The organism is Saccharothrix sp. NPDC042600, assembly GCF_040647305.1.
GTDB lineage: Bacteria > Actinomycetota > Actinomycetes > Mycobacteriales > Pseudonocardiaceae > Actinosynnema > Actinosynnema mutabilis.
In genome coordinates this window covers 1-55,455 of record NZ_JBEZBW010000033.1, presented here as the reverse complement: position 1 = coordinate 55,455, position 55,455 = coordinate 1, and the positions used below count along the sequence as shown (strand labels likewise).

Here is a 55,455-nt window from a genome sequence, read left to right as displayed (position 1 = left end):
AGGGAGGCCAGCAACTTCGAGGTCTGCGCGTCGATGGTCGGGGCGGTGGTCGTCGCCGCGGACGCCGAGCTGGTAGCCGCCGTTGTGGTGGCGGCGGCAGTGCCGGCGGCGGCGGTGGTGGCGGCGGTGGTGGCCGCCGTGCCGGTGTTCGACCCGGCCACCCGCTCACCCTTCCCCCAATCCACCGCCCAGCCCAAGACCACCGCGACCAACGCCAACGCCACGACACCCGCGACAACGGGCCCGACGAGCCCCGACCGCGCCCCGGAATTGTCGGTCCCCGGTGGGACGATGGAAGCGGGGGCCGGAGGCCGCGCCGAAGTCGGCGACGGCGAGAACGGCGAAGGCCGGCTGGGCGGCGAAGACCGGCCGGGCGGCGCGGATCGGCCGAGGGCAGCGGGCCGGCCGGCCCCGAGCCCGCCCTGCGCGGGCCGGCTCGGAGCCGGCTCGGGCCGGCTGGGAGTGGAAGGGGCCGGGGTGGTCGAAGGGCGGGCGGACGTGGCCGGACCAAGCGCGGCCGTCAGGGCGGCGGCTGCCGCGGTGGCGAGGGCACCGGCCGAAGGGTGGCGGTCGGCCGGGTCCTTGGCCATGCCGCGCCGGATCACCTCGTCCAGCGCCCGGGGCACCGCCGGGTTCACCACCGACGCCCCCGCCGGCACCTGCTGCATGTGCGCCCAGATCAACGCCGCCGCGCTGTCCGCCTCGAACGGCCGCACCCCGGTCACACACGCGTACAGCACGCACGCCAACGCGTAGACGTCCACCCGCCCGTCCACCGGACCGTCGCCGAACCGCTCCGGAGCCATGTAGTCCAACGTCCCCAGCACCGCGCCCGACGCGGTCAGGTCGCTCCCCGACGGCAGGACGCTCCGCGCGATGCCGAAGTCCACCAGGTAGACGAAGTCCTCGGGCGTGACGAGCACGTTGGACGGCTTCACGTCCCGGTGCACCAGACCGTCCGCATGCGCCGCGTCGAGAGCACCGGCCACCTGGCCCACCAGCCGCACCGCACGCGCCGGGTCCAGCGGCCCCTCGGCCGCCAGGACCTCCGCCAGGTCACGACCCTCGACCAGGCGCATGTCCAGGTACAGCCGGCCGTCGATCTCGCCGAACGCGTGGATCGGGATGACGTGCGGCTCGCGCAACCTGGCCGCGATGCGCGACTCCCGGCGGAACCGGGCCCGGAAGTCCGCGTCGTCGTCGTGCACGGGCGCGAGGCGCTTCAGCGCCACCACGCGGTCGTGCGCGGTGTCGTGCGCGCGGTGCACCTCGCCCATGCCGCCGCGTCCCAGCAGTTCCCCGACGCGGTAAGGCCCGAACTCCTCCACGCCTGGACCGACGCGCGCCGGCCCCGCCGGGTTCCTACCCTAGACCGGTCCGGCACTCCACGCGCGGCATCGACGCCACGGCGGACTCCGGGGTGGCGAACACGCTCACCACGACGAGCAGGTCCGTCACCTCCAACGGCCGCAGCACGGGCCGGTTGTCGGCCACCACGGCGAAGGCCACCCCGTGCGCCCGAGCCTCCTGGACCGCGCCGAGCAGCAACGAGATCCCGTTGGAGCCGAAGAAGGTCACCTCGCGCAAGTCGAGCACGACGCCCCGCGGTCGGGCGGTGATGCACGCCCGGACCTCGTCCTCGGGCACGGAGCACATGTCCAACTCGCCGGCCAGGCGCACGACGACGACACCGTCGATTTCGGAGGTCTCGGTTCTCAAAAAACTTGTGTTGTCCTGCACCGCTACACGCCTCCTGGCGTCGATGAGCGCTGGTGCAGGCTGTCTGCTCAACCCTCGGCCGGCCACGATCAGGGCCGGCTTGTCCCACTTGCTCCACCCAAACTACTCGCGATCAGCGGCGAACACCATGCCGCCGCGGGGATCAGGCGGTGGTCGGCGTGGCCAGCGCGGCCTCGGCCGCCTCCTCGACGTCCGCGCGCAGCACGAGCAGGTCGATGACGCCGGTCTCGGTGAGCGGGCGCAGCACCGCGCGCCGCTCGGTCGCGACGGCGAAGCCGATCCGGCGCGCCTCGGCGCGGTGGCGGACCTCGATCAGCAGGGACAGGCCGATGGACCCGAAGACGGTCACCCCGTCGAGGTCGAGGACCAGGGCCCGCGGGTCGGCGGCGAGCGCCTCCACGATCGCGGCCCGCAGGTCGTCGCAGGTCTCCATGTCGACTTCGCCGGTGACGTGGACGACGAGTGCGCCGCGACGCCATTCCGTCGTGGTGCCGACCTCGGCAGCGGTCTCGACCTGATCGCTCATAGTGACGCAATCATGCCACGGTGGTGCGTCCGTTCCGACGGGTGATCCACCGGCGGACGAGCTTGACCGGTGCCGAAAATACTGTGACCGGCGTCACGATTCCGGCTCGCCGACCCGGGGTACCCGTGGCATTCACGTACAGCCTCGTCCCCGTCACCACCGTAGGACCCTGCATGATCGACGCCCCAGGCCACGACGAGCCGGGCCCCGACCGCACCACCGCGGCGGCGCTGCCGGACGCCGGTGCCCTGGACCCGGACGAACCGGCCACACCGTCGCGGTTCCGCCGCCTGACCGTCCGGATCGAGGACTTCCAACGCCGCCTGGCCGAACACCGGACGCGGCTCGAACCCGACGAGCAGAAGCGGTGACCGCGCCCGCTCCGACTTCCCGGCCCAGACCCCGACCCGGCCGCCGGGCCACCCGACCCGCGCCTCCCGCGGTGCGAGCGTCCGCCCTGCGCCGTCGGTGACGGTGCGTGCTCCCGGTATCCCCCTGTTGGCGGCCTCACAAGCCGTGTAGGACGCGTGCCACGGGGTAGCCGCCGGGCGTACCGAGGGAGGGCAAGTGGACTCGAAGAACCCCGCCGAGATCGTCAAGAACGCCGTGGAGAAGGCCGTGGAGAAGGTGACCGACCTGGTCACCCCGGACGTCCCCGGCGCGCCCGGGAGCGAACCGCCGAGCCTGGAGGAGCCCACCGAACCCCGGGGGCCGCTCCCGCCCAAGGCCGACCAGGACGCGCCCGAGACCGTCACCCCCACCGGGGCCGAGACCGGCGCGCCCAAGACGGCCAACAGCCAGCAAGGCGCGTTCCTGACCACCGCGCAGGGCCTGCGGCTGTACGACACCGACCACTCGCTCAAGGCCGGGCCGCGCGGCCCGACGCTGCTGCAGGACCACCACCTGCGCGAGAAGATCATGCACTTCGACCACGAGCGCATCCCCGAGCGGGTGGTGCACGCGCGCGGCGCCGGGGCGCACGGTGTGTTCGTGGGCTACGGCTCCGCCACGAGCGTGTGCAAGGCGGGGTTCCTGCGCGAGGGCGTGAGCACGCCGGTGTTCGTGCGGTTCTCCACCGTCGTCGGCTCGCGCGGCTCGGCGGACACCGTGCGCGACACCCGCGGGTTCGCCACCAAGTTCTACACCGACGAGGGCACGTTCGACCTGGTGGGCAACAACATCCCGGTGTTCTTCATCCAGGACGGCATCAAGTTCCCGGACATCATCCACGCCGCCAAGCCGCACCCGGACCGCGAGATCCCGCAGGCGCAGAGCGCGCACGACACGTTCTGGGACTTCGTCTCCCTGCACACCGAGGCCACCCACCACGTCATGTGGCACATGTCCGACCGGGCCGTGCCGCGGTCCTACCGGACCATGGAGGGCTTCGGCGTCCACACGTTCCGGCTGGTCAACGACGCCGGTGAGACGTCGCTGGTGAAGTTCCACTGGAAGCCCAAGCAGGGCGTGCACTCGCTGCTGTGGGAAGAGGCGCAGCTGATCAACGGCATCGACCCGGACTTCCACCGGCGCGACCTGTACGACGCGATCGAGTCCGGCGCGTTCCCGCAGTGGGAGCTGGGCATCCAGGTCTTCCCGGACACGCCGGACCAGACGTTCGAGGGCATCGACCTGCTCGACTCGACCAAGATCGTGCCCGAGGAGCTCGCGCCGGTGCAGCCCATCGGGCTGCTGACCCTCAACCGCAACCCCACGAACTTCTTCGCCGAGTCCGAGCAGGTCGCCTTCCACGTGGGCCACCTGGTGCCGGGCATCGACGTGACCGACGACCCGCTGCTGCACGCCCGGCTGTTCTCCTACCTGGACACGCAGCTGACCCGGCTGGGCGGGCCGAACTTCCACCAGATCCCGATCAACCGGCCGCACGCGCCGGTCAACGACATGCTGCGCGACGGCTTCCACCAGGACGCGGTGCACGGCGGCGTCGCGCCGTACCGGCCCAACTCGCTCGACGGTGGCTGCCCGTTCCACGCCGGGGCCGCCGAGGGGGCGTTCGTCGAGGTGCCGCAGCGGGTCGCCGAGTCGGTGAAGGTCCGCGAGTCGCCGGCGTCGTTCGACGACCACTTCACCCAGCCCAGGCTGTTCTTCCAGAGCCTGAGCCCGGTGGAGCAGGAGCACGTGATCCGGGCGTTCACGTTCGAGCTGGGCAAGTGCTACGAGCAGGCGATCAAGGAGCGCGAGCTGCGGGTGCTGGCGCAGGTGGACGCGCGGCTGTGCGCGGAGGTCGCCGCCGGCCTGGGCCTGCCGGTGCCCGAGGTGGCCGCCGAGCTGCCCGCGGTGACGCCGAGCCCGGCGTTGTCGCAGCTCACGGGCACGTGGCCGGTGGAGGGCCGGATCGTGGGCATCGTGGTGGACGCCGACGACCCGGACGGCCTGGACGGCGTCCGCACGGCCCGCCTGGCCCTGCAGGCCGCCGGCACCGTGCCCCTGGTCATCGCCGCGCGCGGCGGGGACCTGGCCCACGGCCTGGTCGCCCAGCGCACGTTCCTCACGGCCCGCTCGGTCGAGTTCGACGCCCTCCTGCTGGCCGCCGCTCCCCCGCCCGCGCCCGACGCGCTGCCGGTGCGCGACGCGAAGGCCGGCGCGCCGGCGTCCGCGCTGGACCCGCGGGTGGCGTTGCTGGTGGAGGAGACCTACCGGCACGCGAAGGCGATCGGCGCGTGGGGCACCGGCACGTCGGTGATCGACAGCGGGCCCGGCGTGGTGACCGGCGACCCGACCGACGTGGTCCGCGACGTCCTGGCGCTACTCGGCCGGCACCGGGTGTGGGACCGCCTGGCCGCCTGACCCGGCTCCCCCGCCACGCGGCCCCGGAACCGCGTGGCGGGGCGCCAGGTTGTCCGCCAGGAGCGCCTGCGAGTCGGCGACCCCGATGGAGTCGGCCGGCAGCCGCCCGTCGTCGGCGCGCAGCCGGGCGAGGGCGTCCTCGATCGCGGTCTGGGCGGCGAACAGGCAGGGCGTGCTGTAGATCGCCACGCGCACGCCGAGCCCGCCCAGCTCGGTCAACGACAACGACGGCGACTTCCCGCCCGCGATCTGGTTGAACACCACCGGGACCGGCCGCGCCGCACCGACGACCCCGGCCAGCACGGCCACCGAGGGCACACCGTCGACCAGGACGGCGTCCGCCCCCGCCCGCGCGAACGCGCCCGCGCGCTCCAGCATCCCGTCCTCGTCGGTGGCGTCGGTGCGGGCTACCACGACCAGGTCGGACCGGGTGTCCAGCACGGCGTCGAGCTTGTCGAGGTAGTCGCGCAGCGGGAGCACCCGCTTGCCGCCCACGTGCCCGCACCGCCGGGGCCGGCTCTGGTCCTCCAGCACCACCCCGGACGCGCCGACGTGCTCCAGCGCCCGGACGACGTGCCGGGCCACCTCGACGTCGACGTACCCGTCGTCGATGTCGACCAGCAGGTGGTGCGCCGGGAAGGCCAGGCGCAGCCGGCGCACGAAGTCCACCACGTCGGGCCAGGCGATGAACCCGATGTCGGGCAACCCGTAGTGCGAGGCGGCGAGCCCCAACCCGGAGACGAACAACGCGTCGTGGTGCCGCGCGGCGACGGAGGCGGACAGCATGTCGAACACCCCGATGACCGGTGTGGCGCCGTCCCCGGCCACCACCTCGCGGAACGCTTGGCCGTAACGCACACCCCGAACCTGCCGGCCGTCACCACCGCGGTCGAGATCCCGGAAGACTGATCTTCACCCTCCAAGGAGGGACCCCGTCAGACCAGGTCGGCCAGCTTGCGCGTGAGCAGGCCGCGCTCGCGTTCGTTGCCGCACAGCTCGACCGCGCGGGTCAGTTCCTCCCGCGCCTCGCCCTTGCGGCCCAGCCGGGTGAGGAGTTCGCCGCGCACGCTCGGCAGCAGGTGCGACCCGGCGAAGGCGCCACCGGCCGCCAACCCGTCCACGATCGGCAGCGCCGCTCCGGGCCCCTGGGCCATCGACACCGCCACCGCGCGGTTGAGGTCCACCACCGGGGACGGGGCCAGGCGGCCCAGGGCCTCGTACAGCAGGACGACCCGCTCCCAGTCCGTCTCCCCGACCGACGGGGCGACGGCGTGGCACTCCGCGATCGCCGCCTGCACCCCGTACGCGCCCAGGCCCCGCCCGACCTGCTCCGCCCGCGCCAACGCCGCCCGCCCGCGGACGATCGCCGACCGGTCCCACCGCCGCCGGTCCTGGTGTTCGAGCAGGACCGGCGTGCCGTCGGGGGCCGTCCGGGCCGGGAAGCGGGCCGCCGTCAGCTCCAGCAGCGCCAGCAGGCCGTGGACCTCCGGCTCGTCGGGCACCAGGTGGGCCAGGACGCGGGCCAGGCGGCGGGCCTCCCCGGCCAGGTCGAAGCGGATCAGGTCGTCGCCCGAGGTCGCCGTCGACCCCTCGGTGAAGATGACGTAGACCGCGCTGAGCACCGACCCCAGCCGCGCCCGCCGGTCCTCCGGCGAGGGCACCTCGAACGGCACCCGCGCCGCGCCCAGCGCCTTCTTCGCGCGGGTGATGCGGGCCTGGACGGTCGCGGTCGGGACCAGGAACGCCCGTGCGATCTCGTCGCTGGTCAGACCGCCGACGACGCGCAGCGTCAGCGCCACCCGCGCCTCCCGGGACAGCACCGGGTGGCACGAGATGAACATCAGCGCCAGCACGTCGTCGTCGATCTGGTCGGGGTCCCACTCGCCCGCGTCCACCACGCCCTCGCCCAGGTCGCGGGCGAGGGCGGCGTACCGGTCGTCGGCGGTGGCCCGCCGGCGGAACGCGTCGATCGCGCGCCGCCGGCCCACCGTCAGCAGCCAGCCCGCCGGGTTGGTCGGCACGCCGTCGCGCGGCCAGGTCACCAGGGCCTCGGCGAACGCCTCCTGGGCCAGGTCCTCGGCCAGCGCGAAGTCGCCGGTGTGGCGCGCCAGCGCGCCGACGATCCGCGCCGACTCGATCCGCCAGACCGCGGCGACCGCCGCCCGCCCGGTCGGGTCGCTCAGAGCTGCCCGGTCGCCTCGCGCCACGCCCGCTCCTTCTTGATCCACTCGTTGTCCTGCGGGAACTCGTCGATCGTCGGCACCCGCCGGATCTCGGTCTTGAACCCGGGACCCTGGATCGGCAGCCGCTTCGCCCACTCGACGGCCTCCTCCTTGGACGCGACGTTGAGGATGTAGAACCCGCCGAACAGCTCCTTCGTCTCGCCGTACGGCCCGTCGGTGACCACGGGCGGCTCGGACGAGTAGTCCACCACGACCCCCTCGGCCGCGTCCTCCAGCCCCTCGGCGGCGACCAGCACCCCGGCCCGGACCAGCTCGTCGTTGAACCGGCCGACGGTGTCCAGCACCTCGGCGAAGTCCCGCTCGGCCATCCCCGCGAAGGCCTCGTCGGTCGCCCGCATGATCAGCATGTACTTCATGGTCGTCACTCCCGCGTTCCGGATCCCGCTGCCCGGGACCCTCTCACCACCCGGTCGAACGGGCGAGGGCGGGGATCGACACGGCGGCGGAACTTTTTCCAAGATCTTTTCGCCGTGTGCTTGGGTGGGCCTCATGGGGAAGTGGATCGAGGTCGCCGACGGCGTGCTGGTGCGCCGGTACGCGGAGCTGGACCTGTCCGTCGGGCTCGTGGTCGGCGACGAGTCGTGCCTGGTCGTGGACACCGGCGGGGACGCCGGGCAGGGCGCGGAGCTGGCCGCCGCGGTGCGGGGGGTGACCGACCGGCCGTGGCGGGTGGTGCTGACCCACTCGCACTTCGACCACAGCTTCGGCACCGAGGTGTTCGCCCCGTGCGAGGTGTGGGCGCACCGGCGGTGCCACGACGACCTGGTGGCGACCGGGGCCGAGCAGCGCGACAAGTGGGCCCGGCACTACCGCGAGCGCGGCGAGGCGGAGGTGGGCGACCGCATCGCGGCCGTGCGGCTGGTGCCGCCCGACCGCCTGGTCGAGGACCGCGCGGACCTCGACCTGGGCGGCCGGCGCGTCGAGCTGCGGCACTTCGGTCCGGCGCACTCCGACCACGACCTGGTCGTGCACGTGCCGGACGCGGGCGCGGTCTTCGCCGGCGACCTGGTGGAGCAGGGCGCGCCGCCCCAGTTCGGCGACGCGTTCCCGCAGGGCTGGCCCGCCGCGCTGGACGGCATCCTCGCGCTGGACGCGCCGATCGTGCTGCCCGGCCACGGCGAACCGGTGGACCGCGACTTCGTCCGCGCCCAACGCGCCGACCTGGCGGCGGTGGCGCGGCTGTGCCGCGAGGTCGCGGGCGGGGCGCTCACGCCGGCCCAGGCCGTGGAGCGCTCCCCGTACCCGGAGGACTTCACCCTGTCGGCCCTCAGCAGGCCGTGAACGCTGTCGGCCCGGAGCGCTCAGTAGGCCATGAACAGGATCTGGTCGCGCGAGTACTCGTGACCCGGGTGGTTCTCGCGCAGGTGCTCCTGGGTCTTCTCGACCAGGTCGTCCTCGTTCTCGCCGACGATCCGCTCGCCGCACGGGCAGGAGATGTTCTTCTTCATCGTCAAAACCCCCTAGGTGATCTCCTGGCCCGACTCTACCGCGCCGGGCGGCCGGGCCGGGTCTCCCGAAGTGCGGGGTTACCGGCCGGTGGGCGGGCGGTGGCGGCGCGACGGCGAGCTGTTCCGGCCGCGTCTACGTGTGCCGCAGGTCCAGGTAGTCCTTGAACTGCACGGTCACCGCGTGGGCGTCCGACGGCCAGTTCCGCACCACCACCGTGCGGGACCCGCCGGTGCCCCGCGCGTGCTGGGTGACCCGGATCGGGGCGGCCGGCGCGGTGGCCAGGTGGGTGTCGGTGGCGGTCAGGAACGGCAGGCTCGCGAACGGCGGCAGCGCCACGCCCGGCGCCGACACCCCGTCGCAGCCGTCGTCGAACGCGAACGCCGCCAGCACCTGCCGCTGCTTCGGCGCGGCGGCGGGCGCGAGGACGTCGGTCCCGTCGTACTCCAGCCGGTCCTCGCCCGACCACCACTCCCGGTTGCGCACCACCGTGACGGCCGTGTGCGTCGGGCAGCGGTCCACCTGGTCGCCGATGCCGCCCGGCTTGGACACCTGGAGGCGCAGGAACCGGTCCGAGCGCTCGAACGGCTCGAAGTAGAAGTGGTGGGTCAGCTCGCCCTCGCGCAGCAACTCGAACTCGTAGTGCTTGCGCGGATCGGCCAACAGCGGGCCGAACGCGCCGTCGGCGGCCGTGGTGGTCGTCCGGGGCGAGCCGACGCGGACGCCGTTCACCACCTCCCACACCTTCAGGACGCCCGGCACGCCTTCGTTCTGCGGGAAGAACGTGACCCGGCCGGCGATCCGCACGACCGGTTCGGGCAGCACCAGCGTGGTGTAGGCGTCCCGGCCGCGCAGGAACCGGTGCATGTGGGCGAACCCGGCGGCGGACGTGGTGGTCTCGGTGTGCCCCAGGGAGGTCAGGTGGACGTTGGTCGCGCCGCCGATCGAGCCGTTGGGCTGCGCGCTCCCCCACAGCGCCAGCGTCGGCACCCCGCCCGGCAGGGCGGCGCTGGACCGGCCGTCCACGTTCACGTACCGCCGCACGCCGGCCGCGCGCTCGGGGGTCGCCAGGTAGGCGTGCATGACGGTCGTGCCGCGGGAGTGCGCGACGACGTCCACTGTGGACGAACGGGTGCGGGCGCGGACACCCGCCAGGAACACGTCCAGGTCGGCGATCGCCCGGTCGTTGGTGGGCACGCTCGTGTCGTATTCGAAGACGTGCAGCAGGTGGTCCGGATAACCGTTGCCGGAGAACCGCTTCGCGTTGGACTGCCATTGTTGCGCGGAACCCTGGTGGCCGTGCACGAACACCACCGGCGTGAGCGCGTCGGCCCGCGCGGGGACCGTGAGCAGGGTCAGCAGCAGGCCGACGGCTAGTGCGAGCTTCATCGGGTCACCTCTCGCAGGTTGGCCCGTGCGTCGGCGGGCAGCAGGTAGCCGGCGCGGACGTTCGCCGCGTCGGTCGTGACGACCCGGTGGACGTGGTGGCCGTGGGTCGGGTAGAGGCGCTTGAGGGTGTCGGCGTCGAACGGGACGTGGGTGCCGAACAGGCGGCAGAACGTCTCACCGCTGTTGTCCCCGGTGTTCAGCGCGCGGGGCGCGGCGACCTGGGACAGCCGGATGCCGCCCAGCGCCAGGCCCAGCGCGTCACGCTTCTTGGTGACGCCGTCGGCCTCGAACTCCAGCGGCGGCGCGGTGGGCGGCGGGGTGCCCCGTTCGACCCAGCGGCGCAGGTGGTCGTAGGCGGCGGCGGTGACGTGGTGCATCGGGACGCGGCTGAACGGCGGCCGGTCGCACCGGTAGGTCGGGGCCGCGCCCAGGTCGCGCTCGGAGATCGGCGCCCGGTAGACCTGCCCGTGGTGGCCGGAGTGCGCCGCGCCCGCCACCTCCCAGCGGCGGAACCGGTCCGTGTCGGCCGGGCGTCGCGGCGAACGCACGTCGGTCTCGGACATCAGCTGGAACACCGGTTCCGCGCCGGCGCGGGTCGGCGCGGGGCCGACGACGAACGCGTACCCGTCGAACACCGGCTCTTGTTGCGGCAGGACCCGGTCGTACAGGACGGTCATGCGCGCGGCGGACTGGGAGGCGCCGATGGCGAGCAGCGTCTTGACGCCCTTGACCAGCCGCCCGTCCGCGACCGCCCGGCCGGCCCGGGTGAACACGTCGTAGGACAACTCGTCGGCGGTGAACCGGCCGCCGCCGGTGACGTCGAGCCGGCCGTAGCGGGCCGGGCTCCACGTGCGCAGCTGCTCGACGCCGACCCGTTGGGCGGAGACGCCGACCCAGGCGTACCCGGCGCGGGTGACCTGCTCGGCGTTCCACAGGGCGTCGAGGTCGTACCCGGCGGTGACGTTCTGCCACTCGACCAGGGCGGTGCCGTTGAAGTCCCCGGCGTGGACGGGCCTGCGGACGATGACCCGGGTGGTGAAGGGGACGTCGGCGGCGACCTTGGTCCCGTCCGGGGCGAAGCCGTCGGCGTGGCCGGACAGGTGGAACTCCTGCTCGACGTACCCGGGGAGCGCGGTCGGGGCGGCGAAGAACGGGTAGGTGTCCTCGATGCGGTCGGCGCGCGGGTCGCCGGGCAGGGTGCCGGGCAGCGGTCCGGTGACGTCGGTGGCGGCTCTGGCGGCGAGTGCGGCGGCGGTGGCGGGTGCAGCGGCGGTGGCCGGCGCGGTCGCGGCGGGCGCGGGCGTGGCGGCGGCCGGGGTGGGTGCGGGGAAGAGCAGGGCCAGGGCCAGCGCGAGCGGGCCGGCGTGGCGGAGCGGCATTCTCGACTCCCACGGCTTTCCGGCGACGGGGGGCGATCGCCGAAGCTAGCGAGGAGCCATCGCCGCACACCAGGACGCGCGGCGATCGTGAGACGGCCGTCGCACGTTCTTCACGCCAGCAGCGACCGGGCGGCGCGCTCGGCCAGGTGGAGGTCCACGGGCGCGCCGCCGAGCAGTTCGGCGTACAGCACCGACTCCACCAGCCTGACGTAGAGGTAGGCCGCCTGGTCGAGTTCGCCCGGCGGCCACGGCTTGACGCTCCTGAGGATGTCGCGCTGCGCCGCCACGGCCCTGCGGTGGACGTCGTGCAGCAGGACGCGGGCGGCGGTGCCCGGTTCGCGGCACAGGAACCGGCGGAAGGGCGCGGCGGAGTTCACCTGCGCCACGAACTCGCGGGTGACCCGGAGAACGCCGTCCACCCCGCCGGCCGCCCCGCCGTCCGCGCACCGCCGCCGCGCCCGTTCCAGGACCCGGCCGCCGAGCGTCCACAGCGCGTCCGCCAACAGCCCGTCGCGGCTGTGCGCGACCCGGTAGAGCGTGGCCCGACTGACCGCGAGGCCCGCCGCGAGCGCAGCCATGTCCACCGACCCGTGCCGCACGAAGAACCGGCACGCGCCGCGCACCACCTGCTCGCGGCTGACCACCCGCCGAGCCCCCACCGGCCCCGCCCCGGTCACCGCTGGGCGAACGACCCGGACAGCGGCGTGGTGGCCTGCAGGACGGCCTCGGTCAGCGCTTCCGTGCGCAACCGGGTGACCTCCTGGTACTCCGGGTCCGCGACCATCCGGCTGAACGCCGCCCGGTCGGGGTAGCGGACCAGCAGGACCGCGTCCCAGCTCTGGCCGTCCTCGGCCACCAGGGCCGTCGAGCCGGTTCCGGCGTAGAGGACCTCCGCGCCGTACCGCGGCAGGAACGTCTCGCGGAGGTGGCGCGCGTACTCGTCGTAGGCCTCCCGGCCGCCCTCGGCGAACCTGAGCAGGTTCAGCATCACGACCGGCCCACCGGGGTCCTCCCGCACCAGCCGCTTGAGGTCCGCGCCCCTGGGATCGACCGCCACGTGCCACCTCCCGTACCCGCCGCCTGAACCGTTCGGGCGACCCCCGAGCATGCCACCTCCACGGCGCGCCGCCATCGGTGTCATCGCCTGCGGGTCACAGGAGGGACCGGGCGACGGTGGCCAGTTCGTCCGGTGCGGAGTAGTTGAGGGCGTGCGCGCCGGGCACCTCGGCGAACCGGCCGTTCGGCAGCAGCGCCGCGACTTCCCGCGCCCACGGGCGCGGCACGATCGGGTCACGGCTGCCGCGCACGACCACGGTCGGGGTCCGGACGTGGTGCAGTTTGCGCTCCACCGGGTCGGCGAGCAGGTGGCGCAGGGTCGCGGCCATGCGTACCGGTCCGGCCTTGAGGTAATCGCGGGTCGCCACGAGGCTCAGCGACGGGCGTTCCCGCGGGGCGTCGGCGAGCAGCCGCAGCACCTGGCGCCACGCGGTGCGCGCGTGCCGGTCCATCGTGGGGCCGGCGAGCACGGCGGGGCCGAGCAGGTCGGGCGAGTGCACGGCGAGGTCCACCACCACCTGGCAGCCGGCGGAGTTCGCGATCAGCAGCGCCCCGCCCCGGTTCGTCGCCCGCAACCAACCCGCCAACGCCAGCGACAACCCCCGCACGTCCAGTGCCTCCCGCGGCCCGCGCGTGCGGCCGAACCCCGGCAGGTCCACGACGGCCACCCGGGCCACCGGCGCGAGCCGACGCGCCAGCGGCAGGAAGTAGCGGTGCGAACAACCCAACCCCGGCACGCACACGACGTCGGGCGCACCATCCGGGCCGAGGACCGCCGCGTGCACCCGCGTCCCGGCGACGACCGTGTGCTCGGCGCGGGTCACCTCCGCCATCGGCGCACCGCCGCCGTCCGGCGGGCCGACCGCGACCTCCCGCCGAGATCCTTGATCCGCATGCCGAGGGCGTACCCGCACGCGTCCCACCCACACACCGGCCGGCGGCGCGGAGCCGTCAGGAACCGCCGTCGCCCAGGGTGACCGCCCGGAACACCTCGTCCAGGTCGGCGTACTCGGCCCGCGCGATCTCCCGCAGCGCCTGCACGGCCGTCGGGTCGCCCTTGCGGATGGCCGCGTCGAGCAGGTCGTTCTTGGTGGCCGGGAACGCGACCTCCGCCAGCGTCGCCCGCAGCACGTCCCGCGTGGTCTCGGCCATCGCTCCTCCAGTCGGTCGTCGGCGCGCCTGGTCCACGAGCCGTCGTACGGCGCGGTACCCCCGGACCCGGGGCGGAAACCGACCGCCACCCGATGGAGTGACGGCGCACGCGGACCAACGCGGGCCGCTCGTGGCCTCGGGACTCAGCCCGCGCAGGCGCTGGTCAACGCCGCCACCTGGTCGGCCTTGCGCGCCAACCACGCGGCCGGCTGACCGATCAGGTCCTCGACCGTCACATCGCGCAACGTGGCCGCCAAGCCGGTGATCGCCTCGTTGACGGTGGTGTCGGCGGCGGTCGCGGCGAGGTCGGTCAGCGAGGTCGCGGCGGCGTGCGCCTGGTCCACGGCCTGTTGGGGCGAGGCCGGGTCGAAGGCGGCCGTGGCCTGGGACAGCGCCTGCGCGCACACCTGCACGGTGGTGGCGGTGTCGGCGATCGCGGACGCGGTCTGGGCGGCTTCCTGCGCGGCGCCGCAGCCGCTCACGACGGCGACCAGGGCGACAGCGGACAGGGCGACGGGAACGCGCATCAGGACTCCTCCGGCTCGTGTGGCCAGAGGTCTCCCCGACCAGCGCCGAAAGCACTGGCGTCGTGACCGAGCCGCTGCCGAGCGGCCGTAGTGACGATCACGAACCGGGCGGGTACTCCCCTCCGCACCACCAGGATGCCGTGATCACGGCGCCCGCGTCAAACAGGGCTGGTCGCGGGCCCGCGCGGCGAAGTAATTTCTGCGCTGTGCCGGAGCACGACGAGGTGATCGCGGGGCGGTACCGCCTGCAGGCGCAGGTGGGCCGGGGTGCCGCCGGCGTGGTGTGGCGCGCCCGCGACGAGCGGCTGGACCGCGTGGTGGCGTTGAAGTTCCTGACCTCCGGCGACGTCGAGCGGGTGGTCCGGGAGGGCCGGGTCGCGGCCCGGCTGCGCCACCCGCACGCCATCAGCGTCCACGACGTGATCGACCACGGCGGCCGGCCGTGCCTGGTGCTGGAGTACCTGCCGTCGAGGACCCTGGCCGACCTGACCGACGCGGGCCCGCTGCCGGAGTCCCTGGTGGCCGGCGTGGGCTGGCAGGTCGCCTCGGCCCTGGCCGCCGCCCACGCCGCCGGGATCGTGCACCGGGACGTGTCCCCCTTCAACATCCTGCTCACCGACGACGGCACGGCGAAGATCGCCGACTTCGGCATCGCCCGCGCGATCGGCGAGGGGACCGTGACCGATGGGAAGGCCGTCGTCGGCACCCCCGCGTTCTGGGCCCCGGAGGTCGCGGCCGGCGCGGGCGCGGTGTTCGCCTCGGACGTGTACTCGCTGGGCGCCGTCCTCCACGCCGCCCTGGAGGGACGTCCGCCGACCGCGGAACCGGGCGGGGACGGCCTGTTGGCGGAGGTGCTGGCCCTGGCGCTGCGACGCGACCCGGCGGAACGCCCCACGATGGCCGACTTCTGCGCCCTGCTGGACGCGGTCGTCGCCGAACGCCCCGCCCAGACCCGGGTCCTGGACGAACCCACCGAGACCCCGCCGCGTCGGGCGTGGCGCAGGACCACGGCGCTGGCGGCAGCCGCCGTGCTCGTGGCAGCCGGCATCACCATCGGCCTCTACCTGCGAACCGACGAAACCCCCGCCGCCACCCCCACCGCGCAGGAAACCACGACACCGCAACCAACCGCGACCACCACCACGGCCCCGACCACCACCCCGACCGCAGCCGCGGCCCCACCCCCGCCCGACTGCACCGCCCGCTTCAAGGTGACCAACTCCTGGCCCGGCGGCTACCAGGCCGAGATCACCGTGCGGAACGCCCGCGACAGCGCCCTGCGCAACTGGACCGTCACCTGGCCCCGCGAAGCCGGGCACGTGATCAGCAACCTGTGGAACGGCGCCGTCACCGCCGCCGCCGACTCGATCACCGTCACGAACCTCTCCCACAACGCCCGCCTGCCCGTGGCCGGCTCCACGACCTTCGGCTTCACCGCCAACGGCCCGTTCACCCGCGACCCGGCCGTCACCTGCGAATCCGACTAGCCCGTCGGTGGTGGAGCGGCTCGTGAACGGCTACGACTCCGACGCGCGGATCAGCGGGGACAGGGCCAAGCCGAGGACGTTGGCGGCCGTCGCGCTCGACAGCGCGATGCCCCACCCGATCGGCCCCAACGGCGTGCAGCCGAAGAACTGGCTCACGCCGGGCGTCTGGATCACCGCGCCCAGCGCCGCCGCCGACCCGAGGCTCGCCGCCAGCACCGAACGGTCCAGTCCGCCGGTGATCAACGTCTGCCCCAGCTGCGTCCCCACCAGCGCCGCCAGCGCGACCGTGCTCGCCCGCCGCTGCCGACCCGTGAACCGGGCCAACGTCCACGCCGCCGTCGCGCCCAACGTCGTGGTCACCGCCCGCGCCGTGATGTCCCGCGTCAGCGCCGACCCCAACGACGTCGAGGGCCCTTCCCGCAACAGGTCGGGCACCGACTCGCCGTCCGGGCGGCTCAAGGCGATCGCCATCGCCGGGGCCAGGTCCGTCAACAGGTTCACCAGCAGCAGTTGCCGTGCGGTCAACGGCGAACGCCCGGTCACCGCCGAGCCCAGCACGCTGAACGCGATCTCGCCCAGGTTGCCGCCCAACAGGATCGCCAGCGCCTCCCGCACCGACGCCCACATCGCCCGACCCTCGACCAGCGCCGAGATGATCGTCTCCAGGCGGTCGTCGGTCACCACCAGGTCGGCGGCGGCACGGGCGGCGGGCGTCCCCCGCCGGCCCAGGGCGATGCCCACGTCGGCCAGGCGGATCGCCGGGGCGTCGTTCGCCCCGTCGCCGGTCATCGCGACCACGCGCCCCAGGCGTTGGTACGCCTCGATGATCCGGACCTTCTGAGCCGGCGTGCAACGGGCGATGACGTCCACAGTGGGCAGAAGAGCGTCCAACTCCTCGTCGGACATGGCTTCCACGTCCGCGCCGCTGACCACCGTCACGTCCTCGGACGACCCGTTGACCTCGGCCGCGATGGCCTCACCCGTCGCGGGGTGGTCGCCGGTGATCATCACGATCCGCACGCCCGCCTCGCGCAGCGTCGCCGCCGCCGGAGGAGCGCCGTCGCGGACCGGGTCGGACAGGGCGATGAACCCCAACGGGGTCAACCCGGTGACGTCCCCGTCGGTCACCGACGTCCCCCGGAACCCGGACTTCTCGGCCACGGCCAGCACCCGGTGCCCACGTCCCGCGAGCTTGAGCACGCGGTCCTCCAGGCGTTTGCGGGTCTTGTCGTCCAGGTCGCAGCGCGGCAGCACCACCTCCGGAGCGCCCTTGACGCTCAACAGTCCGCCCCGCCCCAGGGTGGCGTGGTAGCCGCGCGACGGTTCGAACGACAGCACCTCCACCGCCGCCCAACCGCGCCGCCCGGTCGTGGCGCGCACGCGGGCCGATCGCGCGCCCTCCAGGACCGCGCGGTCGGTCTGGTGGACCAGGTCGGCCGGGTCGTCGGCCGCCGGGGTCGCCCGGACGGCCGCCGCCAACACCGTGCGCAGGGTGTCGTCCAAGGCCCCGGGAGCGGCGCCGCGGCGGCCGTTGTCCACCCGGCTCACCTTCAGCCGACCCTCGGTCAGCGTTCCGGTCTTGTCGAAGCACAGCACGTCCACCCGGCCCAGGGCCTCGATCGTGCGCGGGTTGCGGACCAGCGCGCCGTGGTCGGCGAGCCGGCGCGCGGCGGCCAACTGGGCCGCGTTGACCAGGAACGGCAGGCCCTCGGGCACCGACGCCACCGCCAGGTTCACCGCCGCGCCCATGCTCTGCCGCAACGGGACCCCGCGCAGCAACCCGGCCCCGACCACCGCGACCGCCGACCCCAGCGCGACCGGCAGCGTCTTGCGGGTCAGGTCCGCCAGGCGCGCCTCCACCCCGGTGTCGGGGGTGCTGCGGCGGGCGGCGGCCATCGCGCGGCCGACCTCGGTGGCGTCGCCGACCGCGACCACCGCGGCCGTCGCCTCGCCCACCGCGATGGTGGTGCCCTCGTACAGCATCGACGACCGGTCCGCCGGGTCCGCGGCCACGATCGGCGCGGGGTCCTTGGTCACCGGCAACGACTCCCCCGTCACCGACGACTCGTCGGCCTCCACGCCGTCGCCGCTGATCAACCGGCAGTCGGCGGGCACCACGTCCCCGGCGGCCAGCCGCACGACGTCACCGGGCACCAGGTCGTCGCCGTTCACCTCCTGCTCGACACCGCCCCGCACCACCACGGCGCGCACGGCGGAGCGGGCGAGCAGGTCGGCCAGCGCCCGGTCGGTGAACACCTGCTGCACGCTGCCGATCAACGCCGACACGCCCACGACACCGCCGACCAGCGCCGCGTCGACCGGCGACCCGACGGCCGCGGACAGCGCCGCGCCACCGGCCAGCACGGGGGTGAGCGGGTTGGCGAGTTCGGCCAGGAACGCGCTGCCCAGGCTGGTCCCCACGGACCGCTGCCGGGCACCGGACCGCCGGCGGCGCACCTCGCCCTCGTCCAGGCCGTCCGGCCCGGAACCCAGCCGCTCCAGCACGGTGTCCACGGGCATCAGGTGCCACGGTTGGGTGGCGCGCCGTTCGACCGCCGGCCCGCCCTGCCCGAGCCGCCGCGCCCGCCACACGCCGTCCAGGAACCCGATCGCCGACGCCGTGTTCACCGCCCGGGACGCGCCCTCGGCGGGCCGGGGTCCGCGCGTGGTCAACGCCCCGACCGCGCCGATGCCGCTCGCGGCCTGGGCCAGCATGATCCCGTCGCGGCCCACCCGCCGCGCCGCCGCGACCGCCTCCACGAGCAGCACGACCGCCGACAGGTCCTCCCCGACGACCAGGTGCGCGCCCCACGGCGGCGGCCCGCCCGCGCGGTGCACGCCCACGCCGCAGTCCGACGCGCCCAGCGCGGCGCGGTGGTCGGACACCACCATCACCACGTGCCCCTCGGCCTGGAACCCGCGCACCGCGCCGACCAGCCCGGTGCCCGACGGGACCGTCTTGTCGGCGTAGCGGGACGGGCCGCCGGCCACGACCAGCCGCAGCCCGGCCTCCCGCGCGGCCACGACGATGGCGTCCACGATCGGCGGCGTCTCGACGTCCACGGCGAGCACGGCCTCCAGCCGGTCGCCGCGGGCGAGGCCCAGCACGTCGCCGGTGAGCTTGCGCCGCTCCCTGGTCCCCTTGCGGCCCTTCAGGGTGAGCTGGTCGATCGGCCCCAGCACCCACTCGCCGTCGCGCTGCAGGGCGGTCGGCTCGTCCGGGTCGAACAACGCGAACGCGTGCCGGGCCGACTCGGCGGGGTCGGTGTCGGGCAGCGGCACCAGGTCGCTGAGCACCGACCGGCCGGACCCGAGCGCGGCCTCGTCCAGCACGAGCAGGTCCACCGCGTCCAGGCCGCGCAGCACGGACCGTTCCATGACCAGCGTGCCGTGGCGGGCCAGCACCCGGCCGAGCTGCGCGGCGAACGCGGCCCGCGCGACCGACGGGGCCTTGGGCAGGCTCGCGATGCCCAGCGCCATGGCCCGGCGCGGGCCGGTGAACGGCGCGGCGGCCAGTCCCGCGAGCGCCCCGGCGGCCAGCGCGCGGCGGGCGTAGCGGTCGACCGGACCCTCGGGGACCGGCGCGGGGCGTTCGACCACGATCGGGTCGGCGGCGGCGTCCTCGGGGCCCTTGATCAGGCCGTCCTCGGCGGCGCACCAGGCCCGTTCGTGCGCCTTGACCTCGCGCCACTGCTGGACGCGTTGGGCGATGTCGAGCAGCGTGCCCTCGCTGCGGGAGGCCAGGCCGTGCACCAGGGCGGCGAGGATGGAGGTGGCGGTGTCGGCGCGTTCCCGGCCCTGGAGCTTGCCCGCGGCCAGTTCGCGCAACCCGGGGTGCAGGTCGACGGCGGCGGTCAGGGCGGCGATCTCGCCGGGCAGCGGCGCCCACGGCGCGACCTTGGTGATGGCGGCCAGCACCAGGCCGGCGGCGTCGGCGGCGAGCGTCGGGATCAGGCGGGTGCCCTTGAGGCCGTCGGCGGGGTGGTGCAGCTCGTCCTCGACCAGCCGCTCGTCCTCGGTGGCGGGTTCGGCCTCGGCGCGGCGGACCAGCTCGACCAGCTCGGCGGTGCGCGGCGGCGGGTCGGCGACGGCGACGATCACCCGCGACGACGGCGCGTTGACGCGCGCCCAGCGCACGCCGGGGTGCTGTTCCAACGCGCGTTCGACGCGGGCGGCGACCTGCTTGCCGCGCGGCCCGTGGACGCCGTGCGCCTCGATGTGCAGGCGTCCGGGGCACGACCACACGTTGCGCCGGTCGCGGCGCAGCAGCGGGGTGCGTTCCAGCGGGGCGAGGGCGAGTCCCACCAGGCCCTTGGCCAGGCCGCCGGCCGTGCGCACCGGATCGATGCCGAGGAGTTCCACCGTGCGTGGTTTCCCCCACGCGTGGGAAGTCAAGCCACTCGTTCGGGGCCGAACCTCAACCGCATCCGGGTGACGGCCAGCCCGAACAGCGGACGCGCCCCGGCCAGCCAGGCCAGCGGCCCGTCGAAGCTCCAGGACAGCCGCGCCGGCGCGACCCGGCCGCGCACGGCCAGCGGGGTCCGCTTCGGCTGGCGCACGGCCGCGCGGGCCACGACCGGCAGCCACCAGCGGGACCCCCGGTCGAGGCGGGCGGTGGCGATCGTGTGGTGGTCGTCGTGGGCGAGGGCGGCGAACGGCGGCGTCGGGGTCAGGTCGAAGTGGGCGAGCTGCTTGGGGATGTCCCACAGCTCCCGGCCGCCGTCGCGCGAGGCGGGGCTGTCCACCCAGATCGACGTGATCGACACCCCGCGCCGGACCGGCACGACGGCCGCCAGCTCGCGGTAGGTCAGCACCCCGCCGGGCTGGTAGTCCACGAACGCGGTCACCACGACCGTCCGGCCGCGCACGCTCGACGGCCGGACCGCGCCGGGCACCGCGTCGGCGTCCACCAGCCACGCCGTCGCCCAGCAGGCGCCGCGCAGGTGCCACGGTTCGGGCGGGTACCGCACGTCACAGCTCCCGGATCGGCTCGTCCCCCGCCTCGCGCAGCACCACCAGCGCCGGGTGGTCGTCGGCGTCGAACTCGATCACCCCGGACTTGCCCGCCGCCAGCGCCCGGTCGATCTCCACCAGCAGCTCCAGCAGCAGTTGCTCGGCGCGTTCGAGGGTGTCGGCGTGGGCGACGACGTACTCCCGGGCCCCGCCGCGCTGCCCGTTGGCGTCGCCCTGCAGCTGCACCACCACCCCGCAGGGCTTGGGCGGGTTGGCGGTCAGCAGCCGGGCGGCCCCGATCCGCAGCAGCAGGTCGGCCCGCACCAGGCCGCGGTCGTAGGTGGGGAGCCAGACGTGCGGCGCGCTCATGATCGGCACTCTAGTGAGCACGCCCGGCTCCCGCCTGCCACGAACGGTTGACCGGTTCAGCGCGCCGGGGTGAACGCCCAGTGGATGCGGACGGGGTGCTTGGGCGCGCCGTCCTGGGCGTCCCCGGCGATGCCCGCCGCGACGATCCGGTCCAGGGTGTCCATGCCGTGCACGACGTGGCCGAAGACGCTGTAGACGGGCCGGATGTTGGCGTGCGAGTGGACGATGAAGAACTCGCTGCCGTTGGTGCCCGGACCCTGGTTGCCCATCGCGACCGTGCCGCGCGGGTAGGTCTCGGTCCCCGTCACCTCGTCGGCGAACCGGTACCCCGGGCCGCCCTCCTCCGCGCGGTGGATGTCCCCGCACTGGAGGACGCCGAGGCGGGCGGAGTTGGTGAGCCGGAAGCACTGGGTGTCGTTGTAGAACGCGTGGCGAACGAGGTGGACGAAGTTGTGCGCGGCGCAGGCGGCGACCGAGCGGTCCAGCTCGATGACGACCACCCCGTAGTTGGTCGCCAGGAACACCGTCCCGCCACCTCGGGTGGACGCGGCGGGCCGGGGCGGCTTGACGGGCTTGGCGGCGGGGTTCTCGGGGGTGGGGATGAAGTCGCAGTGCTTGACCGGCTTCGTGGGCGCGGGGTCGGCGGACGCGACGGGCGTGGCGAGGGCGGTGGCGATCAGGGCCAGAACCAGGACGAACCTTCGCATGACCCCGAGGCTAACGCCCCGCGCCACCCCCACACCCCGACCACTACGGCCCACCCACCCACGCCGCCCGACCGCTACGGCCCGCCCACCCTCGCCGCCCGGCCCGCCAAGCCCCGCCCACCCACGCCGCCCCGCCCGCCAAGCCCCGCCCACGCCGCCGCCCTACCTCCGCCGCCGCCCTGACCTCCCCCTCCGCCACCCGCGCCGTCCCCGACCTCCGCCTCCGCCACCCGACCCTCCGCCGCGTCAGATCCAGCCCTCGTCCCACGCCAACCGCGCGGCCTCGTACCGGGTGTGCGCGCCCAGCTTGGTCATCGCCGAGGACAGGTAGTTCCGCACCGTCCCCGCCGCCAGGTGCGCCTCCTGCGCGATGGTCGTCACCGTCCCCCCGCGCAACGCGTACCGCAGCACGTCCAGCTCCCGCGCCGTCAACGGGCACGCGTCCTCGGTCAACGCCGCCGCCGCGATCTCCGAGTCCACGTACCGCCGCCCCGCGTGCACGTCCCGCAGGATGGAGGCCAGCTTCGCCGCCGGGGTCGTCTTCGGCACGAACCCCCGCACGCCCGCGCTCAACGCCCGCCGCAGCACCCCCGGCCGGGCGTGCCGGGTCACGATCACCACCGCCACGCCCTCCAGGTCGCGCACCGCCTCGGCCGCGAGCACCCCGTCCCGCTTGGGCATCTCCAGGTCGAACACCGCGATGTCGGGCCGGTGCGCCCGCACCGCCGCCACCGCCGCGTCCCCGTCGCTGGCCTGCACGACCACCGACAGGTCGTCCTCCAGCTCCAGCAGCGCCGCCAGCGCGCCCCGGATCAGGTCCTCGTCGTCGGCCAGCACGATCCGGATCACGTCCGCACCCGCCCCACCAGCTCGAACCCGTCCGCGCCCGCCGGGCACGCCTCCACCCGCCCGCCCACCGTCGCGAACCGCTCCCGCAACCCGGCCAGCCCCGCGCCCGCCTCGGACGGCTCGTCCGGCCGCACCCCGTCGTTGCGCAGCCGCACCGACACCTGCCCGTCCGCCACGGCCACCGCCACCGAGCACCGCCGCGCCCGGCTGTGCCGCAGCACGTTCGTCGTCCCCTCCCGCACCAACGCCCCGAACAGCGGCTGCAACGGCGGCGGCACGTCGGCCGCGTCGCCGGTCACCGCCGTCTCGATGCCCGCCGCCCGCAGCACGCCGACCGCGTTGGTGATCTCCGTGCCCAGGCTGGCCCGCCGGTAGCCGTGGACGACGTCCCGGGTCTCCTTCAACGCCGTCCGCGCCAACTCCGCCACCTCGTCCGCGTGCGTGCGCGCCGCGTCGTCGTCCCGACCGATCAGCCGCGCGATCAGCTCACCCTTCAACGCGATCGCCTGCAGGTGGTGGCCCTGGATGTCGTGCAGGTCCGCGGCGAAGCGCAGGCGTTCCTCGGCCACCGCCAGCGCCTCGGAGGTCTGCCGGGCCAAGTCGAGCTGGAGCACCGCGTCCCAGAACCACAGCTGCACCGCCTCGCCGATCACGAACCCGACCACCAGCACCACGGGCATCACCAACGACCCCAGCAGGTCGTCCGACCACAGCACCCCGCCCGCCAGCACCACCACGACGGTGCCCGCCGCCACCAGCCGCCACCGCGACACCGCCCGCGTCGTCGCCACGACGTGCGCGATCACCGCCGCCGAGAGCAGGTACCACGCCATCGGCACCTCGACCCGCGTGCCCGCGTACGCCAGCGCCGCCACCGCCACGCCGAAGGTCGCCAGGTGCTCGGCGGTCCGCTGCTCGCCCCGCCCGACACCGCCCATCGCCTGCCGCAGGTACCGGACGTGCTGCACGCACACCACCAGCACCGCCGCCGCCAACAGCGGCGTACCGACCACGCCGTACTTGCCGGTGGACAGCTCCAGCGTGGTCACCAGCGCGACCATCACGCCCGCGCCGACCACCGACCACCACGTCCAGCGGCGCAAGGTGCCGATCAGAGTCACCGCACGAATCTACGAGCCGGATCACCCCGGTGTCCCCTGACATCTGTCATGTTCACGCGTGTCGGCCGGCACTGCCGCCCGCCGCGCCCCCGGACGAGCATGATCGCCATGAGGAAAGCGGTGATCGACGTGACGGGCCTGCGGTGCCGTTACGGGGACTTCGAGGCGGTGCGCGGCATCGACCTGGAGGTGCGGCAGGGGGAGCTGTTCGCGTTGCTGGGCACCAACGGCGCGGGCAAGACCACCGTCGTGGAAGCCCTCGAAGGGCTGCGCCGGCCCAGCGACGGCCGCGTCCGGGTGCTGGGCCTGGACCCGCACCGGGACCGGTCGGCGATCCGCGCGCGGACCGGGATCGTGTTGCAGCACAGCGGTTTCCCGGCCGACCTGACGGTGCTGGAGATGGTCCGCCTGTGGCGGCGGGGCACGCCCGCCGACGCCCTGGAACGGCTCGACCTCGCGCACCGCCGGGACGTGCGGATCAAGCAGCTCTCCGGCGGCGAGCGCCGGCGGCTGGACCTGCTGTTGGCCACGCTGGGCCGCCCCGAGCTGCTGTTCCTGGACGAACCGACCACCGGGCTGGACCCGGAGTCGCGGCGACGCACGTGGGACGTCGTGCGCGGCCTGCTCGCGGAGGGCACGACCGTCGTGCTCACCACGCACTACCTGGAGGAGGCGGAGGCGTTGGCGCACCGGTTGGCGATCCTGCACGAGGGGGTGGTGCGGGTGTCCGGGGCGCTGGTGGACGTGCTGGCCGCGCAGCCCGCGCGGATCTCGTTCGACCTGCCCGACCGGCTCCAGGTGGACGCCCTGCCGATGCTGGCCGGCGACGTGGTGCACGAGCCGTCCGGCCGGGTCCACGTGCGGACCCGCGAACTCCAGGACGACCTCGACCTGCTCCTGTCCTGGGCGCGCCGCGACGGCCTGCGCCTGACCCGGCTGCGGGCCCACCACGCGTCCCTGGAGGACGTCTTCCACACCGCGCGCGGTGCCGCGTGATCGCCGCGTTGGGTGTCGCCGAGCTGAAGCTGTTGGCGCGCAACAAGATGGCGGCGACGATGGCGTTCGTCATGCCGGTGGGCGTGGGCGTGTGGTTCGCGCTGACCATGGGCGCCGAGGGGTGGCCGCTGGTGATCAGCGTCCAACTGCTGTCCACCGCGGGGTTCACGGTGTACGTGACGGTGACGACGAGCCTGACCGCCCGCCGCCAGGACCAGTACCTCAAGCGGCTGCGCACCGGGGCCGCGTCCGACGCCGTCGTGCTGGCCGGGGTGCTGCTGCCGCCGGTGCTGCTGGGACTGGTGCAATCGCTGCTCCTGCTCACCGTCAGCCTCGCCCTGGGCGCGCCCGCGCCGACCCGTCCGGAGCTGCTCCTGCTCGCCGTGCTCGGCGGCCTGGCGGTGAGCTGCGCGGCGGGCGTGGCGACCAGCGGCGTCACCTCGACCGCGGAACTGGCCCAGATCACCACCGGCCCGTTCTTCTTCGGCTTGCTGGGCGGCGGGATCTGGGCGGTGGCGTCCACCGATCCCCGAGCACTGCTCGCACCCGGCGGCGGCGTGGCCGAACTGGTCACCGGCGCGTGGGGCGAGCAGGTGCCGGTCGGTCAGGCCGCACTGGCCCTGCTCGCCTGGACCGCCCTGGCCGCCGCCCTCTCGGTCCGCCTCTTCCGCTGGGACGCCCGCGCCTGACGGTTCGGCCCGTGTTGTGAAGTGGTTCACACCCCGCTCCACCCACGGCCACCTGGACGCGCTCTGCTGTCCGGACATCTCGTCCGACGAGAGGGAGCACCCGTGGAACGTCGCACCTTCCTGCGCGCCGCCGTCGCCGGTGGCGGTTCGATGGCCTTCGGCTTCACGCTCTGGAGCGAGGCGCTGGCCTACCCGGCGCAGACCGGCCCGAGCCCGTACGGGGCGTTGCAGGCCGCCGACGCCAACGGCATCCAGTTGCCGCAGGGCTTCACCAGCCGGGTGATCGCCCGGTCCACCCAGACGGTGCCGGGCACCGGCTACGTGTGGCACAGCGCCCCCGACGGTGGCGCGTGCTACGCCGACGGGACCGGCTGGATCTACGTGTCCAACGCGGAGATGGCCGCGCCGGCCGGTGGCGCCGGCGCGGTGCGGTTCTCCTCGACCGGCCAGATCACCGGGGCGTACAGCATCCTCACCGGCACCAACCGCAACTGCGCGGGCGGCGACACGCCGTGGGGCACGTGGCTGTCGTGCGAGGAGGTGGACCTCGGGTACGTCTACGAGACAGACCCGTTCGGCGTGAACCCGGCCGTGCGCCGCCCGGCGATGGGCCGGTTCAAGCACGAGGCCGCCGCGTGCGACCCGGACCGCAAGGTGATCTACCTGACCGAGGACGAGAGCAACGGCTGCTTCTACCGGTTCGTCCCGACCACGTGGGGCGACTTGTCCGCGGGCAGCCTCCAGGTGCTGCGCGAGGTCAACGGCGTGCTGTCGTGGGCCACCGTGCCCGACCCGGACGGCAGCCCCACCCGCACCCGGCGGCAGGTGTCGGGCGCGAAGGTCTTCAACGGCGGCGAGGGCGCGTACTACCGCAACGGCACGTGCTTCTTCACCACCAAGGGCGACAACAAGGTGTGGGCGTACAACGCGGTGAACAACACCATCGCCGTGGCCTACGACGACAACCTCACGTCCAACCCGCCGTTGACCGGCGTGGACAACATCACCGGCGCCGCGGTCGGCGACCTGTACGTCGCCGAGGACGGCGGCAACATGGAGATCTGCGTGATCACGCCGAACGACGTGGTGGCCCCGTTCCTGCGGATCACCGGGCAGTCGTCGTCGGAGATCTGCGGCGTGGCGTTCAACCCCGCCGGCGACCGCCTGTACTTCTCCTCCCAGCGCGGCACGACCGGTTCGAGCAGCGGCGGCATCACCTACGAGGTCACCGGCCCGTTCCGCACGAGCCTCTGACCTGCGGCACCCCGAAGCGGCCCGGTGAACAACCTCCCACTTGGCCGCTGCGCCGGTCAAAAGCCAACCACTACCCTCACTGGCGGCCGTCCACCGAAAGGACTCCCTGCCATGCGCCACCACCCCCTGCTCCGCGCCGCAACAGTCCTCTTCACCACCGCCCTGCTCACCCTGGCCGGCACCACGGTCGCCACGGCCACCCCGACCGAACGCGACCCCGTGCACCAGCCCACCACCGACACCCCCGTCACAGCCCTGGTCACCAAGCTCAGCCACTCGGAAGCCGCCGCCCGCTTCCGCGCCGCGGGCATCACGTGGTCCTCCAGCGGTGGCTGCAGCGACCGCTACAACTCCACGTGCACGTCGTTCGAACAGATCAACCTGACCACCGTCCAGGGCGCGGAGACGCTGAAACGAGCCAGCGGCTGCGCCCTGAACATCACGGGTGGCACGGAGACGGGACACGCGAGCGGCACGTACAGCCACTGGAACGGCTACAAGCTGGACTACAGCCTCTACACGTGCGTGGGCAACTACATCCGCAACAACTTCACGTACATCGGCAGCAACAAGTGGCGCTCAGGCTCCGGCAACATCTACTACCTGGAAAGCAACCACTGGGACGTGACGTACTACAACTGCGGCGGCTGCTAACCACCCACTCCGCGCCACGGACGCAGTTCTGAAGGGCTATCAGCCACAGGAAGGGCCTCGGTTCGTCCCCCGTACGGCCTGGGCGCAGCCCAACCACAGATCACCGGGGTCGGCCTGAAAAAGTTTCGCGAGGAACGAGCGAAAGTTTTTTGGACGACCCCGGCGATCTGTGGTTGCCTCCGGCAGGCCGTGCGGGGGACGAACCGACGCCCTTCCACCCCCGGGGGCCTGCCGCGCGGCGAGCGCCGCTTTTCGCTCTTCGCTTTTGATCTTCGCTCTTGATCTTTCAACCTTGATCTTAAGGGCGAAGCGAAGCTCCCGGATCTCTCAAACGAACGCGCAGCGCAACGGGCTCAGCAAGACTTGCGAAGCACCTCACCGGAAGTACCGGCCAAAGCCACAGACGACACAGGCGAAGACTTGGCGTTGGTGTAAGACCCACCCAGATCCACCCCCACCGCCGGAGACCCGGTCCGGTTGGCGTTCACGATCACCACACCACACGCGAAGTCCCGCCGGAACACGTTGCCGCCCAACGCCTTGTACGGCCCGCTAGGCGCACCCAACTCCCAGTCGTACTCCGGGTGCCAAGGCGAGGCGTTGTCATACCCGTCCGTGACGTCGATCTCCGCGATGGCCGACCGACCACCACTCGCCAACAGGTAGCTCGCCAACGCGTACCGGAACGGCTGCTCGGCCCCACGGCTGAAGTGCGGCTGCACCCAGGTGATCTTGCCGCGCGCCTCGTTCGACGCGATCTCCGCCACCTGCCGGCTCCAGCCCTCCGGGTACTCCGACAACAGATCGCTGTCCGAGAACGTCAGCCACCACTCGTCGAAGCCACCGTCGAGGTGCTCGGTGTAGGCGTCCCACGCACCGGTGTGCAGCCGCGCGTTGGACAGGTTCGCCACCGTCTTCAGCCCGGCCGCGGTGAACTTCGCCCTCGTGTTGGCGAGCATCGACTTGTAGGCGTCCTGGATGGACGCGTTGGTCGGGTACTTCGCCGGGCACGTGCCCGAGTGGTAGGCGTCGCACGGGAACAGGGCGTTGTCCATGAAGATTCCGTCGAACACGCCCTTGCTGCTCGCGACCACGTTGTCCGCCCAGGCGTTCTGGTACGCCGGGTTGCCGACGTCCATCTGCCAGTGCCCGGAGTAGCCGCTGTACTCGAAGCGCTGCCCGCCCGGCGCCAGCAAGAACCAGTCGGGGTGGTTCTTGTCGGCGTCGCAGTAACCCACACCGGTGGGCAACTGCGCGTCATCTTCCCCGTTGCGGCAGGCGTAGCTGCGCGTCGAGGTCAGGTCCTTGTAGACGAACGTCTGGAGCTTCGGGTTGGCCGCCTTCAACTTCCGGGCCAGCTCGCCCTCCCACGCGTTGAGCACGACGTAGCTGCGCCGCTTCGCCTCGGTGGCGATCATCTCGTCCGTCGTGGGCGTGCTGTTCATGTGCAGCCAGAACGAGCGGACCCGCCCGTCCGCCGTCTGCGGAGCCGTGCCGGACGTCGTGGACGTCGTCGCCGTGGTGGGGACCGTCGTGGTCGTCGGGCGCGACGTCGTGGTGGTCGTGCTGTTCGACGACGTCGTGGTGCCCGTCGTCGTGGTGGTGCTCGCGGTCGTCGGCGCGGTGGAACCGCTCGGGGGGCCGGCGGGCGAGACGGGTGCCGTGACGGGGGACGTGGACAGGCCCGCCAGGGCGAGCACTGCCGCGACCAGCGCGCGGGCAGCCTGGAACCAGGGCATGGTGGGGACTCCTTGCGGGCGGCGGGCAGCAGGCTCTGGCCGTGCCGGGTCACGCCGCGGGGGTACGGGGGAGTTCGGGGCTCCCGATCGGCGCGCGGTCGGGGAGGCGCGCCGCAGGGTTGTGTTGCGGTTCGGGGACTTTTTCGGTTACGCGGGAGTCAAACCGTTGTGTTACCGGCAAGTCAAGTAACGCGCGCCACAATTCGCGAAAAATCTTATGATTCACGCACGCTGCGTGGCGCTTCGGCTCCGGACCGCAACCTCCACGCGTGCCGACAAGATCTCCATGCGCAGCAACGAGGTCCGTTCACACTTCACAGCTCGGGCACGTGCGCGGCGACCACATCGGACTCGACGCGCCATCCCAGCGACTCGTACAACAACCGCCCCTCGACCGTGCTCACCAACACGGCGACATGCGCCCCGCGCCACGCGGCGGCCACGCTCATCAGTCCCATCACGAGCTTCCCCAGACCACGCCGCCGGTGCTCGGGCTCGGTCACGACCTGGTCCACCACCGCGGCACCACCACGCACCGAGAACCGTCCCCGCGCGGCCGGCTCACCGCCCGGCCCCACCACCACGACCTCGCGGAACCCGCGCTCCCCCACCACCTCGACGCGGTACCCGTCCGGTGCCGCCCCCGGCGCGCCGACGCCCTCCAGGGCGACGCTCATCAGGTACTCGGGCGCGCCCACCGACCACTCGGGACCGAGCAGCGACAGCACGTCCTCCCGCGGCGCGGCCACCTTCAACCACGTTCCCGGGGCGGTCAGCGCCGCCCGCTCGCGCACCGACCCCGTGCCCCTGACCACGTACCGGACGCGGTGCCCCGCCTGGCCGACGTCCACCCGGAACCCGTCGTGCTCCTCGACCGGGTCCGGCGTGTCCCGGCACAACGCCCAACCCCGAACCCACTCCCCCAAGTGCTCCACGCGAACCACACTACGTGCCGGGCGATCATGTCCCCAGCACGTGGGACAGCAGCGTGCGGCGGTTGCGGGCACCGGTTCTGGCGAAGATCGACTTCAGGTGTGCGCGCGAACGCCGCCGAGGCCACGCGACGAGGCTCAACCGCGCCAGGGCAGCATGTCCACCAGCGGCGCGAGCAGCTCGCCCACCGCCTCGCGCAACGGCGGCACGAAGATGATCAGCGCGACCAGCAGCGCCACGTACGGCGCGATCCCGCTCTTGCGCTTGGCCGCCACGATCCCACCCCCGAACGACTCGTCCCCGGGCCAGCATCGCACACGGCCCGGGGTCAGGGCGTGGCGAGGACCGCCGGGTCCACGTGGGCGGGGTCGCGCGGCGTGCCGGTGCGGTAGGGCTCGTCGGAGTCCCAGTCCTCTTCCTCCTCGGCCAGCACCGCGACCAGGTCGAAGAAGGCGTCCTCGGCCGGCCGCAGGCCCGCCACCACGTCGGTCAGGTCGCGGTCGGCCACGAACCGCGCCCCGTCCCGGCCCACCGAGAGGACCGCGAGCCAGCCGTCGTCGTCGGCGTCGAACAGGTTCCCGCCGGTCTCGGCCCAGAACAGCACGGTGTCCTCGGCGGGATCGGACTTGACCGCGCCGGCCCCCGCGAACATGAGCAGCGCGGCGTCCACCACCGGCCGCCGGTAGCCCATGTCGAACAGGTACGCCTCCAGCGCGCCGTCGCGGTGCAGCAGGACCGTCACGGCCGGCTTGCCCTGGCACGCCTGCTCGACGCGGTCGGCGAGGAACGCGCGGGGCGTCAGCTCCGGCGTCGACCAGTCGTCGCGGCGGTCGCCGTGCCACAACCAGCCGTCGAACATGGCCTCCGGGTTGGCGATCACGTCCAGGCCCGGCACGGGCGTGTCCAGCCACCGCTCGAAGCCCTCGCGGGACATGGGAATGCGCGTGGCCACGAGGAAGCTGTCAGACACCGTGATCCCCCCCAAGGTTCGGTGGCGCGACGCTAGCAGAAGGCAGGTCCGCGGCCCTGTCGAACGGCAGGGTCCGCTCGCGACCGCGGGCCGACGCGCGATGATGTCGATCTTCGTAGCGTCGGTGCCGTGATGAAGACCGTTGTGGCGGAGGGGATTTCCGTCGAGGACGTGCCGGATGTCAGCGCCGAGTGGTACCTGGACCTGGCCGGGCTGGGTGCGGCGGCTCCCGGACCGGTGCGGGTCGTGGCCGCGATCGCGACCGAGGCCGTGATCGGCGTGTTCGCGGTGCTGTTCGTGCTGGTGTGGTGGCGGGCTCGGGGGCGGGACGCGGCGGTGATGGCGCGGGCGCTGGTCGGGCCGGTGGTGACCGCGGTGGCGTACCTGGTCAGCGAAGGGGTGAAGGAGGTGTGGCGGGAGGACCGGCCGTGCCGCGTGCTGGGCGAGGTGGCGACGGTCGTGCCGTGCCCCGGGGTCGGCGACTGGTCGTTCCCGAGCAACCACGCCACGATCGCGGGTGCGGCGGCGGTCGCGCTGGCGTGGTCGGGGTGGCGGGTCGGAGTCGGGCTGGCGCTGGTGGCGGCGGCGTCGCGGGTGTTCGTCGGGGTGCACTACCCGCACGACGTGGTGGCGGGGTTGGCGCTGGGCGCGGGGGTGGCGGTGCTCGTGCCGGTCGTGGCGCGGGCGGTGACGCCGGTGGTGGTGCGGCTGCGGGCGCACGACGCGGGCGCGGTGGTGCTGGGTGGGAGATGATGCCCGGCGTGCGGGTGATCTTGTGGGTGGTGGTCGCGGCGCTGCCGCTGGCGTGGGGCGTGGTCACCGCGCGGCCCGGCCGGGTGCCGCCGTGGGAGGCCGCCGCGTGGGTGGCGGTGCTCGCGGTCGCGGTGCCGTTGGCGCGGCGGCGGCCGGTCACGGCGCTGGTGGTGGCGGCGGTGGCGTGGCAGGTCGCGTTCCTGGCGCGGGCGGCGGTGGACAGCACGGTCGCGGCCGGGTTGCTGGCGACGGGCCTGGTCGTGGTGGCGTTCCTGGCCGGGCGGCACGCGGTCGACGGTGAGCGCGGTGCGGTGGCGCTGGTCCTGCTGGCGGCCGGCGCGGCGACGACGACGGTCGTGGTGACGGGCGCGGGGGACGCGTCGGTGGCCGCCGCGTCCGGCATGGCCGCGTTCGCCGCCGTGCCGTGGACGGTGGGCCGCTACCGCCGCCAGTACACCGCGATGGTCGAGGCCGGCTGGGCGCGCGCCGAGCAGTTGGAACGCGAGGCCGACCACGTCCGCGACCGCGAGCGGGCGCGGTTGGCCGCGGACATGCACGACCTGGTCGGGCACGAGCTGGCGCAGGCGGCCCTGCTGGTGGGTGCGCTGGAGGTCGCGCCGAGCCTGGCGGCCGACCAGCGCGAGGCGGCCCGGCTGGCGCGGGGCGCGGTCACCTCCGCCGCCGAGCGGCTCGCGGACGTCGTCGGGCTGCTGCGGGCGGGCGAACCCGAGCCGGCCGAGTCGGTGGAGGACGTGGTGGCGCGGGCCCGGCGGTCCGGGCTCCGGGTGGAGGTCACCGGCGACGGGATGGGCGAGGTGGACCCGGTGATCGCGCGGACGGCCCACCGGGTGCTCACCGAGGCCGTCACCAACGCGATCAAGCACGCTCCCGGCGCACCGGTCGCGGTGGACCTGCGCCGGACCGACGACGGCCTCGCGCTGCGCATCACCACCGGCGCCGAGAACCACGCATCCGCCGCACTCCCCAGCGGCGGGAGCGGGTTGCTCGGCCTCTCCGAGCGGGTCGCCCTCGTCGGCGGCGCCTTCTCGGCCGGTCCCCGCACCGGCGGGTTCGAGGTCGCCGCCCACCTGCCCGCCAAGCCCGTCACCAACGTCCCCCACCGGCACCGGGTCGAGGTGGAGCGGCAGGTGCGGCGCAGTGCCCGGCGGACCGTGCTGGCCACCGCCGGGATCGCCGCCGCCATCGTGCTCGCCGTGCTCTCGTACCTCGTGTACGACGCCGCCACGTCCGTGCTCGACCCCGAGTACTTCGCGCGACTGCGGGTGGGCCAACCGCAGTCCGAGGTGGTGCTGCCGCGCCGCGACCGGGTCGATTCGCCCGACGACGTGCCGCCGCCACCGCCGGGGGCGGCCTGCCGGCACTTCAGCACCCACGCCAACCCGTTCGACGAGCGCCGCCTGGACCTCTACCGGGTGTGCTTCCGCGACGGGCGGCTGGTGGACAAGGCCCTGCTCCGGCGCGGCCCGTGACGACCGGCGATGATGCGGGCGTGATCAGGGTGGTGGTGGCCGACGACGAGGCGGTCGTGCGGCTGGGCGTGCGGGCGGTGCTGGCGGCGGCGGACGACGTCGAGGTGGTCGCCGAGGCCGGCACCGGGCGGGACGCCGTGGAGCTGGTGCGCGCCCATCGCCCGGACGTGGCCGTGCTGGACATCCGCATGCCCGGCCTGGACGGTCTCGACGCCGCCGCGCGGATCCGCGACCTGGACACCGGCACCGCGTGCCTGGTCCTGACCACGTTCGCCGACGACGCCCACATCTCCCGCGCGCTGGGCGAGGGCGTGAGCGGGTTCGTGCTCAAGACCGGCGACCCGAACGAGATCATCGCCGGCGTGCGGGCCGCCGCGTCCGGCGGCGCGTACCTGTCGCCGCTGGTCGCCAAGCGGGTCCTGGACCACCTGTCCGGGCGCGGCCCCCGGCTGCACGCGAGCGCCCGCGTGTCCGGGCTGACCGCCCGCGAACGGGAGGTGCTCGGCCTGGTCGGCGCGGGGCTGTCCAACGCGGAGATCGCCGCCCGGCTGAACCTGGTCGAGGGCACGGTCAAGGTCTACGTCGCGACCGTCCTCAAGCACCTCGACGTGCGCAACCGGGTGCAGGCGGCCATCGTCGCCCACGAAGCCGGGCTCATCCCGTGAGGTCCGGCAGTCGCTGGGCGACCTCGTCGGGCGAGGGCATGCCGGCGATCTCGTCGGCCACCGCGCGGGCCGCGTCGCGGTAGTCGGTGCCCGCCAACACCTTCCAGGTCAGATCGGCGATCGCGTCCGGGTCGTCCAGCACGAGCCCCGCGCCCGCCGCGGCGACCGCGTCGGCGTTGGCGAACTGGTCGGCGCCCTGCGGCAGCAGCACCTGCGGCACGCCGGCGGCCAGCGCGCCGAGCGTGGTGCCGCTGCCGCCGTGGTGCACGGCCACGTCCACGTGCGGCCACAGGTCGGCCTGCGCCACCCAGTCCCGCACGGTCACGTTGTGCGGCACGGTCCCGAGCCGGTCGGGGCGCACCCGGCCGGCCGCGACGACGATGTGGGCGTCCAGCGCCGCCAGCCCGCGCACGGCGGCGGTGAGCAGTTCCGGCGTGCCGAACGCGGTGCCCAGGGTCAGGTAGACCAGCGGACGGCCGTCGCGCAGCACGGGCCGCGCGGGTTCGGAGAAGGCGACCGGGCGCAGCGCCACCCGCTCCTGCGCGAGGAAGTCCTTGTCCTGCAACGAGGGCGGACAGATGTCCAGGTGCACTCCCCCGGTCGGCCGCTCCAGCCCGATGCCCTCGGGGAACATCCGCCCGAACCCGTGCCACACGCCGGGCACGCCCGCCGCCCGCGCCGCCTCCGCCGCGCCCGGCACGCCCCACCCGTGCACGACCAGGTCGGGTTCGAGCCGGGCGAGGTCGGGGGCCAGGTCCTCGGCGTAGATCTCGGAGAACGCGTCCGCGGGGCGGAAGGGGCGCAGGCCGTGCGCGTCGAGCGGGGCGTGCACCGACTCGCCGGCCGCGAAGTGCACCTCGTGGCCGGCGGCGCGGGCCGCGATGGCGAGGGGGACGAGCGGGTAGGTGTGGCCGACCGACGCCAGGCTGACGAAGAGCACGCGCATGGCCGCGCAATCTACGCCGTCCGGGCGCGCCGCGGCACGGTTCGCGCACGCCCGGCTCCGGCGCCGCTCACAGCAGACCGGCGAGCTTGTAGAGCACCAGCGACCCGGCGACGGCGACGTTGAGCGTGGTGCCGTGGCCGACCATCGGGATCTCCACGGCCCGGTCGAGCAGGTCCAGCGCCTCCGGCGGGATGCCGTGCCGCTCGTGCCCCAGCACGGCCACGGTCGGCTCGCGCGCGGGCGGCAGGTCGGCCAGCCGCACCGCCCCCTCGGCCAGTTCGACGCCGACGACCCGGACGCCCTCCGCGCGCCGGCGGGCCAGCCAGCGCACCGGGTCGCCGGTGAAGTGCACGCACGTGCGGCGGCGCAGGGTGTTGCCGCGGGCGAGGGCTTCGGGGACCCACGGCAGGCGCGGCACGGCCAGGCACGCGCCGACCGCGTCGCACGTGCGCAGCAGCGTGCCCAGGTTCTCGCCGTGCATCGGCCACAACGGCGCGGCCACCAGGTGGCCCCAACAGGAGTGAGCACGGCGGCGGCGTGCGGCCCGCAGGTCCTCGCGGGTGCGCACGCGGATCGCGCTCATGGCGTGCGGGAGCGAGCCTCCCGCCGCGGAACAAGGGATTCCATCGGTGACGGACGCTTCGCGGCGCGCCCGGAGCCATCGACGTGGGACTGTGGAGCACACCTTACAACGCCGTCCTTGACAGCGGGCGGATACTCGCATGGTCTAGACCAAAGGAGTCGCCGTGACCCGCATCCTGGACCTGGACCGCGACGCCCTCGCCGCCCTGCGCGGCCGGCACCTGACCGCCGCCGTCGCCGCGAGCGAGGGCCGCACGATGGTCGCCGAGGTCTTCGCCGACCGCGCCGCCCTGGCGTTCGCCCCCACCGGCCCGGCCGTGCACAACCTGGAGCTGATGGCCGCCTTCGGCGCGGACGTGCTCATCCTGAACATGATCGACCGCGTCTGGGACGGCGAGCGCTTCCACTTCCCCGGCCTGGGCACCGTCCCCGACCTCGCCGCGCTGGCCGACCGCGTCGGCAGGCCCATCGGCGTCAACCTGGAACCCGGCGACGTGCCCCGCCTGCGCCGCGCGACCCCGGAGTCCGCGCGCCGGCTCACCGACTCGGGCGCGGCCCTGATCACGCTGACCGCGAACCCGAGCACCGACGGCACGTTCGACGGCCTGACCCGCGCCACCAGCGCCCTGCGCGCCGCGCTGGACCCGGACACCGCCCTGTGGACGGGCAAGATGCACCACGCCGGCCACCGGGAGCGCGTCACCACCGCCCGGCTCACCGCCCTGGTGGACGCCGGCGCGGACGGCGTGATCATCCCGCTGCCGGGCACGCTCCCCGGCGTCACCCGGGAGGCCGCCGCCGAGTCCGTGGCGGCGGTGCAGGAAGCGGGGGCGGTCGTGATGGGCGCGATCGGCACCAGCCAGGAGGGCGCGCACACCACGGTCGTGCCCCAACTGGCGTTGAACGCCAAGGAGATCGGCGTGGACGCCCACCACATCGGCGACTGCTTCCTGCCGGGCATGGGCGACCCGGAACTCCTCTACGCCTACTCGGTGGCCGTCCGGGGCCGCCGCCACACGTGGACCAGGATGGCGCTGAACGGCCGCCGCTGAGACTCACGCGTCCGCGGCGGCCCGGCACCGGTGGGCCTCCCACGGCCGCCCCAACAGCGCGAACTGGTCGGCGGCCTCCAGGAACAACGCCGCCGCCTGGCTCGCCTGCCCGGCCGCCCGCCGCAGTTCCGCCCGCACCTCCCACAGCGCCGCCGTCCACGGCCCGCCCTGCCACAGCCCGCCGATCCGCTCCGCCTCGGCCAGGTGCCGCCGCGCCCGCCCCGGGTCGTTCGCCCGCGCGCAGGCCCGCGCCGCCTCCGTCCGGAACCCCATCGAGCACGGGTCGCACACGTGCTCCGACGCGAGCAGCCGCTCCCCTTCCCGCACGGCGCTCAACGCGTCCACCACGCCGCCCGCCGCCAGCACGCGCAACCCGTGCACGCGGATCACCAGGTGCGAACGGATGCCCGACGCCCGCGCCAGCGGCATCGCCCGGTCCAGCAACGCCACCGCCGCCATCCGGTCGCCCCGCCGGACCCGCGCTTCGGCCGCCCGTTCCAGCGCGATGCTCTGCGCCGACGCGCTCCCCGTCGCCTCGGCCGCCACCAACGACCGGGACAGTTGCGCCGCCGCGCCGTCGAGGTCGCCCGAGAGGAGCGCGAACTCGCCCAGCAGCAGGTGCGCCAACGCCCGGCCGCCGGTCGAGCCGGCCGCGGTGGCGATGGCCAGCAGGTCCCGCCCGAACGCCTCCGCGCCCTCGTGCCCCTCCGGGCCGTAGAGGTAGAACTCCTGGAAGCACAGGTGGGCGTCGAACACGGCCGTCTCCAGCTCGGTCGAGCGGCGCACCGAGTCGACGAACTCGCGCCGGAACTGCTCGTGCCACGTCCCGCGCGCGTAGGCGACCAGGGCCAGCAGGGTGGACGCCTCCCCCAGCTCGTGCCCGAGGCCGGCGTCCAGCGCGAGGGCCCGCGCCCGCCTGGCCAGCCGTTCGGCCTCGGCGAGGTTGCGGCGTCCCCAGGCGACCAGCCCGTTGGCCAGCGTGACGGCCGCGGTCTGCGCGACCGACGGCGGGTCGGCGCCCTCGGCCAGGGCCGACTCGTACAGGGCGACGGTCTCCGCGTCCGGTCCCACGCCGATGCGTTCGCGCAGCGCCCGGCGCAGGAGTTCGAACTGCCGCAACGCCTCCCGCCGCCGGCCGGCCGCCAGGTGCCGCCGCATCAACGCCCGGTGCGCCTCCTCGTCGGTCTCGTCCAGCTCCAGCAACCGCGTCCAGTCGCCCGCCGCGCGCAGCAACGCCAGGTACCGGGTGCGGACCTTCGTGCGCCGCTCCTCCGCCCACCACTCGTAGCGGTCCTCGGGCAGGAGGTCGCCGCCGTAGAGGGCCGCCGCCGCGGCGCACGTCGAGGCGTCGCCGGAGGCCAGCGCGGCGTCGGCGGCACGGTCGAACCGCTCCAGGTCGCAGTCCAGGACCGCCCCCGGCCACAGGGTCAGCACGTGGCCGGTGACGTCGATCGCCTCCGGGCCGCCCAGCGCGCGGCGGGCGTAGTGGACGGCCTTGCGGAGGTTCGCGCCCGCGGCGTCGGCGGGCAGTTCCGGCCACAGCGAGGCCATCGCCTGTTCCCGGTGCATCCGGTGCCCGGCCTCGATCGCCAGGAGCTTCACCAGGTCGGCGGCTCGCCTGCTGCGCCAGGCGTCGGTGGGGACGGGCCTGCCGTCCACCGCGACGCCGAACCCGCCGAGCACGCGCACCCGGCAGGTGGCCTGCATGGCGACACCGTACGCCCGGACCGGCGGGAACGCTCGGGGAACGCCGCGCGGCCTAGCGTCGCCCCGCACGCGACCGACAACCCCGAGGAGGGCGCGATGCTGTTCATGGACGTGCACAACCACCTGCCCGAGGGCGCGACCGCCAGGGACGTGGCCGAGGCGCACGCCGCCGACGTGCGCACGCAGGACCAGTACGGCGTGAAGTACCTGAACTACTGGGTGGACGACCACGCCGGCAAGGTGTTCTGCCTGGTGGAGGCCCCGGACGCGGAGGCCGCGCACCGGGTGCACCGGGAGGCCCACGGCCTGGTGGCCGACGAGATCTACCCGGTCACGCAGGGGTGAGCGCGATGAGCACCCTGGCGGCCAAGAGCCTGCGATCCCCCGAAGAGACCCGCCGGTTCCCGCACGGCCACATCGACCTGGTCACCCTCGGCGGCACGACCGCCGGCCGGGCCGAGTTCGAACCGGGGTGGCGCTGGTCGACCGACGTCAAGCCGATCGCCGGCACCGAGTCCTGCCAGTCCCTGCACACCGGCTACGTGCTGTCGGGCCGGATGCGGGTGCGCATGGACGACGGCACCGAGGCCGAAGCCGGGCCGGGCGACGCGGTCCTGATCGAGCCCGGTCACGACGCGTGGGTCGTCGGCGACGAGAAGTGCGTGATGCTGGACTTCACCGGCCTGACGACCTACGCCAAGCAGTAGGTCCCCCGAGAAGCCCCCGGCCCGCGCGCCGGGGGCTTCACCGCAGGCTCGCGGCGGGGCGGGGCCGGGCCGCGCCGGCAACGGGCTCGGTGGGTTCGGCCGCATCCGCAGTCCTCACCGGCCCATCGGCGAACGCCGCACCGCCCATCGTGATCGTTGATCACCGCAGGTGGCGGCGGGTGGCCGGAAGCTGCCGGCACGCCGGACGCAACCGCTGTTCAGGCAGGGTTCACCGAGCCAAACTTGATTGATTCCAGAAAATCCGCAAGACTGCCGCCGTGCCCACGGCCTCCGAGTTCGAGCAGATGCTGCGCCGCGCCTCGCTGCGCGTCACGAGCCCCCGGATGGCCGTGCTGTCCGCGGTGCACGAGCATCCCCACGCCGACACCGACTCGATCATCGGCGTCGTCCGGGACCGGCTCGGCACGGTGTCCCACCAAGCCGTCTACGACGTGCTCAAAGCCCTGACCACCGCCGGCCTGCTGCGACGCATCGAGCCGCCGGGTTCCGTCGCCCGCTACGAGGCGCGCGTCGGCGACAACCACCACCACGTCGTGTGCCGGTCCTGCGGGGTGATCGCCGACGTCGACTGCGCCATCGGCCACGCGCCCTGCCTGACCGCGTCCGACGACCACGGCTTCTCGATCGACGAGGCCGAGGTCGTCTACTGGGGCACCTGTCCCGCCTGCAAGTCCGCAACCGCCTGAATTCCCCCGAAGGGATGCCCGTGTCCGACACCCCGAACGCCGTCATCGGAGAGTTGAACGAGGAGGGCGCCGCCGGCTGCCCCGTCTCCGCCGGTCGCTTCAACCACCCGACTGAGGGCGGCAGCAACCGCGACTGGTGGCCGAACCAGCTCAACCTGAAGATCCTGCGCAAGCACCCGGTGGTCGCGAACCCCATGGGCGGGGAGTTCGACTACGCCGCGGAGTTCCTCAGCCTGGACCTCGACGCCCTGGCCAAGGACGTCGACGAGGTGCTGACGACCTCGAAGGACTGGTGGCCCGCCGACTTCGGCCACTACGGGCCGTTCATGATCCGCATGGCGTGGCACAGCGCGGGCACCTACCGCGTGCACGACGGCCGCGGCGGCGCGGGCGCGGGCATGCAGCGCTTCGCCCCGCTCAACAGCTGGCCGGACAACGGCAACCTGGACAAGGCCCGCCGCCTGCTGTGGCCGGTCAAGAAGAAGTACGGCCGCAAGATCTCGTGGGCCGACCTGATGATCTTCACGGGCAACCGCGCCCTGGAGACCATGGGCTTCACCACCTTCGGCTTCGCCGGTGGCCGCGCGGACGTGTGGGAGCCCGACGAGGACGTGTACTGGGGCCCGGAGCGCACCTGGCTGGGCGACGAGCGCTACTCCGGCGACCGCAACCTGGAGAACCCGCTCGCCGCGGTCCAGATGGGCCTGATCTACGTCAACCCCGAGGGCCCCAACGGCAACCCGGACCCGCTGGCCGCCGCCCGCGACATCCGCGAGACCTTCGGCCGCATGGCGATGAACGACGAGGAGACCGTCGCGCTGATCGCCGGCGGCCACACCTTCGGCAAGACCCACGGCGCGGCCGACCCGAACCAGCACGTCGGCCCCGAGCCCGAGGGCGCGCCGCTGGAGGAGCAGGGCCTGGGCTGGAAGAACACCTTCGGCTCGGGCAAGGGCCGCGACACCATCACCAGCGGCCTTGAGGTCACCTGGACGCCGACCCCGGCGCAGTGGAGCAACTGGTTCTTCCACAACCTGTTCGAGTACGACTGGGAGCTGACCAAGAGCCCGGCCGGCGCCCACCAGTGGACCCCGAAGGGCGGCAAAGCCCGCAACACCGTGCCCGACCCCGAGGACGGCAAGCTCAACCGCACGCCGGGCATGCTCACCACCGACCTGGCGCTGCGCTTCGACCCGGTGTACGAGCAGATCTCCCGCCGGTTCTACGAGAACCCCGACCAGTTCGCGGACGCGTTCGCCCGCGCCTGGTTCAAGCTCACCCACCGCGACATGGGCCCGATCCAGCGCTACCTGGGCCCGCTGGTGCCGCAGGAGGAGCTGATCTGGCAGGACCGCGTCCCGGCCGTGGACCACGAGCTGGTCGACGCCGCCGACGTGGCCGCGCTCAAGCAGCAGATCCTGGCCACCGGCCTGACCGCGGCTCAGCTGGTCACCACCGCGTGGGCGTCGGCCTCGACCTTCCGCGGCAGCGACAAGCGCGGTGGCGCGAACGGCGCCCGCGTCCGCCTGGAGCCGCAGCGCGGCTGGGAGGTCAACGAGCCCGAGGCGCTGTCGATCGTGCTGCGCGCGCTGGAAGGCGTGCAGGAGACCTTCAACAGCGCGCAGACCGGCGGCAAGCGGGTCTCGCTGGCCGACCTCATCGTGCTCGGCGGTGTCGCGGCGGTCGAGCAGGCCGCGAGCGCCGCGGGTGTGCCGGTCACCGTGCCGTTCACCCCGGGCCGCACCGACGCCACCCAGGAGCAGACCGACGCGGACTCGTTCGCGGCGATGGAGCCGACCGCGGACGGCTTCCGCAACTACCTGGGCAAGGGCAACCGCCTGCCGGCGGAGTTCCTGCTGGTGGACAAGGCGAACCTGCTCACGCTGAGCGCGCCGGAGATGACCGTGCTGGTCGGCGGCCTGCGCGTGCTGGGCGCCAACCACAAGCGCTCGGAGCTGGGCGTCCTGACCGGCACGCCGGGGTCGCTGACCAACGACTTCTTCGTGAACCTGCTGGACATGGAGACCGAGTGGACGCCGACCTCCCGTGAGGCGGAGGTCTTCGAGGGCCGCGACCGCGCCACCGGCGAGGTCAAGTGGACCGGCAGCCGGGTGGACCTGGTGTTCGGCTCGAACTCCGAGCTGCGCGCGGTGGCCGAGGTCTACGCCTCCGACGACGCGAAGGAGAAGTTCGTCCACGACTTCGTGGCGGCGTGGGCGAAGGTCATGGACCTGGACCGCTTCGACGTGGCGTGACCCCGCGCGGACCCCGGGTCGGCTCGGCCGGCCCGGGGTCCGCCGTCGCTCAGGCGAGGGTGATCGCGTAGACCTCCACGCGGGGGTCGGCGGGCAGTGTCAACGAACGCACGGTCTTGGCCGGGTCGAGGGCCGCGGCCAGGCCGAACAGCCGCACCGGCGGGCCGTCCACGCCCCGGCCGGCCTTGATGCGGTGCGGCATGCCCAGGACCACCGTCGCGCCCGACCCCGCCCAGTCCCCCACGGTGATCGGCAGCTCCGCCGTCGTGCCGTCGGTGTAGCGGACGGCGACCGCGGTGGTGACCGGGCCGTTGTGCGACGCCGCCACCAGGTTCAGCGTCCGGTGCCGCCCGGTGGGCAGCAGCACGGCCTGGCCGCGCGCCTCCACGAAGTTGGCCGCCGTCCCGGTCGGGTCCGGCGCCAGGTAGGTCACCCCGCCCCAGGTCACCGGCCCGGTGGGCAGCAGCGCGGCGTCGTAGCTCCAGCCCTGGCCGTCGAAGTCGCCGGACGCGGGGGCCTCGACGGTGGCCGTGCCGTCGTGGTTCAGCTCGCGCGTCAGGTCGACCGCGCACGGGTCGCCGACGCAGCTCGCCGCCGGCCGCACCTCGACGGTCCCGGTCCTGGTGACCGTGTTCGGCCCGCGCACGACCACCTCGACCGGGTACGTGCCGACCGGGGTCCCGGCGGGCACGGTCACCGTCAACGGCACCGTCCGCTGCACGGGCAGCCGGCCCGACACCAGCACCATCGGCTGGACCCGACCCACCTGCCAGCCCGCCGGAACCGTCGCCTCGACCGACACCACCACCGCGCCCGGCGACTGCGCCAGGACGTCCAGGGGGAACGTCACCGCCTGCGCGGTGTCCGAGGTCGGCAGGACCGCCGCGCTCTGGCGCAGCGACGCGTCGAGGTGCCGCCGGCTGTCCGGCCGCGCCCGGTTGACCGACGGCGGCTCGGCGCCCCGGCCGGTCCCCCACGACGACGGTTCGGTGCCCAGCCGGTGCGCCAACGTGCCGCCGCGCGCCACGTCGTCCCAGTCCAGCCAGGTGCGGCGGACGTCCCGGCCGTTCAACGACACGCTCCGCACGTACCGGGTGGCGTCGGACGCGCCCGGCGCGGTGATCCTCAACGCCCGCCCGTGTCCGGTGTGGACGGTCGCGCCCGGGAACTGCGGGCTGGACAGCGCCAGGAAGTCGCCGCCGCTCATCGTCGGGTACAGGCCCAGCGAGGAGAACACGTACCAGGCCGACATCGTGCCCAGGTCGTCGTTGCCGGTCATGCCGTCCGGGCCGGTGGTGAACAACGTCATCGCGGCGCGCACGACCGTCGCGGTCTTCGCCGGTGTGCCCGTGGACAGGTAGAAGTACGGCGCGAGCAGGTCCGGTTCGTTGTTCGGGTTGTAGGTGGGCTTGCCGTAGTAGTCGTACGGGTGGGTGATCCAGTCTTCCCGGACGGTGCGCGCAGGGTCGGCCAGCAGCTTGTCGTAGGCGAAGAACGCGTCCAGCCGGCGTTCGGTCGCCGCCCGGCCGCCCATCAGCTCGACCAGGCCGTCGGGGTCCTGCGGGACCAGCCACTGGTACTGGAACGCGCCGCCCTCGTGGAACTGGTGCGCCGCGTCGACCGGGTTGTACGGCGACAGCCACGTGCCCTCGACGGTCCGGGGCCGGAAGTGCTCGCCGTCCCACAGGTTGCGGTACCACTGGCCGCGCTGCTCGAACAGGCGGGCGTCGGCGTCGTGGCCGAGCCCGCGCGCCATCACCGCCAGCGCGGCGTCCGCCGCCGCGTACTCCAGCGTCGCCGAGGCCGGGTGGACGCAGTCGTTGTCGCCGCCCTTGTGCCGGCAGTCGGCGCCGAGCTTGAGCCCCGACGGGATGTAGCCGCGCTGCGCGTAGTGCTCGACGCCGGACCGGCCGTTGTACGGGGAGTCGGCGGGCGGGACGGTCGTGGCGTTGCGCTTGAGCAGGTCGTAGGCCTCCTGCTCGTGGCCGTCGAGCAGGCCCCGCGACCAGGCCTCGACCAGGAACGGCGTCACCGGGTCGCCGGTCATGATGTTGGTCTCGCTGTTGGCCAGCGCCCAGCGCGGCAGCCAGCCGCCGTCGCGCCCGGCCGCCACGACCGACAGGGCGACGTCCCGCGCGACTTGGGGTTCGAGCAGTTCCAGGAGTTGGTTCTGCGGGCGGTAGGTGTCCCACAGCGACAGGTTCTGGTAGGGCGTGAAGCCCTGTGCCACATGGGTTTGGCCGTCGAAGCCCGCGTAACGGCCGTCCACGTCGCCGGCGAGGTTCGGGTGCAGCAGCGAGTGGTAGAGCGCGGTGTAGAAGGCGGTCCGGCGCTCGGGTGTGCCGCCCTCGATCTCGACCTGGTTCAGGCGGTCCACCCACGCGCGGTGGGCCTGCGCGCGGACGGCGTCGAAGTCGTGCGAGTCGCCGGTCTCGGCCGCGAGGTTGCGGCGCGCGCCCTCGACGCCGGTGTAGGACAGGCCGACCTTGAGCACCACGTCCCGGTCGGCGGAGGCGTCGAACGTGACCCACGCGCCGTTGCCGCCCGTCCCGGCCGCGTCCGGGACGCCGGGTGACTTCGTGGCGCCTCGCCACGTGCCGAAGCTCGTGAAGGGCCGGTCGAAGCTCGCGGTGAAGTAGACGGTGTGCTCGTCCCGGCCCGCGCAGAACCGCCCGGCGCGGACGCGGCCCTCCAGCGTGCGGTCGCCGACGACGTGGACCTCCGAGTCCAGCACCTGTTGGTTGGCGCGGCCCGTGTTGAACAGGACGTTCGCCTGGCCGGCGGGGAAGGTGTAGCGCTGCCAGCCGGTGCGCGGGGTGGCGGTCAACTCGGCGTCCACGCCGTAGCGCTGGAGGCCCACGCGGTAGTAGCCCGGCGTCGCCTCCTCGTCGTCGTGGGAGTAGCGGGAGCGGTAGCCGGAGATGTCAACGTTGTCCACCGGGCCGGTCGTGGGCATGACGGGCAGTTCGCCCGCGACGCCGCAGCCGACGCCGGACAGGTGCGTCTGGCTGAACCCGTGGATGGAGTCCTGCAGGTAGTCGTACCCGCCCTGGCCGCCGGTGTCGGGGCTGACCTGGACCATGCCGAACGGTGTGCTCGCGCCCGGGAAGGTGTTGCCGAAGTTCTGCGTGCCGATGAACGGGTTGACCAGGGTCGTCGGGTCGGTCGCGGGTTCGCCGCGCGCCGGCTGGACGGGGACGAGCAGGGCCAGGGCGAGCAGGGTGGTCGTGCCTCGGCGGAGGAGTCGCATCGGCAGGGGCCTCCTTGGCTGACAACGTTGTCACAGCACTGCGCTCCCTTGACCTTGGCGCATGCGCGCGCCGGCGTCCAGTCGCGGCGGGGGTGGCGACCGGCGGGGGTGGCGGCAGCGGCGGGCGGCGGCGGGCGGCGGCGGCGGCGGGCGGTGGCGTTCGCGGCGGCGGCGTTGGGTTGCGGCGGCCGGGGTCCACGGGTGGCCGGCGTTCCGTCGCGGCGGCCGGCGACCTCTTGCCATGAACTGGTGGCGGGGCGGTCGTCATTTTCCTATAGTCCTAGGAAGCTAGATAAATGGAGGTGACCGTGATCCAGTTCCACCTGGACGCCAGGTCCGGCCTGTCGCCCTACCAGCAGCTGGTCCAGCAGGTGCGGCACGCGCTGCGGCTCGGGCTGGTCCGGGAGGGCGACCAGCTGCCCAAGGTCAAGGACGTCGTCGCGGCCCTCGCGATCAACCCGAACACCGTGCTCAAGGCCTACCGGGAGCTGGAGCACGCCGGGCTGGTCGCCGCCCGGCCGGGCATCGGGACGTTCGTGACCGCGTCCTCGACCGGCGTGCCGCTCGCGACGCTCGCCCCGCTGCGCCAGGACCTGCGCCGCTGGCTGGCCAAGGCGCGCCGCGCCGGGCTGGACGACGAGAGCATCGAGGCGCTGTTCGCCGCCACGTTTCGCACCGAAGCCGGAGAGGACATAGCGTGACCGCCTTGCGGGCCCAGGGCCTGGGCAAGAAGTACAAGCGCACGTGGGCGTTGACCCGCTGCTCGCTGGAGATCCCCGCCGGGCACGTGACCGGCCTGGTCGGCCCCAACGGCGCGGGCAAGTCGACGCTGCTCAACCTGGCGTCGGGGATGCTCGAACCCACCACCGGCACGATCGAGGTGTGCGGGGGCGTGCCGGGCAGCGGGCCCGCGCAGTTGGCCAAGGTCGGGTACGTCGCCCAGAACACGCCGGTCTACGCGCACCTGACCGTCGAGGAGCACCTGCGGCTGGGCGCGCACCTCAACCCGTCGTGGGACGCCGGCCTGGCGCGGCGGCGGGTCGAGCGGATCGGGCTGGACCCCGGGAAGGCGGCGGGCAGGCTGTCCGGCGGCCAGCGCGCCCAGTTGGCGCTCACCCTCGGCATCGCCAAGCGCCCCGAACTGCTCCTGCTGGACGAGCCGGTCGCCGCGCTGGACCCGTTGGCGCGCAGGGAGTTCCTCAAGGACCTGATGGAGTCCGTCGCCGAGCACGGGCTGTCGGTGGTGATGTCCTCCCACCTGGTCGCCGACCTGGAACGGGTGTGCGACCACCTGGTGGTCCTGGTCGAGTCCCGGGTCCGGCTGGTCGGTGACGTCGAGGACCTGCTCGCCTCCCACCACCGCCTGACCGGTCCCCGCCGGGACGTGGCCACCATGCCGGCCGACCAGCACGTGGTGTCCGCCGAGCACACCGACCGCCAGACCACGGTCGTCGTGCGCACCGAGGGCCCGATCCTCGACCCGGCGTGGGCGGTGGGCGGGTTGAGCCTCGAAGACCTGGTCCTGGAGTACATGAGCAACCCGGGCGAGGTCCGGCCCGCGCTGGAGGTCCTGCGATGACGTGGTTGGCGTGGCGGCAGTTGCGGGTGCCGGCGCTGTCGGTGTGGGCGGGGTTGGCGGCCATCGGGGTGGTCCTGGCGATCACCGGCCCGAAGCTGGTCGGCCGCACGAACTTCACCGACGTGGACGTGCTGTTCACCGGCACGCTGATCGCGGTGTACGCGCTGCCGGTGGTGATCGGCGTGTTCTGGGGCGCGCCGATGGTGACCCGCGAGTTGGAGACCGGCACGCACAACCTGGTGTGGAACCAGAGCGTCACCCGGACGCGGTGGCTGGCGACGAAGTTCGGCGTCGGCGTGCCGGTGGCGGTGGTGTCGGCCGGGTTGCTCAGCTTCGCGGTCACGTGGTGGGCCGCGCCGATCGACGCGTACGCCGAGAAGGAGAACGACCAGCTCGCGCGGATCATGCCCGAGGTGTTCGCCGCGCGCGGGGTCGCGCCGGTCGGGTACGCGCTGTTCGCGCTCGTGCTCGGGGTGGCGGTCGGGATCGTCGTGCGCCGGACCGTGGCCGCGATGGCGTTGACGCTGGTGCTGTTCGCGGCGGTGCAGGTGGCGGTGCCGCTCCTGGTGCGCCCGCACCTGCTGCCCGCGACGGACGAGTCGGTCGCGATCACGGCGTCGAACATCCGGCAGATCACCGGCAACGAGTCCGGCGTGCTGGAGTCGCTGACCGTGGCCGCGCCCAGCGACGCGTGGGTGTTGACCAACGAGACCGTGGACGCGGGTGGCACGCCGGTGCACCCGTTGCCCGAGCCGGTCCACCAGTGCCTGCCCAAGCCGGGGTCGGGCGACGCCTTCCCGGAGCGCGGCGCGATCGGCCGGTGCATGTCCCGGTTGACCGAGCTGGGCTACCGGCAGCACCTGGTGTACCTGCCGGGCAGCAGGTTCTGGCCGCTCCAGTGGGTGGAGCTGGGCCTGTTCGTCGTGTTGTCGGCGCTGTCGGGCTGGTTCTGCTTCCGCCGGCTGCGCCACCTGTCCTGACGGTTCGAACGAGAGGAAACCCATGCGCGCCACCATCGTCGCCGCCGCGGTCGTCCTGGCCGTGACCGCGCTGCCCGCTTTCGCCCAAGCCGACCCGGGCCCGCCCACCGGCCCCATGGTGTTACCCGCGCCGACCGGCGCACTGCCCGTGGGCAGCAAGACCCTCCACCTGAAGGACCTGTCGCGCGCCGACCCGTGGGTGCCGACGGAACGCCGCGAGCTGATGGTGAACCTGTTCTACCCGGCACTGCCGGGCACCGGTCCGCGCACGCGGTACATGACGCCGGCGGAGTCCGAGGCGATGCTCGCCGAAGGCGGGTTGACCGACCTGCCCCCGGACTTCCTGGCCGCGACCGGCACCCACTCGACGGTGGACGCCCGCCCGTTGCCCCGGCCGCACGGCCGTCCCCTGGTGGTCCTGTCCCCCGGCTACACCAAGCCCCGGGCGACCCTCACCGCCCTGGCCGAGGACCTGGCCGCCCACGGTTACGCGGTGGCCGTGGTGGGTCACACCTACGAGAACTACGGCACCAGCTTCCCGGACGGCCGCTTCGCCGGCTGCGTCTCGTGCGAGATCGACCACGAGCCGGGGTTCTGGGTGAAGCTGGCCGAAGGCCGGGCCGCCGACGCTTCCTTCGTCATCGACGAACTGCTCAAGCGCCCGGGTTTCGTGGACCCGAGCCGGATCGCCATGGGCGGCCACTCGGCGGGCGGCGGCAGCACCCTGACCGCCATGCTCGCCGACCCGCGCATCAAGGCGGGCTTCGACATCGACGGCCGCATCTACACGTCGTTGCGGGACACGACTTTCACGCGCCCGTTCCTGTTCCTGGGCGCGTACCCGCCGGACCTGCCGATCCCGCCGTGCACGAGCCACCCGTGGGAGGAGGACTTCCCGAAGCTGTCCGGCTGGAAGCGCTGGCTGTCGGTCACCGGCGCGAAGCACGCGTCGTTCACCGACGTGGGCCTGTTCGCCGACCACCTGGGCGTGGACATCGGCGCGACCATCACGGGCGCCCGCACCCAGTCCATCACCCGCACGTACGTGACGGCTTTCCTCGACACCCACCTCCGAAACCGCCACCGCCCGATCCTGGACGCCTCTTCGGACCGCTACCCGGAGATCACCTTCTGCGGCTGATCGTCAGGCGGCACCGTCACCGCCACTCGGTGACCGTGACGGTGTCGCCCACCGCGATCTCGCCCGGGGTCAGCACCGCCGCCTTCAGGCCGAAGCTCACGCCGTCCGGTTCGCGTCGGTACTCGGCCAGGGTGCGCAACGGTTCCGGGCCGACGCGGACGCCGGTCGGCTGGTCCACCAGGGTGACCGCGCACCGGATCGCCAGTTCGCCGAACCCGACCTCGACGCCGCCGACCGCCATCCGCCCCACCCGGTCCTCGGTGTGCGGCTCCGGCCAGCCGCTGATCACCACGTTGGGCCGGAACCGTTCCATCGGCACGGGATTGCCCCCGCGCGCCGCGATCCGCGCGTTCAGACCCTCCAACGACGACACCGACAGGACGTGCAACGCGGTCGGGTCGTCCTCGTCCCGTGTCCCCACCGGTTCCCGCACCAGCCGAACGGGTCGTTCGAGCACGTCCGACAGCCACTCCGCCGCCCGGTCGCCCTGGTCGATCCCGGACCCGGGCCACTTGTCCACCCGCGCCGGCACCGTCGGCCCGTCCGTCACCACTTCCAGGACCACCTCGCCGGCGCCGGGTGCGCTCAGGGTCAGCTTCGCGCCCTCGTCCAGCACGTGGCACCGCACCACGGCCAGCCGCGGCGTCTCGCCCTGCCAGAGACCGCCCCCGTCCGCCCCGACCACGGCGAACAACCGGTCGTGCGCCAACCCGGACGGGCCGACCTCGACCCGCTCCACCTCAACCCCGGCACATCCCTTCACCGGGTACACCGTCAGCGCGGAAACCGTTGCCATGCGGCCAAAGTACTCGACACCGCACGGCAACGGCCACCACTCAGTAGTACCCCCAGACGACCGGCCGCGCCTTGTAGAAGCAGCTGCCCTTCCTGGTCTTCGACGGCAGCTCACGCCCGTTGACGTCGAACATCGACACCGTCGGCGTCTGGAAGTCGCGCGGGCACTGGCCCTTGTTGGTGTCCTGCGGGCGGGTCTGCACCATGGTTCCGTCGTTCTGGTTGCCGACCGCCTTCACCCGCACGCCGTCGCGGCTGTCGGTCAACCGTTGCGGCGACTTGGTGTGGTTGTACTTGTCGAACCGGTAGACGTGGTGGGTGTTGGTGATCCACATCTCGTGCGAGCCCGACCGGTGGACCGTCGCGAGGTCGTGACCGTGCCCGACCGGCTCGCTCACGCCGCCCGCCCAGAACTTCGTGATCCTGGGCGAGGCCTCCTTCAGGGAGTTCTCGCGGATGTCGTACTGCCGCAGCGAGCCGTACCCGAGCGCCCACAGGCGCGCGTCGTTGTAGACCACGCCGTGCGCGCCGAGGAAATCGATCTTCTGGGTGTACCTGCTCGTCTTGCGGTCGGTGGCGGGGAAGAAGTACAGCGCCCCGCCCCTGCCCGTCCGGCCGTCGCCGCTGCCCGCCACCACGATCTGACCGTCGCGCAGCAGCTCGATCGAGTGCGCGTTGGCGCCGCGCGGGACCGTGGAACTCCAGATCACCTTCCTGCTCCGCTCGCCGATCACCGCGACGCCGCCGGCCCCGGCCGACACCAGCACGACCCTCCGCCCCTTCGGGTCGGTGCGCACCTTCGCGTCGGTGATACCGGCCCACTCCGGGCGGTCCGGCGGCACCCAGGACCACACCTCGGCCGAACGCGAGTTCCAGTCGGCGTCCTGCCGGAGGATGGACACCTTCTGCCCCCGGACGCCGCCGGTGCCCTGGTCGGCGACGACGACCTGGTTGCCCGCCGCCTCCTCCTGGGCGGCGGCGGGCAACGCGAAGACCAGACCGACGATCTGCGCGAGCGCCAACGGTGCCATGACGTGTTTTCGCATCGTTCCCCCTTGTGCGACTCCGGCCCGATCAGCCGGGTGACCAGCATGGCCGCCGCGCCTGGGAGGAATCTGGGACGGCGATTCGAGATTTCCCCCAGTTCCCCCTGCGACGGTGGCCGGCGACAGAAGGGGGAAGCCATGAGGAACACCGCGCTGTGCGGGCTGGTCGCCGCGGTGCTGGCCGCGTCGGTCGGCACCGGCACGGCCACCGCCGCACCGCTCGCCGCACCGGAGAAGATCGACGGCATCGACCTCACCGTGGACCTGACGAGCCTCGCGGGCAGGGTCACCGCGCTGGAGAACCGGCTCAAGGGCCACCACGTCCCGTTCAAGGACATCGCCACGCGGTTGACCACCCGGGCGTGCGACGGCCCCGGCGAGATCGCCGCCGGGCAGCACCTCCCGTCCGACGCCGAGAAGCGTTGCTGGTCCGGCTCCGACACCGACAACGCCTGGAAGCCGCAGGGGATCACGAGCACGGCGGACGCGTCGCCGACGAACTCCTACGACGGCCGGCAGGCGCTGGCCGTCACCTCGTACCGGCAAGTGGGCGGGAAGCAGCAGGCACGGGTCTCCTTGCTGCCCAACTTCGCGCACGAGGGCTACAAGCACATCTCGTTGCGGGAGCCCACCGGTCGCTTCGGCACGCTGGTGGACTGCCACGCGGGCGGCGCGGTGTGGTACGGCCACCACCTGCTCGTCGCGTGCACCGGGCAGATCAAGGTGTTCGACTGGCGCAAGGTCTACAAGACCGACCGGAACGCGCCCAACGCCGGCGCCACGCTGTTCATGCTGCAAGTGGGCAAGATCGAGGACACCAAGCGCGTGCGGTTCTCCTCCATCGCGCTGGACCGGTCGGTCACGCCGAACCTGCTCGTGACCTCGGAGTACACCGACGGCCGGTGCGGGGCCGGCACGTGCCGCGTCTTCCTCAACCAGATCCCCGACGGGCTCGGCACCACGACCCTGAAGGCCCACGACGCCTACCGCATGCCGTTCAGGATGCAAGGCGCGGTCAGCCGGGGTGACCAGCTGTGGACGTCCACCAGCGCCGGGCGGCGCAACCCGGGACGGCTGCACTCCTGGCTCGTCGGCGGTCCGACGCCGAAGGAACACCGGCAGTGGACCGTCGGTTCGGAGAGCGTCTCCTACTGGAACCGGGGCAACGGCACCGGCGTGCTGCTCACCGTGACCGAGCACGAGGACAGGCGGATCATCGCGGCGGTCGAGTCCACCCACTACCCGTACCGTTGACCGGACGTTCCCCGGTCGCGAGGAGTTGACCAGCACATGACCACGCTTTCGCCGCGGCTCGCCGCCATCGTCGACGCCCTGCCCCTGCGGCCGGGGATGCGGGTGTTGGAGATCGGCGGAGCGCCGGGGGCCGCGGCGAAGGCGGTGTGCGAGCGCATCGCGCCCGGTGGTCACGTCCTCGTCATCGACCGCTCGGCCAAGGGCGTCGCCCTGGTCGAGCGCAACGCCGCCGCCGAGATCGCCGCCGGGCTGCTCGGCGTCCGGCACGTGGCCGCCGAGGACTTCGCGCTCGAACCCGGCGAACCGCCGTTCGACCTGGCCTTCGCCGTCCGGGTGGGCGCGCTCGACGGCCGCCACCCCGAAGCCGGGGTCCTCGCCCGGGAACGGATCCGCGCGGCACTCGTGCCCGGCGGTCGGCTCCTGATCGACGGCGGCGACCCGCTGCGCGAGATCGACTAGGCGCGCAGCGTGGCGGTTCGGCGGCGGAGGGTGGTGAGGGCCGAGGCGCGGGTGTGCCGGCCCAGCAGGACTTGGACGGTCAGGCCGTCGGTGAGGGTGATGAGCGCGTCCGCCTCGCTCTCGACGTCGAGGCCGGGGTTGAGCTGCCCGTTGTCCCGGCCCGTCCGGAGCAGGAGGACGAGGAGGTCGGTCAGCCCGGCGTAGTGGCCGCGCTGGACGGCGGCCAGGGTCGGGTCCACGGCGGAGTGCGCGGTGAAGGCCAACCAGACGCGGGCGTCGAGCAGGTCCTCGTCGTCCACGGTCAGCATGGCGGTCAGCGTCTCCTCCAGCATCGTCACGACCGAGCCCGGTTCCGGCGACCCGGCGATCCGCGCGCGGGCGCGCTCGGTGACCCGCTGGTTCACGTGTTCCTGCGCGAACACCAGCATCTGCTCCTTGGTGCGGAAACACCGCTGCACCGCCCCCAGCGACACGTCGGCGCGGGCCGCCACGTCACGCAGGGTCGCCGCCTCCAGCCCGCCGTGTCCGATCAGTTCGCAGGCCGCTTGGGCGATGCGGCGACGCCGGCTCTCGTGGTCCACCTGCCTGGGCATGGCGACAGCGTACCGATGCGTCCGTATCGGATCGTGCTAGCGTTGCGATACAGGTGTATCGAAACGAAGGGGGTTCGTCATGACGGCGCTGTGGGTGCTGGGCGGGGTGCTGTTCGTCCAAGGGTTCGGTTCCGCGGTCACGGAAGCGCTCTGGCACACGAGTTTCGGGGTGTCCGCGCTGTTGCGGGCGGCCGGAGCGCCCCCGTGGTCGGACTTCGTGGTGGGCGCGCTCGGCGTGGCGCTGCTCGCCTGGGCACTGGTCCGCACCCGGCGGGAACCCGCTCGTCGCTGAACCTTCCGCGGCGTCACTCGTGCGCGTGCTCGTCGACGCGGAATGTGGTTGAGCGCCGCCCGCACCGTCCATACCCACCGATCGACCGGTGAAACACCATGTGTGCCAATGGTTTTCCTGCGCGGAAGTCGATTGGGACCACCGGTGCTCGGGTAGCTCTCGCACACGACAACCGCACTGCTGAGGAGCCACAAGTGACCGAGAACAGCAAGGGTGCGGTCCCCGGGACCGCTGAGCAGCAGGAGGTGGCCCGGCACGCGCAGCAGGCCGCCGGCGACGTGGTCACCACCGGCCGGGAGCAGGCCAAGATGGTCGTCGGGGAGACCGCCGACCAGGTCAAGAGCGCCGTGCAGGACATGCGCACGCGGGTCGCCGACCAGGCCGAGAACCAGGCTCGACGGGTCGCGCAGCAGCTCACGCGCATCGCCGACGAGCTCGGCGGCATGGCCGACAACCAGTCGTCGGACTCCATGACGGCCCCGCTGATCCGCCAGGTCGCCGACACCAGCCGCCAGGCCGCCGACTTCCTGGACAACCGCGGCGCGCACGGCCTGCTCGACTCGGTGCAGGGCTACGCCCGCCGCAAGCCGGGCACGTTCCTGCTCGGCGCGGCGGTGGCCGGGTTCCTGGTCGGGCGGGTCGCCAAGACCGCGTCCGGCGGGTCCGACGGCCGCCAGTCCTCGACGCCGGAGGTGACGGCGCCCGCGCCGCGCAGCGGGGACCAGCCGATGAGCCCGACGCCCACCGCGGTCGGCGCGGGCAGGGGCTTCGAGTCCGGCGGCACGGGTGCGGCCGGCATGGGCTACCCCGGCGGCCAGTCCGGCGCGGGACACCCCGGCCAGCCGGAGTACTCCGGGCAGCCGGGTTACTCCGGGCAGCCGGGTTATTCGGGACAGCCGGGCTACTCGGGCCAGCCGGGGCACGCCGGGCAGTCCGGCATGGGCTACCCCGGCCAGTCCGGTGTGGACGACCCCGTGAGCGGGCGTCCGGGACCGTCCGGGATGGGCTACCCGGGTCAGTCGGGCGTCGACCGGACCGGGGGTGGGCCGCATGTCGACCGCTGAGGGCAGCGTGACCGGCCAGACCGGCGCGCCGATCGGCCAGGCGCCCCAACCGCGCGCGTCCACCGAGGACGACAACGCCACCATCGGGCAGCTCGTCGGCGACCTGACGCAGGACCTGTCCCGCCTCCTGCGCCAGGAGCTCGAACTGGCCAAGGCGGAGATCCGGCAGGAGGCGACGAAGGCGGGCAAGGCGACCGGGATGCTCGCCGCCGCCGGGTTCGCCGGGTACATGACCGCCGTGCTGCTCAGCCTCGCCGCCGTGTTCGGCCTGGCCTACCTCATCGGCCTGGGCTGGGCGGCGCTCGTCGTCGCCGTGCTGTGGGGCATCGCGGGCGCGGTCCTGTACTCCGCCGGCCGCACGCGGCTCCGGACGGTCTCGCCCAAGCCGGAACGCACCATCGAGACGCTCAAGGAGGACGCGGCATGGCTCCGACACCCGACCAGCTGAAGAACGACATCGAGCGGACGCGCGCCGAGCTGGTGGCCGACGCCAACCGGCTGGTCGACCACACCAGCCCCAAGCGCGTGGCGCAGCGGCGCGTGCGCGGCGTCCGCCACCGCCTGACCCGCATGAGGGAGACCGTCATGGGCACCGCCTCCGACACCACGTCCACCGCCCAGCACCAGGCGCGGGACGCCGCGCACGCCGTGGCCGACCGGGCGCAGCAGGCCGCCGAGGCCGTGCAGGACGCTCCGCGCCAGGCGATGCGGCAGACGCAGGGCAACCCGGTGGCGGCGGGCGTCATCGCCTTCGGCGCCGGCCTGCTCGCGGCCACCCTCATCCCCCGCACCCGCGTCGAGGAACAGGCCGTCCGACAACTCGGCGAGACCGCGGGCGGACTCGCCCAACCGGTCAAGGAGAGCGCCGTCGAGTCCATGCAGGCGCTCAAGGACGAGGCCCGCGAGATCGCGACCGGCGCCGCCGGCGAGATCAAGGAAACCGCCTCGCAGGCCGCCTCCACGACCGCGCAGCACGCCAAGCAGGAGGCCCAGGGCGTGGCCGACCACGCCCGCGAGACCCGCAGCGGCTCCTGAGCCCGCCGCGCTGACGGCCGGGGGGGGCCCCCGCACCTCCCGGGCGCCGACCCGCCCGCACGCCACCAGGCCCGAGTAGCACACCCCGGGGGGGGCCCGGGGGGCGGGGGAGGTGG

The 55,455-nt window shown here is 73.7% G+C and carries 57 protein-coding genes (1 of these 57 only partly in view); 26 read left to right on the top strand and 31 right to left on the bottom strand.

The window, feature by feature from the left end; genetic code table 11:
* From AB0A74_RS21075 to AB0A74_RS21065, 3 genes are all read right to left on the bottom strand, one after another.
* On the bottom strand, window positions 1–1,328 hold the 5' portion of the coding sequence (locus AB0A74_RS21075; protein ID WP_358251711.1) for a serine/threonine-protein kinase. It extends 457 nt beyond the left edge of the window; only the first 1,328 of its 1,785 coding nucleotides appear in the window; the start codon lies at window positions 1,326–1,328; its stop codon lies beyond the left edge, outside the window.
* 34 nt (window positions 1,329–1,362) lie between these two features.
* Window positions 1,363–1,719, bottom strand: a complete 357-nt coding sequence (locus tag AB0A74_RS21070; RefSeq protein WP_358251710.1) for an STAS domain-containing protein — start codon at window positions 1,717–1,719, stop codon at window positions 1,363–1,365.
* Window positions 1,720–1,882: 163 nt separating this feature from the next.
* On the bottom strand, window positions 1,883–2,266 hold the full coding sequence (locus tag AB0A74_RS21065) for an STAS domain-containing protein (protein WP_358251709.1): 384 nt from the start codon (window positions 2,264–2,266) through the stop codon (window positions 1,883–1,885).
* A gap of 173 nt (window positions 2,267–2,439) precedes the next feature.
* Between AB0A74_RS21065 and AB0A74_RS21060 the strand changes: the two genes are divergently transcribed.
* Together AB0A74_RS21060 and AB0A74_RS21055 are read left to right on the top strand one after the other, a co-directional pair.
* Window positions 2,440–2,637, top strand: coding sequence for a hypothetical protein (locus AB0A74_RS21060; protein ID WP_358251708.1), 198 nt, complete (start codon window positions 2,440–2,442; stop codon window positions 2,635–2,637).
* 196 nt (window positions 2,638–2,833) lie between these two features.
* The gene (locus AB0A74_RS21055) at window positions 2,834–5,074 is read left to right on the top strand and encodes a catalase (protein WP_358251706.1); all 2,241 of its coding nucleotides are present in this window, start codon (window positions 2,834–2,836) and stop codon (window positions 5,072–5,074) included.
* Here the strand turns inward: AB0A74_RS21055 and AB0A74_RS21050 are convergent.
* The 3 genes from AB0A74_RS21050 to AB0A74_RS21040 all read right to left on the bottom strand — a co-directional run bounded on the left by AB0A74_RS21050 (window position 5,033) and on the right by AB0A74_RS21040 (window position 7,673).
* Entirely contained in the window at window positions 5,033–5,932 is a 900-nt protein-coding gene (locus AB0A74_RS21050; RefSeq protein ID WP_358251705.1) for an isocitrate lyase/PEP mutase family protein, read from the bottom strand. The genes AB0A74_RS21055 and AB0A74_RS21050 overlap by 42 nt on opposite strands.
* A 77-nt stretch (window positions 5,933–6,009) precedes the next feature.
* The gene (locus tag AB0A74_RS21045) at window positions 6,010–7,257 is read right to left on the bottom strand and encodes a DUF6596 domain-containing protein (protein ID WP_358251726.1); all 1,248 of its coding nucleotides are present in this window, start codon (window positions 7,255–7,257) and stop codon (window positions 6,010–6,012) included.
* The gene (locus AB0A74_RS21040) at window positions 7,254–7,673 is read right to left on the bottom strand and encodes a YciI family protein (protein WP_358251703.1); all 420 of its coding nucleotides are present in this window, start codon (window positions 7,671–7,673) and stop codon (window positions 7,254–7,256) included. Before AB0A74_RS21040 ends, AB0A74_RS21045 begins: the two co-directional genes overlap by 4 nt.
* Window positions 7,674–7,806: 133 nt before the next feature.
* On the opposite strand from AB0A74_RS21040, the gene AB0A74_RS21035 reads away from it, so the two are divergent.
* The gene (locus AB0A74_RS21035) at window positions 7,807–8,598 is read left to right on the top strand and encodes an MBL fold metallo-hydrolase (RefSeq protein ID WP_358251702.1); all 792 of its coding nucleotides are present in this window, start codon (window positions 7,807–7,809) and stop codon (window positions 8,596–8,598) included.
* Window positions 8,599–8,618: 20 nt separating this feature from the next.
* Here AB0A74_RS21035 and AB0A74_RS21030 read toward each other — a convergent pair whose 3' ends face one another.
* From AB0A74_RS21030 to AB0A74_RS20995, 8 genes are all read right to left on the bottom strand, one after another.
* Window positions 8,619–8,765: a DUF1059 domain-containing protein gene (locus AB0A74_RS21030; RefSeq protein WP_343933318.1), complete on the bottom strand. Its 147-nt coding sequence runs from the start codon at window positions 8,763–8,765 to the stop codon at window positions 8,619–8,621.
* Window positions 8,766–8,898: 133 nt separating this feature from the next.
* Window positions 8,899–10,152, bottom strand: coding sequence for a hypothetical protein (locus tag AB0A74_RS21025; protein WP_358251700.1), 1,254 nt, complete (start codon window positions 10,150–10,152; stop codon window positions 8,899–8,901).
* Window positions 10,149–11,531, bottom strand: coding sequence for an alpha/beta hydrolase domain-containing protein (locus AB0A74_RS21020; protein ID WP_358251698.1), 1,383 nt, complete (start codon window positions 11,529–11,531; stop codon window positions 10,149–10,151). Before AB0A74_RS21020 ends, AB0A74_RS21025 begins: the two co-directional genes overlap by 4 nt.
* A 110-nt stretch (window positions 11,532–11,641) precedes the next feature.
* The gene (locus tag AB0A74_RS21015; protein WP_358251696.1) at window positions 11,642–12,190 is read right to left on the bottom strand and encodes a QsdR family transcriptional regulator; all 549 of its coding nucleotides are present in this window, start codon (window positions 12,188–12,190) and stop codon (window positions 11,642–11,644) included.
* 14 nt (window positions 12,191–12,204) lie between these two features.
* On the bottom strand, window positions 12,205–12,588 hold the full coding sequence (locus AB0A74_RS21010) for a DUF1330 domain-containing protein (protein ID WP_358251694.1): 384 nt from the start codon (window positions 12,586–12,588) through the stop codon (window positions 12,205–12,207).
* Window positions 12,589–12,682: 94 nt separating this feature from the next.
* Window positions 12,683–13,420, bottom strand: a complete 738-nt coding sequence (locus AB0A74_RS21005) for an alpha/beta hydrolase (protein ID WP_358251692.1) — start codon at window positions 13,418–13,420, stop codon at window positions 12,683–12,685.
* 118 nt (window positions 13,421–13,538) lie between these two features.
* Window positions 13,539–13,739 (bottom strand): DUF2795 domain-containing protein, encoded by a 201-nt coding sequence (locus AB0A74_RS21000; protein WP_358251691.1) that lies wholly within the window; start codon window positions 13,737–13,739, stop codon window positions 13,539–13,541.
* A 143-nt stretch (window positions 13,740–13,882) separates the two neighbouring features.
* Window positions 13,883–14,266 (bottom strand): bacteriophage spanin2 family protein, encoded by a 384-nt coding sequence (locus AB0A74_RS20995; protein ID WP_358251689.1) that lies wholly within the window; start codon window positions 14,264–14,266, stop codon window positions 13,883–13,885.
* A gap of 206 nt (window positions 14,267–14,472) precedes the next feature.
* Between AB0A74_RS20995 and AB0A74_RS20990 the strand changes: the two genes are divergently transcribed.
* Window positions 14,473–15,753: a serine/threonine-protein kinase gene (locus AB0A74_RS20990; protein WP_358251687.1), complete on the top strand. Its 1,281-nt coding sequence runs from the start codon at window positions 14,473–14,475 to the stop codon at window positions 15,751–15,753.
* A gap of 30 nt (window positions 15,754–15,783) precedes the next feature.
* Here AB0A74_RS20990 and AB0A74_RS20985 read toward each other — a convergent pair whose 3' ends face one another.
* The 6 genes from AB0A74_RS20985 to AB0A74_RS20960 all read right to left on the bottom strand — a co-directional run bounded on the left by AB0A74_RS20985 (window position 15,784) and on the right by AB0A74_RS20960 (window position 23,752).
* Window positions 15,784–20,115 (bottom strand): HAD-IC family P-type ATPase, encoded by a 4,332-nt coding sequence (locus AB0A74_RS20985; protein WP_358251686.1) that lies wholly within the window; start codon window positions 20,113–20,115, stop codon window positions 15,784–15,786.
* 29 nt (window positions 20,116–20,144) lie between these two features.
* Entirely contained in the window at window positions 20,145–20,723 is a 579-nt protein-coding gene (locus AB0A74_RS20980) for an acetoacetate decarboxylase family protein (RefSeq protein WP_358251685.1), read from the bottom strand.
* 1 nt (window position 20,724) lies between these two features.
* The gene (locus AB0A74_RS20975) at window positions 20,725–21,075 is read right to left on the bottom strand and encodes a hypothetical protein (RefSeq protein WP_358251683.1); all 351 of its coding nucleotides are present in this window, start codon (window positions 21,073–21,075) and stop codon (window positions 20,725–20,727) included.
* 56 nt (window positions 21,076–21,131) lie between these two features.
* Window positions 21,132–21,782 carry a peptidylprolyl isomerase gene (locus AB0A74_RS20970; protein WP_358251682.1) on the bottom strand — a complete coding sequence of 217 codons (651 nt, stop codon included), beginning with the start codon at window positions 21,780–21,782 and terminating at the stop codon, window positions 21,132–21,134.
* A gap of 246 nt (window positions 21,783–22,028) precedes the next feature.
* Window positions 22,029–22,631 carry a response regulator transcription factor gene (locus AB0A74_RS20965; RefSeq protein ID WP_358251680.1) on the bottom strand — a complete coding sequence of 201 codons (603 nt, stop codon included), beginning with the start codon at window positions 22,629–22,631 and terminating at the stop codon, window positions 22,029–22,031.
* The gene (locus tag AB0A74_RS20960) at window positions 22,628–23,752 is read right to left on the bottom strand and encodes a histidine kinase (protein WP_358251678.1); all 1,125 of its coding nucleotides are present in this window, start codon (window positions 23,750–23,752) and stop codon (window positions 22,628–22,630) included. Before AB0A74_RS20960 ends, AB0A74_RS20965 begins: the two co-directional genes overlap by 4 nt.
* A 108-nt stretch (window positions 23,753–23,860) precedes the next feature.
* Here AB0A74_RS20960 and AB0A74_RS20955 point away from each other — a divergent pair, with 108 nt between their 5' ends.
* From AB0A74_RS20955 to AB0A74_RS20940, 4 genes are all read left to right on the top strand, one after another.
* Complete coding sequence (locus AB0A74_RS20955; RefSeq protein ID WP_358251677.1) at window positions 23,861–24,748, top strand: ABC transporter ATP-binding protein; 888 nt, start codon at window positions 23,861–23,863, stop codon at window positions 24,746–24,748.
* A complete protein-coding gene (locus AB0A74_RS20950; protein WP_358251675.1) occupies window positions 24,745–25,437 on the top strand; it encodes an ABC transporter permease in 693 nt (230 codons plus the stop codon). The genes AB0A74_RS20955 and AB0A74_RS20950 overlap by 4 nt, the downstream gene beginning before the upstream one ends.
* A gap of 102 nt (window positions 25,438–25,539) precedes the next feature.
* On the top strand, window positions 25,540–26,691 hold the full coding sequence (locus AB0A74_RS20945) for an alkaline phosphatase PhoX (RefSeq protein WP_358251673.1): 1,152 nt from the start codon (window positions 25,540–25,542) through the stop codon (window positions 26,689–26,691).
* 111 nt (window positions 26,692–26,802) lie between these two features.
* Window positions 26,803–27,345: a hypothetical protein gene (locus AB0A74_RS20940; RefSeq protein WP_358251667.1), complete on the top strand. Its 543-nt coding sequence runs from the start codon at window positions 26,803–26,805 to the stop codon at window positions 27,343–27,345.
* 353 nt (window positions 27,346–27,698) lie between these two features.
* On the opposite strand, the gene AB0A74_RS20935 is transcribed toward AB0A74_RS20940, so the two are convergent.
* The 4 genes from AB0A74_RS20935 to AB0A74_RS20920 form a co-directional block, all read right to left on the bottom strand.
* A complete protein-coding gene (locus tag AB0A74_RS20935) occupies window positions 27,699–29,084 on the bottom strand; it encodes a putative glycoside hydrolase (RefSeq protein WP_358251665.1) in 1,386 nt (461 codons plus the stop codon).
* Between the two features lie 314 nt (window positions 29,085–29,398).
* A complete protein-coding gene (locus AB0A74_RS20930) occupies window positions 29,399–30,019 on the bottom strand; it encodes a GNAT family N-acetyltransferase (protein ID WP_358251663.1) in 621 nt (206 codons plus the stop codon).
* Window positions 30,020–30,154: 135 nt separating this feature from the next.
* On the bottom strand, window positions 30,155–30,292 hold the full coding sequence (locus AB0A74_RS20925) for a hypothetical protein (RefSeq protein WP_358251661.1): 138 nt from the start codon (window positions 30,290–30,292) through the stop codon (window positions 30,155–30,157).
* 53 nt (window positions 30,293–30,345) lie between these two features.
* Window positions 30,346–30,987 (bottom strand): hypothetical protein, encoded by a 642-nt coding sequence (locus AB0A74_RS20920; protein WP_358251659.1) that lies wholly within the window; start codon window positions 30,985–30,987, stop codon window positions 30,346–30,348.
* A gap of 132 nt (window positions 30,988–31,119) precedes the next feature.
* Here AB0A74_RS20920 and AB0A74_RS20915 point away from each other — a divergent pair, with 132 nt between their 5' ends.
* Genes AB0A74_RS20915 through AB0A74_RS20905 form a run of 3 tightly spaced genes read left to right on the top strand, consistent with a single transcriptional unit; the run spans window position 31,120 to window position 33,895 of the window.
* Window positions 31,120–31,740, top strand: a complete 621-nt coding sequence (locus AB0A74_RS20915; RefSeq protein WP_358251725.1) for a phosphatase PAP2 family protein — start codon at window positions 31,120–31,122, stop codon at window positions 31,738–31,740.
* Between the two features lie 8 nt (window positions 31,741–31,748).
* Window positions 31,749–33,230, top strand: a complete 1,482-nt coding sequence (locus AB0A74_RS20910) for a histidine kinase (RefSeq protein WP_358251657.1) — start codon at window positions 31,749–31,751, stop codon at window positions 33,228–33,230.
* A 20-nt stretch (window positions 33,231–33,250) separates the two neighbouring features.
* Complete coding sequence (locus AB0A74_RS20905) at window positions 33,251–33,895, top strand: response regulator transcription factor (protein ID WP_358251655.1); 645 nt, start codon at window positions 33,251–33,253, stop codon at window positions 33,893–33,895.
* Here the strand turns inward: AB0A74_RS20905 and AB0A74_RS20900 are convergent.
* Window positions 33,885–34,841, bottom strand: a complete 957-nt coding sequence (locus AB0A74_RS20900) for a nucleotide disphospho-sugar-binding domain-containing protein (RefSeq protein WP_358251653.1) — start codon at window positions 34,839–34,841, stop codon at window positions 33,885–33,887. The genes AB0A74_RS20905 and AB0A74_RS20900 overlap by 11 nt on opposite strands.
* Window positions 34,842–34,908: 67 nt before the next feature.
* The gene (locus tag AB0A74_RS20895) at window positions 34,909–35,424 is read right to left on the bottom strand and encodes a TrmH family RNA methyltransferase (RefSeq protein ID WP_358251651.1); all 516 of its coding nucleotides are present in this window, start codon (window positions 35,422–35,424) and stop codon (window positions 34,909–34,911) included.
* A gap of 163 nt (window positions 35,425–35,587) precedes the next feature.
* Between AB0A74_RS20895 and AB0A74_RS20890 the strand changes: the two genes are divergently transcribed.
* Window positions 35,588–36,475 (top strand): hypothetical protein, encoded by an 888-nt coding sequence (locus tag AB0A74_RS20890; protein ID WP_358251649.1) that lies wholly within the window; start codon window positions 35,588–35,590, stop codon window positions 36,473–36,475.
* Between the two features lie 3 nt (window positions 36,476–36,478).
* Here the strand turns inward: AB0A74_RS20890 and AB0A74_RS20885 are convergent, their stop codons facing one another.
* Window positions 36,479–38,182: a BTAD domain-containing putative transcriptional regulator gene (locus AB0A74_RS20885; protein WP_358251647.1), complete on the bottom strand. Its 1,704-nt coding sequence runs from the start codon at window positions 38,180–38,182 to the stop codon at window positions 36,479–36,481.
* 96 nt (window positions 38,183–38,278) lie between these two features.
* On the opposite strand from AB0A74_RS20885, the gene AB0A74_RS20880 reads away from it, so the two are divergent.
* From AB0A74_RS20880 to katG, 4 genes are all read left to right on the top strand, one after another.
* Window positions 38,279–38,527, top strand: a complete 249-nt coding sequence (locus AB0A74_RS20880) for a DUF4242 domain-containing protein (RefSeq protein WP_358251645.1) — start codon at window positions 38,279–38,281, stop codon at window positions 38,525–38,527.
* Between the two features lie 5 nt (window positions 38,528–38,532).
* Window positions 38,533–38,889 carry a cupin domain-containing protein gene (locus tag AB0A74_RS20875; RefSeq protein ID WP_358251643.1) on the top strand — a complete coding sequence of 119 codons (357 nt, stop codon included), beginning with the start codon at window positions 38,533–38,535 and terminating at the stop codon, window positions 38,887–38,889.
* A 278-nt stretch (window positions 38,890–39,167) separates the two neighbouring features.
* A complete protein-coding gene (locus AB0A74_RS20870) occupies window positions 39,168–39,596 on the top strand; it encodes a Fur family transcriptional regulator (RefSeq protein ID WP_343933287.1) in 429 nt (142 codons plus the stop codon).
* Window positions 39,597–39,616: 20 nt separating this feature from the next.
* On the top strand, window positions 39,617–41,851 hold the full coding sequence (gene katG, locus AB0A74_RS20865) for a catalase/peroxidase HPI (RefSeq protein WP_358251641.1): 2,235 nt from the start codon (window positions 39,617–39,619) through the stop codon (window positions 41,849–41,851).
* 49 nt (window positions 41,852–41,900) lie between these two features.
* Here katG and AB0A74_RS20860 read toward each other — a convergent pair whose 3' ends face one another.
* Window positions 41,901–45,101: a GH92 family glycosyl hydrolase gene (locus AB0A74_RS20860; protein WP_358251639.1), complete on the bottom strand. Its 3,201-nt coding sequence runs from the start codon at window positions 45,099–45,101 to the stop codon at window positions 41,901–41,903.
* A gap of 296 nt (window positions 45,102–45,397) precedes the next feature.
* Between AB0A74_RS20860 and AB0A74_RS20855 the strand changes: the two genes are divergently transcribed.
* Genes AB0A74_RS20855 through AB0A74_RS20840 form a run of 4 tightly spaced genes read left to right on the top strand, consistent with a single transcriptional unit; the run spans window position 45,398 to window position 48,801 of the window.
* Window positions 45,398–45,802, top strand: coding sequence for a GntR family transcriptional regulator (locus AB0A74_RS20855; protein WP_358251637.1), 405 nt, complete (start codon window positions 45,398–45,400; stop codon window positions 45,800–45,802).
* Window positions 45,799–46,680 (top strand): ABC transporter ATP-binding protein, encoded by an 882-nt coding sequence (locus tag AB0A74_RS20850; RefSeq protein ID WP_358251636.1) that lies wholly within the window; start codon window positions 45,799–45,801, stop codon window positions 46,678–46,680. Before AB0A74_RS20855 ends, AB0A74_RS20850 begins: the two co-directional genes overlap by 4 nt.
* On the top strand, window positions 46,677–47,660 hold the full coding sequence (locus AB0A74_RS20845; protein WP_358251634.1) for an ABC transporter permease subunit: 984 nt from the start codon (window positions 46,677–46,679) through the stop codon (window positions 47,658–47,660). The genes AB0A74_RS20850 and AB0A74_RS20845 overlap by 4 nt, the downstream gene beginning before the upstream one ends.
* 22 nt (window positions 47,661–47,682) lie before the next feature.
* A complete protein-coding gene (locus AB0A74_RS20840; protein WP_358251632.1) occupies window positions 47,683–48,801 on the top strand; it encodes an alpha/beta hydrolase in 1,119 nt (372 codons plus the stop codon).
* A gap of 16 nt (window positions 48,802–48,817) precedes the next feature.
* Here AB0A74_RS20840 and AB0A74_RS20835 read toward each other — a convergent pair whose 3' ends face one another.
* Together AB0A74_RS20835 and AB0A74_RS20830 are read right to left on the bottom strand one after the other, a co-directional pair.
* A complete protein-coding gene (locus AB0A74_RS20835) occupies window positions 48,818–49,597 on the bottom strand; it encodes an MOSC N-terminal beta barrel domain-containing protein (RefSeq protein ID WP_358251630.1) in 780 nt (259 codons plus the stop codon).
* Between the two features lie 40 nt (window positions 49,598–49,637).
* Window positions 49,638–50,642, bottom strand: a complete 1,005-nt coding sequence (locus AB0A74_RS20830) for a DUF6528 family protein (RefSeq protein ID WP_358251629.1) — start codon at window positions 50,640–50,642, stop codon at window positions 49,638–49,640.
* Window positions 50,643–50,780: 138 nt separating this feature from the next.
* Here AB0A74_RS20830 and AB0A74_RS20825 point away from each other — a divergent pair, with 138 nt between their 5' ends.
* Window positions 50,781–51,896: a hypothetical protein gene (locus AB0A74_RS20825; RefSeq protein ID WP_358251627.1), complete on the top strand. Its 1,116-nt coding sequence runs from the start codon at window positions 50,781–50,783 to the stop codon at window positions 51,894–51,896.
* Window positions 51,897–51,932: 36 nt separating this feature from the next.
* Window positions 51,933–52,355 carry an SAM-dependent methyltransferase gene (locus AB0A74_RS20820; protein WP_358251626.1) on the top strand — a complete coding sequence of 141 codons (423 nt, stop codon included), beginning with the start codon at window positions 51,933–51,935 and terminating at the stop codon, window positions 52,353–52,355.
* Here the strand turns inward: AB0A74_RS20820 and AB0A74_RS20815 are convergent.
* Complete coding sequence (locus AB0A74_RS20815; RefSeq protein WP_358251625.1) at window positions 52,352–52,948, bottom strand: TetR/AcrR family transcriptional regulator; 597 nt, start codon at window positions 52,946–52,948, stop codon at window positions 52,352–52,354. The genes AB0A74_RS20820 and AB0A74_RS20815 overlap by 4 nt on opposite strands.
* A gap of 79 nt (window positions 52,949–53,027) precedes the next feature.
* Here AB0A74_RS20815 and AB0A74_RS20810 point away from each other — a divergent pair, with 79 nt between their 5' ends.
* The 4 genes from AB0A74_RS20810 (at window position 53,028) to AB0A74_RS20795 (ending at window position 55,339) form a co-directional block, all read left to right on the top strand.
* Entirely contained in the window at window positions 53,028–53,240 is a 213-nt protein-coding gene (locus AB0A74_RS20810) for a hypothetical protein (RefSeq protein ID WP_358251624.1), read from the top strand.
* Between the two features lie 194 nt (window positions 53,241–53,434).
* Window positions 53,435–54,304: a hypothetical protein gene (locus AB0A74_RS20805; RefSeq protein WP_358251622.1), complete on the top strand. Its 870-nt coding sequence runs from the start codon at window positions 53,435–53,437 to the stop codon at window positions 54,302–54,304.
* A complete protein-coding gene (locus tag AB0A74_RS20800; protein WP_358251621.1) occupies window positions 54,291–54,752 on the top strand; it encodes a phage holin family protein in 462 nt (153 codons plus the stop codon). The genes AB0A74_RS20805 and AB0A74_RS20800 overlap by 14 nt, the downstream gene beginning before the upstream one ends.
* Window positions 54,728–55,339 (top strand): DUF3618 domain-containing protein, encoded by a 612-nt coding sequence (locus AB0A74_RS20795; protein WP_358251619.1) that lies wholly within the window; start codon window positions 54,728–54,730, stop codon window positions 55,337–55,339. Before AB0A74_RS20800 ends, AB0A74_RS20795 begins: the two co-directional genes overlap by 25 nt.
* Window positions 55,340–55,455 lie beyond the last annotated feature (116 nt).

What these genes read in the sequence shown, in the direction of transcription:
- AB0A74_RS21065 (WP_358251709.1), bottom strand. Translation starts at nt 2,266, where the DNA reads ATGAGCGATCAGGTCGAGACCGCTGCCGAGGTCGGCACCACGACGGAA.
- AB0A74_RS21060 (WP_358251708.1), top strand. Translation starts at nt 2,440, where the DNA reads ATGATCGACGCCCCAGGCCACGACGAGCCGGGCCCCGACCGCACCACC.
- AB0A74_RS21040 (WP_358251703.1), bottom strand. Translation starts at nt 7,673, where the DNA reads ATGAAGTACATGCTGATCATGCGGGCGACCGACGAGGCCTTCGCGGGG.
- AB0A74_RS21035 (WP_358251702.1), top strand. Translation starts at nt 7,807, where the DNA reads ATGGGGAAGTGGATCGAGGTCGCCGACGGCGTGCTGGTGCGCCGGTAC.
- AB0A74_RS21030 (WP_343933318.1), bottom strand. Translation starts at nt 8,765, where the DNA reads ATGAAGAAGAACATCTCCTGCCCGTGCGGCGAGCGGATCGTCGGCGAG.
- AB0A74_RS21025 (WP_358251700.1), bottom strand. Translation starts at nt 10,152, where the DNA reads ATGAAGCTCGCACTAGCCGTCGGCCTGCTGCTGACCCTGCTCACGGTC.
- AB0A74_RS21020 (WP_358251698.1), bottom strand. Translation starts at nt 11,531, where the DNA reads ATGCCGCTCCGCCACGCCGGCCCGCTCGCGCTGGCCCTGGCCCTGCTC.
- AB0A74_RS21005 (WP_358251692.1), bottom strand. Translation starts at nt 13,420, where the DNA reads ATGGCGGAGGTGACCCGCGCCGAGCACACGGTCGTCGCCGGGACGCGG.
- AB0A74_RS21000 (WP_358251691.1), bottom strand. Translation starts at nt 13,739, where the DNA reads ATGGCCGAGACCACGCGGGACGTGCTGCGGGCGACGCTGGCGGAGGTC.
- AB0A74_RS20995 (WP_358251689.1), bottom strand. Translation starts at nt 14,266, where the DNA reads ATGCGCGTTCCCGTCGCCCTGTCCGCTGTCGCCCTGGTCGCCGTCGTG.
- AB0A74_RS20975 (WP_358251683.1), bottom strand. Translation starts at nt 21,075, where the DNA reads ATGAGCGCGCCGCACGTCTGGCTCCCCACCTACGACCGCGGCCTGGTG.
- AB0A74_RS20970 (WP_358251682.1), bottom strand. Translation starts at nt 21,782, where the DNA reads ATGCGAAGGTTCGTCCTGGTTCTGGCCCTGATCGCCACCGCCCTCGCC.
- AB0A74_RS20955 (WP_358251677.1), top strand. Translation starts at nt 23,861, where the DNA reads ATGAGGAAAGCGGTGATCGACGTGACGGGCCTGCGGTGCCGTTACGGG.
- AB0A74_RS20940 (WP_358251667.1), top strand. Translation starts at nt 26,803, where the DNA reads ATGCGCCACCACCCCCTGCTCCGCGCCGCAACAGTCCTCTTCACCACC.
- AB0A74_RS20935 (WP_358251665.1), bottom strand. Translation starts at nt 29,084, where the DNA reads ATGCCCTGGTTCCAGGCTGCCCGCGCGCTGGTCGCGGCAGTGCTCGCC.
- AB0A74_RS20915 (WP_358251725.1), top strand. Translation starts at nt 31,120, where the DNA reads ATGAAGACCGTTGTGGCGGAGGGGATTTCCGTCGAGGACGTGCCGGAT.
- AB0A74_RS20900 (WP_358251653.1), bottom strand. Translation starts at nt 34,841, where the DNA reads ATGCGCGTGCTCTTCGTCAGCCTGGCGTCGGTCGGCCACACCTACCCG.
- AB0A74_RS20895 (WP_358251651.1), bottom strand. Translation starts at nt 35,424, where the DNA reads ATGAGCGCGATCCGCGTGCGCACCCGCGAGGACCTGCGGGCCGCACGC.
- AB0A74_RS20885 (WP_358251647.1), bottom strand. Translation starts at nt 38,182, where the DNA reads ATGCAGGCCACCTGCCGGGTGCGCGTGCTCGGCGGGTTCGGCGTCGCG.
- AB0A74_RS20880 (WP_358251645.1), top strand. Translation starts at nt 38,279, where the DNA reads ATGCTGTTCATGGACGTGCACAACCACCTGCCCGAGGGCGCGACCGCC.
- AB0A74_RS20875 (WP_358251643.1), top strand. Translation starts at nt 38,533, where the DNA reads ATGAGCACCCTGGCGGCCAAGAGCCTGCGATCCCCCGAAGAGACCCGC.
- AB0A74_RS20860 (WP_358251639.1), bottom strand. Translation starts at nt 45,101, where the DNA reads ATGCGACTCCTCCGCCGAGGCACGACCACCCTGCTCGCCCTGGCCCTG.
- AB0A74_RS20855 (WP_358251637.1), top strand. Translation starts at nt 45,398, where the DNA reads ATGGAGGTGACCGTGATCCAGTTCCACCTGGACGCCAGGTCCGGCCTG.
- AB0A74_RS20845 (WP_358251634.1), top strand. Translation starts at nt 46,677, where the DNA reads ATGACGTGGTTGGCGTGGCGGCAGTTGCGGGTGCCGGCGCTGTCGGTG.
- AB0A74_RS20840 (WP_358251632.1), top strand. Translation starts at nt 47,683, where the DNA reads ATGCGCGCCACCATCGTCGCCGCCGCGGTCGTCCTGGCCGTGACCGCG.
- AB0A74_RS20835 (WP_358251630.1), bottom strand. Translation starts at nt 49,597, where the DNA reads ATGGCAACGGTTTCCGCGCTGACGGTGTACCCGGTGAAGGGATGTGCC.
- AB0A74_RS20830 (WP_358251629.1), bottom strand. Translation starts at nt 50,642, where the DNA reads ATGCGAAAACACGTCATGGCACCGTTGGCGCTCGCGCAGATCGTCGGT.
- AB0A74_RS20825 (WP_358251627.1), top strand. Translation starts at nt 50,781, where the DNA reads ATGAGGAACACCGCGCTGTGCGGGCTGGTCGCCGCGGTGCTGGCCGCG.
- AB0A74_RS20820 (WP_358251626.1), top strand. Translation starts at nt 51,933, where the DNA reads ATGACCACGCTTTCGCCGCGGCTCGCCGCCATCGTCGACGCCCTGCCC.
- AB0A74_RS20815 (WP_358251625.1), bottom strand. Translation starts at nt 52,948, where the DNA reads ATGCCCAGGCAGGTGGACCACGAGAGCCGGCGTCGCCGCATCGCCCAA.
- AB0A74_RS20810 (WP_358251624.1), top strand. Translation starts at nt 53,028, where the DNA reads ATGACGGCGCTGTGGGTGCTGGGCGGGGTGCTGTTCGTCCAAGGGTTC.
- AB0A74_RS20800 (WP_358251621.1), top strand. Translation starts at nt 54,291, where the DNA reads ATGTCGACCGCTGAGGGCAGCGTGACCGGCCAGACCGGCGCGCCGATC.
- AB0A74_RS20795 (WP_358251619.1), top strand. Translation starts at nt 54,728, where the DNA reads ATGGCTCCGACACCCGACCAGCTGAAGAACGACATCGAGCGGACGCGC.